The following is a 42,070-nucleotide window of genomic DNA, read 5'->3' on the forward strand; positions in this document are numbered from 1 at the left end:
GCCGGGGCTTTTCTCATGCCCTGGAGGGCCTCATGGCTGACCTGATCAGCGACGGCAAGACTCGCGTCGTGTGGCTGACCTCCGTCGCGAACATCAACGCGCCGACGGTGTCCGAGCTAAACGCGGGCCTCGACCTCACGAAGCGGATCACCCCGGACGGTCTGAAGATCGACCCGTCCACGGCGGACGTCGACACCTCGTCCCTGGCGAGCACCTTCGACACGAAGACCGTCGGCCGCGTCGGATTCGACAACGAGCTGACGTTCAAGCGGGGCGACACCCCGCAGGAGGACGCCCCGTACTCCACCCTGAAGTACGGCGTCAGCGGCTTCCTGGCCGTGCGCCGCGGCCTGGCCTACTCCGCCGCGTGGGCCTCTGGCCAGAAGCTGGAGGTCTACCCGTCCACCTGCGGCGAGCCGCAGAACTCCAGCCCGGCCGCGAACGAGGTCATGAAGTTCGTGTCGCCGCAGAAGGTGACGGACGCTCCGGCGACCGCCGCGACGGTCGCCTGATGGCGAGCATTGAGGACATCCTCAAGCAGGCGAAGCCCCGGGAGCGCACGGTCATGGTGTGCATCCGGGGCGACCTGGCCGGGGAAGCGGAGCGCCTCACGGACGAGCTGGCCAAGGTCAGTGAGGACTGGGAGCCGAGCGACCTCACCGAGGAGCACCCGGGCCGGACGATCGCGGCGCGGCTCAAGGCGGTGCGGGAGCAGACCCGTGGGGCAGAGGTGCCGTTCACGCTGCGGTACATCGGCGACCGCGCGTACAGCGACCTGCTCGCCGCGCACCCCTCGGGCGACGACAGCCAGGCGTTCAATAGCGACACCTTCCCCAAGGCCCTGGTCGCCGCGTCGTGCGTCGACCCGGTGATGACCGAGGACCAGGCAACCGCCCTGTTCGAGAAGCTCAACCAGGGCGAGATCAAGCGGTTGTTCGACGCCGCGTGGGACGTCCACAACAGCAGCGAGATCGTCCCTTTCTCGCTGGCCGCCTCCGCGCTCCTGGCGGCCCTTGGCGGCGAGAGCTAGAAGCAGCCCGCGCCTGGGGGGTGCCCAGGTCCGTGTTCATGGGCCGCGTGGTCGCCGACGGCGAACCGCTGTGGCTGCCCGAGGACCGGGCCTGGGCGCTCGCCCTGCTCCAAGTCGAGGCGGACGCGTGCCCGGACTGCGGGCAGCCCTGGGGCGAAGCCACCGACAAGGCCAACGAGTTCGCCTACCGGGCTGAGCTGATCCGCTGCCACGCCTGCACCACCTCAGCGTCCGCGGTGCGCGCCTACCAGGACAAGGGCGGGGCCTCCGAGGGCCTGCACGTCCACCTCGAACGAACCACATAGACGACGGGAGGTGCCGTGGCGTCCCGTACCGTCACTGTCCGGCTGCGCGCGGACATCAACCAGTACACCCGTGGCATGCGACAGGCTGCCGACAACACGTCGCGGCTGGCCAAGGTCGGCGCAGGGGTGGGCACGGCTCTGCTCACCGGGTTCGCGGTCGCGGCCGCGTCGGCCGCGAAGTTCGACAAGGAGATGAGCAATGTCCGCGCCGTGACGGGCGCGGCCGGCAAGGAGTACGAGCAGCTGCGCAAGGCGGCTCTGGACGCCAGCAAGACGACGATCTACACGGCCACCCAGGCCGCGGAGGCTGAGGCCGAGCTGGCTCGCGCCGGTATCTCGACCTCGGACATCATCGGCGGCGCGCTGAGTGGGTCGCTGGCGCTGGCGGCGTCCGGGCAAGTCGACCTGGCGGACGCCGCGATCATCAGCGCTCAGGCCATGAACACGTTCGGCCTCGCGGGCAAGGACGTGGGCCACATTGCCGACGTGCTGGCGGCTGGCGCGAACAAGAGCGCGTCGGACGTGAACGGGCTGGCCATCGCCCTGCGGCAGGGCGGCCTCCTCGCCAACCAGACAGGCCTCAGCCTTGAGGAAACGGTCGGCACTCTCAGCGCGTTCGCCGACCATGCCCTGATCGGCTCGGACGCCGGTACGTCGCTGAAAACCATGCTCCAGAGGTTGGTACCTCAAAGCGCCGAAGCGCAGCGCGCCATGGACAAGATCGGTTTTTCGGCCTACGACGCTCAGGGCAACTTCGTTGGCCTGGAAGAAGTCGCTGGCAGGATGAAGGCCAGCTTCAGCAAGCTGACGCCCGAGGCGCGCAACGCCGCCATGGCGACCATCTTCGGCTCGGACGCTGTCCGCTCGGCGACGATCCTGTACGAACTTGGCGCCGAGGGTGTCCGGGAGTACACCAAGGCGGTCGACGACAACGGGGCCGCGGCCCGCATGGCCGCTACTCAGGTCGACAACCTCTCGGGCGACCTGGAGATGCTGCGCGCCGCGATCGAGGTCGCGCTCATCGAGGGCGGCAGCGCCGCGAACGGTGCGCTGCGCACGATGACCCAGTGGGTTACTCGGCTGGTGGCCGCCTACAACGACCTGCCGCCCGAGCTCCAGCACACCGTGACCCTGATGACAGGCATCGGCGGTGCCGCAGGCCTCGCCGTCGCCGGGTTCCTGCTGCTGCTGCCGCGGATCGCTGCCACCCGCACCGCGCTGACTGAGTTGGGCATCACCGCAGCCCGGACCCGGGCGCTCATGATGGGCCTCGGACGGCTGAGCGTTGTGGTCGCTGGCCTGGCCGCCATCTCCTGGGGCGTCGAGAAGCTGGAGGCCCAGTTCCGGGACGCCCCGCCCAACATCACGGCCATGGGTAACGCCCTGCTGAACTTCGCCAAGACGGGGAAGGCAGCGGGCGAGCTGGTCAAGACGTTCGGGCAGGACCTGGACGGGTTCGGCGAGGCCGTCGCACGCATCGCCCACCCGAGCGCCCTCAACCGGATCGGCGACAGCCTCTACACGATCACCCACCTCGGGTCGGACTCTGCCGGCCTGGACGATGCCCGCGACAAGCTGCACGCCGTCGACGAGGCCCTGCGGAGTCTCGTCGACGGTGGTGCGCCGGACGTGGCGGCGCAGGCCTTCAACCGTCTGGCCAAGGAGGCTGAGGCGCAGGGCACGAGCACGGAGAAGCTGCGCACTCTGCTGCCCGGCTACGCGGACGCCCTGACTGCGACCGACACGCAGACCAAGCTGTCGGCCGACTCGCAGGCCGAGTTGGCGAAGCAGCTCGGTATGTCGGCTGACGAGATGGCGGACCAGCGCAGCGAGGCGGAGAAGCTGAGCGACGCCCTCAACAAGCTGAACGGCACGGCGATCTCCACGGCCGAGCGTGAGATCTCCTTCCGGCAGTCGCTGGCCGACCTGACCAAGACGGTCAAGGAGAACGGCAAGTCGCTGGACGTCACCAGCGAGAAGGGCCGGAAGGTAAAGGGCGCATTCCTCGACGCGGCCAAGGCCGCGCAGGAGCACGCCCAGGCTGTCGCCGAGCAGAAGAACAGCCAGGCGGCCGGGCAGAAGGTCCTGGAGAAGGACATCAGCCTGCTCAGGAAGCAGATGGCTGCCGCTGGCTTCAGCTCGGACGCCATCGACAAGCTCACCGCGGCGTACCTGAAGCTGCCCGGCAAGGTGGAGACGAAGGTCGACGCCAAGACTGAGGCGGCGGCCAAGGACCTGGAGACGGTCAAGAAGAAGCTGGCCGAGACCAAGAGCAAGAAGATCACGGTCGACGCTCTGACCAAGGAAGGTCAGAAGCAGCTCGAAGACCTCGGCTTCAAGATCAAGCACACCAAGGGCAAGAAGGTCGAGATCACCGTCCCGACCGGCAGCCAGAAGGCCGCCGTGGACGCCCTGCGCCGGGCCATCGAGGCACTGCACGACAAGTCCGTCACGATCACCACGTACCGGCAGGAGATCGCCAGCAAGAACACGTCCGGTCGCCCCTCCACGGGCGAGGGCGGCGTCTCCAAGTACGCCCGCGGCGGTCTCGCGTTCTTCGCTGGCGGCGCCGAGAACCACATCGCGCAGATCGCCCGGCCGGGCGAGTGGCGGATGTGGGCGGAACCGGAGACTGGCGGCGAGGCGTACATCCCGCTCGCCCGTTCCAAGCGTCCTCGGTCCCGGCAGATCGCCGCTGAGACGGTGAAGAGGCTGGGCGGCTCGGTCCAGTGGTTCGCCTCCGGTGGCATCCCCGGCTTCACGTACACGCCGACCGGTCAGCCTGTCCTCGGTGGGCCGTCGGACGCCAAGGGCCGGTACGACAAGGCCTTGGAAGCGCTGCGCAAGGCGTGGGCTGACCTCGCCGAGGCCCAGAAGAAGGCCGCGGCCGGGTCGAAGGCGTACAAGGAAGCGCAGAAGAAGGAAGCGCAGACCAGGAAGGACTCCGCCCGCAAGGTCGCGCAGGCGGAGAAGCACCTGGCGGATGTCCGCAGGGGCAAGCACACCGCGAAGCAGCTCGCCGCAGCCGAGAAGCAGCTCGCGAATGCCCGGTACAACGCAGCGAAGTCGAACAACGCCGCGGCGGCCCGGACGAAGAAGGCCCAGGACGCGGCTGGGGCCAAGTCCAAGGACGTCGCGGCGGCGCGGAGGAAGGTGTACGAGGCCGACGCGGCTCTGGGGTTGAAGAAGGGCGCCAAGGCACCGACCGCCTTCAACCTGAAGGGCTACGAGCTGCAGCTCAACAAGTCCGTGGCCGCGACGGAGTTGTGGCGGAAGAACCTCGACAAGATCGGCAAGCGGGGCGGCAGGGAACTCCAGGCGATGCTGGAGGGCATGGGCGAGGAAGGCTACGCCCTGGTCAACGCTCTGGCGGGTGCGAGCGACAAGCAGTTCAAGTCGATTGTGTCCAAGCTCCAGAAGACGGGCGAGCTGGCGAAGGCGACCCTGGCTGACTTCACCAAGCAGCTCGGCGCGTCAACCAAGGAGAGCCAGCAATTCGCGGCCGACCTCCAGAAGCTGGCCGCGCAGGGCTTCGGCGATCTCGCCCAGGCCCTCGCCGCGCAGGGCGACGCCAACGCCATGACGCTCGCCCACCAGGCCGCCAGCGACAGCAAGGCCGCTGCGACAGCGAACAAGGCGGTCGGCACGGCGCAGTCCACGCTCACCGGCGAGGACCTCGCGAACGCGCTGACCCTGCTGACCACGCTGCGCGGCGGCAACGGCCGAGGCTTCGCCGACCTGATCGCGGCGGGCCTGGACGTGGCCACCATCCGCGCCCTGGTCCCGAAGATGACCGCCCAGATCAGCAGCCTGCCGTCCGCGAACAAGGACGTCTTCGTCCGGCAGTGGGTGCAGCAGGGCGGGAAGGCCATGGCCGCCGGCGGGATCCTCACCCGGCCCACGATGGTCCTCGGCGGCGAGGCCGGAGACGTCGAGTCGTGGATCCCGTGGAACAGCAGCGCCCGCTCCCGGGCGCTGCTGGCCAAGACGGCGTCCGCGATGGGCTACCAGCTGGTGCCCGCCGGCCGGTACGGGCCGGGACCGTCCACGGCCGCCGCCGCCCGCGAGGCGACGAAGCAGATCACGGTGAACCTGTACGGCGCCAAGCAGTCCACGGCCGAGCAGGCGCACGACGTCGCCCGGCACATGTCGTTCGTCGGCTGAGAAGGAGGCACGGATGCCGAACACGCCGGGCGCCGTCCTGGACGGTCTGCGGGCCACCCTGGGCGGCGTCGACCTGGGCACGGTCGACGGCGACGGGGTGGCCTGGCGCCTGCAGACCCTGGAGGGCTGGGACTCCCCGGACCTCCGCAGCGAGATGACCGACCGCGAGGGCGACCACGGGGCCTGGGCGGGCCCGGTCTACCTCGGCGCCCGACCGATCACCCTCGGCGGGACGATCGTCGCCCCGTCGCAGGCCGCGCTGGAGGAGGCGATGGAGCGGCTGCGGGTGGCGGCCGGGCTGACGGACACGCTGCTGACGGTGTGGGAGACCATCCCGAAGCAGGCCACGGTTCGCCGCTCGGGCAAGCCGCTGATGCAGTACATCACCGACACGCGGGCGACGTACTCGGTGATGGTGACGGCCGCCGACCCGCGCCGCTACTCCACCACGCTGCAGTCGGGCACGGCTGGCCTGCCGTTCACCACGGGCGGCCTGACCCCGCCGCTGACACCACCTCTGACCAGCAACGCGGTCACGGTGTCCGGAGAGATCATGGCTACCAACGCTGGCACGTTCGGCACGCGCCCGGTGTTCGTCATCACCGGCCCAGTGACCGGGCCACAGATCATCACGCAGATGCCCGACGGGTCGGTCCTGCCATTGATCTACTCGCAGGACCTGTACACCGGCGACCAGCTCGTCATCGACACGGACGCCAAGACGTGCCGCATCAACAACAGCGCGTCCCGCCGCCGCTTCCTAACGGTCCCCAGCGGCTGGCCCCTCATCCCCGCCAGGGCCGCCGCTGCTGTCCAGTTCCGGGCCCAGTCCTACAGCGCCAGCGCTCTTCTGACGGCCCGCTGGCGTTCCGCCTGGATATGAAAGGAGGCCGCCCATGGTCGCGGTCAACCCCTCTTGGATCGACGGCCTTCCCGTCGACGCCATGCGTGCGCGTCGCATCGACTCGCTGATGGTGATGAATAACGGCAGCCACCCACTCGGCGCCCGCACGGGCATCCTCCCCGGCTCGGGCGGTTTCACCGTCACGGTGTCCGGTACCACGATCACCGTAGGCACCGGCATTGCGAGCCTCTACTACGCCGAGCAGGGCGTCTACCGGGTCGCCATGACGTCCACGTCCAACCTGACCCTGGACGCGGCGCACGCGACACTGTCCCGCATCGACCTGGTGTACCTGCGCGTGTGGGACAACGCCGTCGACGGATCTGGGCAGGCCAAGGCTGACGTGGTGTACCTGCCGGGCACTCCGTCATCGACGCCGAGCGCGCCGACTCCGTCGGGAACCGTGATCTATATGCGGCTGGCGCACATCACGGTGCCGGCAGTCGGCGGCGGTTCCCCCAGCGTCAACAACACGGTCACGCCGGTGACAGTGGCGGCTGGCGGCATCGTGCCGGACGCCAGTGCCGCCGGCTTCTACGTCGGCCAGTACCGCGACAACGGTACGAACCTGCAACGCTGGACCGGTACGGCGTGGGAGACGATGCAGAAGGTCGACACCGTCGGCTGGACCACTCCAACGCTGGGCACCGGTTACGCGCAGGGCAACGCCACGAACGGGAACGGCAACGGGCCCATCCGGTACCGGACGTACGTCGACCGAGGCACCACGTACATTGAGTGGGACGGCGGCGCCAACCGCACTGCTGGCGCCCAGACCGTGAACATCCTGAATGCGGCCCTGGCTGCGGCGCTGCGGCCCACGTACCGGGCGACCGTCGTCGTCGCCCGCAACGTCACGAGCATCACCGGAGTCTCCAACTCCTCGTCCGTCGTCCACTCCATGCTCGTCAACTTCAACCCGGACGGGACCGTCAGCCTCGGCGGCCAGGACGCAGGCAACACGGAAGCGGTCTGGTTCACCCTGCGCGGCATCCGGTACCCGCTGTCGTGACCGCCGTCGAACTCGCCTGGTACGGCTGTGATCTGCGCACCGGCGGCATCGTGGAGGACCTGCCCTCGCTCAAACCGACCGGGGCCCTGTCCCGCAGGCTGGGAGCGCAGACCACGCTCCAGTTCGAGCTGGCACTGGACGGCGCCCCCGCTGACTGGGAATCGGCGACGGCACCAGGACGGTCTCTGATCGTGGCCGTCGACACCGCCACCGACATTCCCGTATGGGCGGGCGCCGCCCTGCCACGTGACGCCGGAAGCGCCAGCACCGCGCAGCTCGGGGCGGCCACCCTGGAGGCCTACCTCGACGCCCGCTACCCGGGCACGCAGACGATGCTCACCGTCGACCAGGCGACCGTCTGCGCGAACCTGATCACGCCCGCGCTGGCGGGCGGCCCACCCCTCGTCATCGACGCCGTGCCGACCGGCACGGCCATCGACTACCTGACCAGCGACGGCGACGACAAGACCATCCTGTCCTGCCTCACCGAGGTGATGGGCCTGGACGGCGGGCCCGAGTGGACGGTGGATGCCGTCTGGAACAGCAGGCATGACGGGTTCGTGTTCCCCGTCCGGATCCGCTCCACGATCGGCACCCAAGCCGCCGAGCCCGAGGCCGTGTTCGACTACCCGGGAGGCGTGGCCGAGTACACGCTGAGCGAGTCCTACGAGCGGGGCAAGGGCGCGACCCGTGTTATCGCCCGCGGTGAGGGCGAAGGACCGGACCGGCTCACCTCACCGCCGCGGGAAGCGACGCAACTCATCGCGGGCGGCTGGCCGATCTGGGAATACCGCTTCACCCCCGCAACAGGGGTCACCGACCCGGACCAGCTGGACGGCAACGCGGCCAAGGAACTCGCGCTGATGGCGCAGGGCGCGCAGGTGTGGAGCATTCAAGGGGTTGCCTCCGCGTGCCCGCGGCTCGGCAGGGACTGGGCACTGGGCGACTCGATCCGGCTGAGCATCGAGTCCTCAAGGCGACATCCGGCCGGCGCCGACGTGGTGGCCCGCTGCTGGGCGTGGGAGTTGGAGCCGGGCGCGGACCGGGTCCGGCCGATCCTGGTAGAGGAGGGCTGAATGCCACGCCAACTGGACCAGCTACCCGCCGACGCGACGAGTCTGGCCCGCCGGGTCCAGGATCTGGAGCGGCAAGTCAGAGAGTTGCGGGCCGCGCGGCGGCTGTCGTCGGCGGCCGTCGGAACGCTGCGGCTGTACGCCGGGGACGGGACGGTCCTCGCCGAGCTCGGGACGGACGGCGGCGGCGGTGCCGGGCTGTGGACCCGCGGCGGCAGGCAGTCCGCCCGGCTCAGCGACGGCCGCCTCACATTCCGTCCGGTCGAGGACGGCCTGGTGGCGGTCCCGGCGAGCGTCGACTACGACACGGCCCAGTCCTCCGTCCTGACCCTCGCGTCAGGGGCGGTGGAAGCCGGGGACCGCAGGGCCCTGCTTGCCCTGGAGTCCGGCCCCGGTGGCACCAACCCCCGCGCGTCCGTGCAGGGGGTGCTCACGGCCAGCAACATCGTCACCGGCACCGCCACCATCACCCCGTCCGCTGCCAATGCGCCCACGAGCCTCACCGTTGCCGGGCTGAACATCACGGGTACGAACCTGCGGGCCTACGCGACGGCCATCGACTCGTCCGTGGGCACCAACAACCTCAACAACGGCGTCTCTGGCGTCGGCGTCACCGACATCACCAACGCCAGCATCAAACTCTGGATCACCCGCGCGACTGTCACACCGGCCGTGACCGTTCACTGGATGGTCATCGCGTCCTGACCGCCCATTTGGGAGTGCTATGAGTGCCGAGGCGTATGAGACGCCGGACGTCGACTGCCAGCTGGTCTGCCACACCGAGGGCTGCCCCAACAACGGCAGAGTCCTCGTTGCTGGCCTGTCGGTGAACACGGACGGCATCTGGCGTGCCGCGTGCGGGCTGTGCGATCAGCCCATCACCGACATCGTCCCGATCGGCCCGGCCCCAGAGGAACCGGACCCCGCCGGGGACCCGGCCACCGCCTGACCCCCTCTCTTCCCTGCCCGCCCCGAGCCGACCGGCCGGGGCCTTTCTCATGCTCGGAGAACCGATGATGGCTACCCCCCTTACCGCCAGTCAGATGCTGACGGCGCTGATCGCCGAGGGCCTGGACACCAAGGAACGCTCCGGCTGGCGCACACACGACCGCGGCAACCGGGGCGACGGATGGGGCCCCGTGCACGGCGTGATGATCCACCACACGGGCGGCACAGCCCCGTCGGACGGGGAGATCGTGTGGTCGGGCCGCGCCGACCTGCCGGGGCCGTGCGCGCACGCCTACCTGGCCAAGGACGGCACGCTGACCCTGACGAGCGCGGGCCGGGCGAACCACGCCGGGGGAGGCGACCCGGCCGTCCTCTCCGCCGTTATCGCCGAGTCCTACACCACCCGCCCACCGGCCCCGCACAAGCACGACGGCTCGCCGGGCGCGCAGGACGGCAACGCGCGCTTCTACGGGCTGGAGGTGAGCGACCGCGGGACGGGCTCGGCATGGCCGGCCGCCCAGTACGAGGCGGCGGTGCGCTGGGCGACGGCCATCTGCCGGGCCCACGGCTGGACCGCCAAGTCGGTGATCGGCCACAAGGAATGGAGCGATTGGAAGCCGGACCCGGCGGCTTTCGACATGGCCGTCTTCCGTCGGGACGTGCAGGCCAGGCTCGACGCCAGCACCAAGCCCAAGCCGCCGACAGCGTCGGCGCCTGCTCCGGCCAAGCCTGCCGCGCCGCAGTGCGAGCCGTACCCGGGCGAGGCCTTCTTCGTGAAGAACGGCCGGCCCGCCCTCGGCAAGGTCTCGAAGGTCTTCGAGGCGATGGGGAAGCGGCTCGTCGCGGTCGGCTGCGGCCGGTACAAGGTCGGCCCCGGCCCGACGCTCGGTCAGGCCGACGTCGACAGCTACGAAGCCTGGCAAAGGAAGTGCGGGTACAGCGGGGCTGCGGCGGCATGGCCGCCCGGCCCGACCACCTGGAACAAGCTCCAAGTCCCCAAGTCCTGATGGAAGGGAAGCCCATGAACCAGCCGATCCACCTGCCCGGCTCCGAGACCGTCGTGAAGAACGCCGGCACCTACGGCCGCGACCTCCTCGAACGCGTCCTCTCCACGTTCCTCCAGGCGGCCATCGGCGGCATCGTCATCACCCAGCCGCTCGACGGCAGCATGTGGTACGCGGCCGGGGCCGGTGGTGTCGGTGCCGTCCTCGCCCTCGGCAAGGGCCTCGTCGCCCGCGGTCGGGACGTCACCAACAGCGCGTCGCTGGCCAAGGGCGTCTGATGTCGGCCGCGGCGGTCCGGCGGCTCACTCGACGACTGCCGCGGCGCCCTGCTCACCCCTCACTGCACCATCGGAGGTCCTGCGTGGACGCTGCGCAGCTCGGCGCCGTCGGAGCCATCGCCGTCGGGCTCGCATCCGCGGTCGGCGCACTGATTGGGCAGCGGGGCGCGAATAGGGCCTCGCAGTCCGGCGCCGTCCTCGGCGGCTACTCGACACTCGTCGACAACCTGCAAGAGGAACGCGACAAGTTGCGCGACCGGCTCGTCGAAAACGAACGGCAGCTCGCCGCCGCCTACGCCGAACTCGCCAGCGAACGCGCCGACAAGACGGCACTACAGCGGCAGATCACCGAACTCAGCAGTGAGAACACGCGGCTGCGCGCACAGATCGTCGAGCTGGGAGGACACCCCACGTGAACACACGTCGCCACGCGAGGCCGCTCCACGTACAGCGATGGCGATTCCTCGCGGTCGCAGCCGTGCTACTCGTGCTGTCGGGTGCGGTAGTCCTCGTGTGGCTCCGCATCGACGCGGGAGACCGCCGGGCGGATGACCTCGCCGCAGAGGCGGACCTGCGCGGGGACGCCGTGGCCACGCTGGCGACGGATGTGCGGGTGCTGCGCTCGCAGATCAAAGCAGGCGGGGGGACGCCGGCCGCGCCGGACCCGTCGCGAGCGGTAGACGATCTGCCCGCACGCGCCCAGGTGCCTGTGCCGGTCCCTGGCCCGGCTGGGCCTCGCGGTCCGCAGGGCGAGCCGGGACGGCCGGGTGCGACGGGCCCTCCCGGCTCGCCAGGCTCGCCCGGTGCTGCGGGACCGTCCGGCGGGCAAGGCGAGCCCGGCGCTACAGTGACCGGTCCGGCAGGCCCGGCGGGGTCGGTAGGACCGGCAGGCCCAGCAGGCCCAGCAGGACCCGCAGGCCCGGCAGGACCGGCCGGCCCGCCCGGCAAGGACGGCCACGACGGCCACGACGGCCACGACGGCCACGACGGCAAGGACGGCCGGTCCGGGCAGACATGCCCCGACGGGTACAGCCTGCAGGCGCCGTCATGGGATGCCGACGCGCTCGTCTGCAGGCGGGACGGTGCCCCGCCGCCGAACCAGCCCGGCAACAACGGCAACGGCAACACCCCGGAGGCGTTGGGCCTCGACCCGCACCGCCGCCAGTACCCATGACCACGGCCCCGTCCTCCTCCGGGAGGGCGGGGCCGCTTCGTCGTTACCGCAGCCCTTAGCCGGTCGGCCCCGAGGAGTTGACCGTCACCGACGTCGCCGCCACCCAGTACCCGGTCAGGCCGCCCGCTGTGATCTGGAAGCACGGCCTGCCGTTGACGATCGCCCGCCGGTCCGTCGGCGCGTTCGACGGGGTCGCGAAGGACACCGTCCTGATGGTCGCCGTGCCGTCCGCCGCCACCTTGTACGTGTCCACCGAGGTGCCGCCCCCTGGGAACGTCACGGTGCGGGTGGGCCGGTACAGGGTCGTCAGGTACTGCCCGAGCAGGTACGAGTTGGGCCACGCCTCGCCCACCCACCAGCCCTCATATGCGCCAGCGCTGATCCGGTAGTAGATGCCCCGGTTCTGGATCCGGCGCCGCATCGACGCCGGGGCCTGCGTCGCCCGGCTGAACGTCACCGACTTGGTTTCCAGGATCTTGTCCGCCTTGGACTGCGCCCAGGAGCCGTCCGCAGCCGTGTCGTACCGGTACAGGGTGTGCGTGCCGGCCGCGAACTGGACCGTGCCCGTCACGCTGGCCGGGTAGTCGTCGACGAGCCGGTCCGTGTGGTCGGCGAAGTCGGCGCTGCCGGTCTGCCAGTGCAGTTGCCGCAGCAGGTTGATGTGGTGCTGGTGGTAGGCGGGCGCGGGTATGCGGTGCGTCTGGCAGTAGTGCGAGGCCCACTTGGTGTTCCGCAGCAGCGGAAAGTAGCGGGCGATGGTGGTCGCGCACCCGTCGTACAGGGCTGCGGCGTCCTGGCTGCCGGTGGCGACGTAGTAGTCCCACAGCCCGAACATCGCGAAGACCATGCCGTTGTACGTGTAGTCCCCGGCGCCCGGCTGGCTGCCCGGGTACTCCTGAAGCCACACGTAGCCAGCGTCGTCGACGTTGACGGCCCACGGGTAGCCGTCGTCCGCGACCTGCAGGGACGCGAACGCTGCGTCGGCCGCCGCGAGATACCTGGCCCGGTCCTCGCCGCACACCCCGTCGAGCTGGGACAGCTGCACGAGCAGGCTGAGAACCTCGCCCTGCGCCATCCCCGAATACCACGGCGCCGTGTACGAGACACCGGTGTGCACGGCGTGCGTGAAGTCGAACCCGTAAGGGAACCACCAGCTGCCCCGGGCCTCAAGGCGTTTGGCGATGAGCCGGTCCGCCTGCGTCTTCGCCCGCGCCAGGAACACCGCCCGGCGAGCCGGGTCGGTCTCCGCGCGGTAGCTGGAGATGCAGCCCAGCCCGAACTGCGCCTGACCCACGGGGTGGTCGAGTCCGGCGCTGCCGGCGTCCGGGTAGTACAGGTACACGCCGCCAGAGTCGAGGTGATAGGTGCCGGTTGCGGGGGAGACGTTCTCCCACTTGGTCGGCCGGTCACGCCACGGCCGCATCTCCTCCGGCAGATCAGTGACGAGACGGTAGCCAGCCTGCTGAAAGGTAAGTTGCATATTGCAAGTGTCCCCGGCGGCGGCACGGATAGCGAGGGCCTGACGTGGCGTCCGCCGGTACCTGGGCGTGCTCAGCCGTCGAGGGGCGGCTGGTCGGCGACGAAGGTTCCAATCCCGGTCTCGCCGCGCAACCAGCCCTCACGGCGCAGATAGGCGAGCGCCTTCTGGCTCGTCGACGCCGCGACCCCCAGCTCGGTTGCCAGCTCCAGCGTCGAGGGCACTCGGGTCCCGGGCGGATAGGTGCCGTCCTTGATCCGGCCGATGACGATCTGTGCGGCCTGCCTCCATACCGCCCGCGTCCGGTCGAGATCAGCGCTCATACCGGCGACCGTAGGTTCCCGCACCATGCCGCGCGACCGCAGGACCCCTCGGCAACCCTCGGTAAGGCGCGGTATGGTCTGGGTCACAAGAAACCCCCGCGGCCTGGCAGGGCCCGGGGGGTGTGGCCACCGCTACATAGGGAGCAGTGACGCATGGATCGTAGAACACAAGCGCCGCCCCCGGCAGTGCCCGGGTGTTCCGAATGCCGACGACTCCAAGCCGAGGAGGCCAGCGCGAAGAGTGCGGGCGACCTCTCGCGGGCGGTCGACTGCCGGGTGTGGCTCCGCCGTCATCGCGCCACCGCGCACCGGGGCGAGCAGTGAGCGCCGGGCAGGCCGGCAAGGCGCCCATGCGGCTGATGACGATGCGGGTGACCCGTATCCACGACGGCGAGATCATCGAGCGGCGTGACGAGGTGTGCGTGACGGCTGATGAGCCGCTTGACCCGTTCGCGCTGACTTCGGCGTGGCCGCCGTGCCGGTGCCCGCGGTGCCGCCACTGAACTCCCGGACCCGGCAAGAACGCAGGCCGGGCACGGGTAGGGGCCCCGCCCCCGCCCCCGTCGGGGACGGGGCCCCATCACGTAACAACCACCAGAAAGGCAACACATGGACAGCACCACTCTGCCCTGGCACGTGTCGAGCCACAGCACCGGCAACGGTGCCTGCATCGAGGTCGCCCGGACCACCGGCGGCGCGTTCTTCCGGGACACCAAGGACCGCAGCATCCCCGCCGCTGCCGCCTCGTCCGCGCCCTGGGCTGCGTTCGTCGGCGCTGTGAAGGCGGGCGCGCTCGGCGCCTGACCCGTGCACACTGCGGCCCCGGCTGGGATCCACACCGGCCGGGGCCGCTTCTTTCTGCCCCCAGTGATCGGCAGGACTCTCGGGCCAGCTACGGGCCAGCAAGCGATCACGATGCCCGGTCAAAACGGACAGGACCCCAGGTCAGTAAGTCACTGACCTGGGGTCCTTCCGGTAGGCCCTGTGGGACTCGAACCCACAACCAATGGATTAAAAGTCTGATGATCCGCGAAAGCGTCTCACCCCGTGCCGCCCCACCGCGTATCATGCCACCCTGCAAAGCCCAGGTCAGAGGCGTTTATCGATCGTTCATCGGGCGCCCTTCACCCCATCTCACCCCACCGAGAACCACGCCGTTGCGCGGCGTTCGGGCCAGCAGCGGGCCAGCAGGAAGGGCCCCCGACCCGCAGGTCAGAGGCCCTTTGCCTGTCCCTCAATTCTACGCCGACACCTACCAGTTGTCAGTGCTGGCCCGTACCTTGGTAAGCGTCCTATTCAGTGTCTCTTGGCTGCGACGCTGCACTCGGCCCCTGCCGCGGTATAGAGCCCGCGGCAGGGGCCGAGCCACGTCCGCGGCGAGCGCGCGGCACGGCGGCCGCCGCGCGCTCGGTCAGGTCCTGCTCGTACTCCTGGAAAAGGCTCATGTACGTGTCGGCGGTCAGCACGATCGTGGAGTGACGCAGCTTCTTGCTGGCGTCGTCGATGTCGCCGCCGCCGGCCTTCACCAGCGCGGCCGCGCCGTGCCGCAGGTCGCGCAAGTTGATCGGCGGCAGGCCGGCCGTCTCCACGATCCGCTTGAACTCCTTGGACACGGTGTCGGGGTGCAGCCAGCTGCCGCCCTCCGTGGTGAAGACCTTGCCGGTGTCCGTCCACTTCTTCCCGGCCTTTAGGTGCTCGGCGCGCTCGGCGGCCTGGCGGGCGCGGTGCTCCTGCAGCACTGCCACGGTCTCCCGGTCGAGCATCACCGCCGACATGGAGGAGTCAGTTTTGGGGGCCGTCTCGATCGGCGTCCAGCCGTCCACCACGATCTCAGTCAGGACGTCAATGCGCGGCGGCTCGACGTCCAGGTGCACGTTCGCCCAGTCCGCGCCGACACCTTCACCGCGGCGTAGGCCATGGTGAGCGATCAAGTGATAGAAGGCGTACAGCCGATGGTCCTCAGCTTCGTCGAGGAACGCGCCCAGTTGCGCGGGACTCCACACCATCACAGGGCTGGGAACCACGGCGGTCTCACGCCACCGAGCGACGCGCTCGGCCGTCCACAGCAACCCCTTGGGTCGTGCGCTGGAGCCCAACTCGACGTGCGCGGCCGCGTTGAAGGTAATGAGCTGCTGGGCAATGGCCGCGTTCAGTGCCGTGCGCAGGGTGCGGCGGATGGCGTGCCTTGTGGCCGGGCCGTTGGTCTTCCGGTACGGCTTCATCTCGGCCAGCTTCGCGCGCTCAGCGGCCAGACGGTCGCGCTCCTTGGCCGGCGGCCGCCCGGGCCGGGACCACTTCGCCCGCTGCTCCTGCTCTCGGCGGGCCGCATTCTCAGCACGGACCGTGTCCGACTCGTCGGCGATGGCGTCGAACATCTCCTGGACGTGGCCGACGTTCAATCGGTCGAGGCGGTAGTGCCCAACCCGCGGCTTCAGGTGGACCTTGATGTGGGAGCGGTAGCCCGCGTTCGTCGTGGTGCGCGTCTTCTTCCCGGCCATCCACCGGTCGAGCCACTCCCCCACGGTGGCCTTACCGTCCAGCGGTACGCCCACGCCGAGGCGCCGCTGCACCTCAGAAATCTCTGGGATGGAAGCGCGGCGCGCTGCGATGTCGGCGAGCAGGTCGCCGACGCGCCGCTGTTCCTCCACGTCGTCTCCCGGTAGGGAGAGGATGGCTTGCAGGCGGGACAGGTCGCCTTGGGCCTCGGCCACGCTGCCGTAGCCGGTCCTGCGAAATGTGCGTCTCTTGCCCTCGGCGTCCGGCGGCAGCTCCTGACGGAGACCGACAGAGCCGTGGGCCCTCTTCTTCAGCTGTGGGCACGCGTTACCCAACAGCTTGCCGTCGCCCCCGCGGCACTCACATCGGCGGTAGACGCTCCCCGCGCGGCGCGCTGACGGCATGGCCTACTCCTTTCATTCGGGAGGCTCGGACGGCCCGGCGTCCAGACGCACCAGCCCCACCCCCACTACATGGTCCGCGACCTCGTTGAGCCGGTCGAGCATCGACTGGTCCATGCCTGCATTGGGGCGCACGGCGACCGCCAATCCGTGTTCGGTCCTGATCGGTACGAGCAGTTCACCGTCGGGCACGTCGTCCGAAAAGACATACCAGACCCGTGGACGCGCTGACGCCATGCAGTCCTCCCCCACCCATCGCTCATGCGTTCGAATGTGGTCGCATACCTGCACCTTATGGTCAGTAGATGCGGTACCCGCATGATCGCATCACAGGTCCCACAGGTCTACTGTCGGTTCACGCCTGCCACCCAGAGTGATGCAATGCGGAATGCATTCCTCATTCGGGGGAATGCGGGGGAGCCAAGGTGTCGATGAGCCGCAGGAGTCGCTCCCGCTGGTCTGTCGGCAGCTGGTCCAGCTTGCGCACGTAGGCCTTGGCCTCTGATGAGCCGCCGATGAGTGGGTCGACGCCGAAAAACTGGCTGCCGGCCGCGTCCTGGAGGGTCTCCACGGGCAGCTCGCAGGCCGCAGCGAGAGCGCGCAGCTCCTCATACTGGGGGGGCGTGATCGTCTCGCCCGTCTCCAGGCGGTAGATCCAGCCGCGCGTCACCCGAGTGCCCGTGGTCGCGTCAACCGCCTTGGCGGCGAAGGCGGACAGCCCCTCATTCAGCTCCGCGCGCCGCCGCCGGATCAGGTCGGCGAACTGTGTCCGCCGTTCAGGCGCTGGCGTGGTTCCAGCGGGAGACGTGTCGTTGGGGGCCATGGGGCTCATCCTGCCACTCCTGCGGTCAGAGGTATTCACGGGCCGTTCAGGGTCTGCACTGTCCAGAGAGACGTACGGGCAGGTCGCTTGGGCCGTTCATTCCATGCACTGGACGGATTGTTCAGCACATCGGCCGATCACGCCAGATCGCAGAGAGTCATTGACCAATTACATACCTGCGCCCGCGCACGTTCGATCGACTAGACAAAGCGTTCAGCGCATGGAATGCTCACGTCCATCGCCGTTCAGTGCGATGAACAGACCGTCCCGTGAGGTGAACGTGAGCGATACCCCCACCCCGCCCACCATGTACGCGGTCGTCAGTGGCGACCGACTCAAGACGTTCATGGAGCGCACCGGCACCGGTGAGGCAGTCACCAGCCGCGAACTCGCCGCCCTGGCCGGAGTGGCGCACGGCACGATCGGCGCCCTCATGTCCGGCACCCAGCGCCTGGTCCCCGAAGACAAGGCCAAGGCGATAACCCGCGCCATCGGCATCGACCTCTTGGTCCTCTTCATCCCGATGGAGCGCGCAGGCCGCACCTTCATCCCGGCCCAGCCGCAGAAGGAGGCCGTGTGAGCGTCAAGAAGGTTGAGCCACTGACCCCGGAGCAGGTCCTGGACCTGCCCGCGATGCCCCCGGTCAAGGCCGCGTTCGCCGCCCTGAACATCAGCGAAGGCAACGGCTACCAGCTGATCCGCCAGGGCGCATTCCCCATCGAGGTGCTCGAGTTCGGCCGCGCCAAGCGCGTGCGGAAGGCCGACCTGGTCGGCTTCCTCGGCCTCTCCCTGCTCGCTACTGCCGGGGTCCAGTCGGCAGCAGCCGCTCACAGCGACGGCGCCACCGGGGTCCAGCCGGTGACGCCGTCCGAGCAGCCCGCCCTCACCAGCAAGTAGAGAAACGGAGCAGCCCATGCAGCAGCTTCCCGCATTCAAGGCTGCGCGCGCCATCGCAGCCGCCCAGGCCGCCGCCGACGCCACCGACCCCGCCCTGGCCGAGTGCCTCGGCGCCATCGGTGAACTGGTCGAACGCACCGGCGACCCGGAGGCCGTCTACGCCTGGATCCACCGTGTCTTCAGCCGCGAGGACCTGCGGATGGTCGCCGCGCAGCACGGCATCACCGTGCACGAGACCCGCGTGCCGGCGGAAGAGCAGCCGGCCGAGACGATCGTCATCTGGACCGCTACCGGCGGCCTGGCTATCGCTCCGCAGGGACAGCACCCCGCCGACACCCTCACCCAGCTGCGCGCCGCCATCGCCGAGCTCTACGAAGGGCAGCGCCTGACCGCCGAGTCCCAGGCCGCCGCCGCCCAGGCGGCGCGTTGAGCAGCACCGCCGCGCGCACCCGGGACACCCCGGACCGTGCGGCCGCACCCCAGCACGTCCACGGCGCCCTGTTCGTGGACATGGACAACTTCCGCGCCCGCTACGAGTGCACCCGCCCCGGCTGCCCGCAGCCGAAGGAAGGCCCCGTCTGCGCGAACGACCGCCTGGAGGGCAACGACGGCCTCCCGGTCCGCCGCGGCGCCCTCGGTGTCGCGCACTTCATCGCCGGCATCAAGACACACCACCTGAACACGTACCACGGGGGCACCCCTTGACCGACTCACAGACCGCCGATCTCCGGGCCGCCGCCCGCGAGTTGCACGACGCTGGCCTGTGCGTCCTCCCCATCAAGGCGGACGGCAGCAAGCGGCCGGCCGTGTCGTGGATGCAGTACAAGGTGAACCGCAGCACCCCCGCCGAACACGATGCCTGGTTCGACGGCGACCGACCGCGAGGCATCGCCGTGGTCTACGGAGCCGTATCCGGTGCTGTCGAGCTGATCGAGTTCGAGGGCCTCGCCATCCGCGAGGGCCTGCTGAACGACGTCACCGAGATCATGGAGGCCTCCGGCCTCGGCGAGCCCTGGACCGCGATCCTGAACGGCTGGGTGACCGAGTCGCCCAGCGGCGGCCGCCATTACCGCGTCCGCCTCGACGGCGCCGCCGTACCGCCGAACCGCAAGCTGGCCTCCCGACTCGCCGAGGAACACGAGTGGGACGACAACGAGCGTCAGCGGGTCGCTGAGAAGCCCAACACGAAGATTGTCCGCGTCCTCATCGAGACGCGCGGTGAAGGCGGTTACGGCCTGGTCGAGCCGTCCGGCCCCGCCGTCCACGCCTCCGGCCGTCCCTACGTCCGCGTGGCAGGCTCGCCGGCCACGATCCCCGTCCTCGACGCAGACACCATGGGCGCCATCCGGGACATCTGCCGGATGGTCGACCAGATGCCCGTGCCCGAGGCGCCGAAGACGGCCCCCAAGGCGGCGGAGCCGCTGCCCGGCGGAGGCCTGCGGCCCGGCGAGGACTACGAGGCCCGCGCGGACTGGGGCGAGATCCTGCGCGGCACGTTCCGGCCCATCATCACGCGCGGCAACACCACCTACTGGGGCTGGGCCGACGGCGTCGGCAGCGTCAAGGCCACCACTGGCCGCGACCCGGAGAAAGACCGCCTGTGGGTGTTCGCCACCGGCTCGGAGTTCCAGGCCGACACGCCTTACAGCAAGTTCGGCGCCTACACGCTGCTGGAGCACGGCGGCAACTTCAAGGCCGCGGCCGCCGAGCTGCGTCGCCAGGGGTACGGCACCGAGCCGCCCCGCCGGCGCCTGTCCTCCGTGCCCGCGCAGTCGCAGCACTTCGCCGACGGGTCCTCGGCGCTCGACCACGCCCCCGACCCCCAAGAGGGCGGATTCGAGGGCGGCCCCCACCTGCGCTCTGTGTCGTCCCGTCCCGAGCTGGACATCACGAACGAGGCCGACGGCATTGACGGCGTCCTGGCACTCATGGCCGACGGCCGTCTGCCCGACCTGTACAAGCGGTCCGGCGGGCCGTGCTGGGTGTACCGCGACGACAACGACGACCCGGTGGTACAGCAGCTGGGCACCGACAACCTGCGCGCCTACCTCGCCGACCACCTCACCAGCTACACCCTGAAGCGAAACCCGGTCACCGAGCAGCTGGAGGAAGAGCGCGAGCTGCTCATGCCCAAGAGCTGCTCCACGATCCTCGGCCGGAAGGACTGGCCCCTGCCCGTCCTCCGGGGCGTTGTTACCTCGCCGGTCATCCGCCCCGACGGCACGCTGCTCGACTCCCTCGGCTACGACCGGGCGACCGGCCTGTACCTGGAGCCCCGGGTGCCGCTGCGCCGCCTCGCCCCCCAGGTGACGCGGGACAGCCTCGACAGGGCCAAAAGCATCGTCCTCGACCAGGTGCTGAAGGACTTCCCCTGGGTCGCGGCCAGCGACCGCGCGCACTACCTGGGCGCGCTGCTGACGCCGATCTTGCGGCCCTACTTCCACGGGCCGACACCGATGTTCGTGCTCACCGCGACGGCCGCCGGGTCCGGCAAGAGCCTGCTGAAGGACATCTTCCGGCACTGCTACGGCATCGCGGACACGGCCTGGCCCGAGAACGACACCGAGTTGCGGAAGAGCATCACCACGCAGCTGTACGGCACCGGGCAGCCCGTCGTCGTCCTCGACAACCTGCCGAACGGCTGCATCATCAAGTCGCCCGTCCTGTCCGCCCTGCTGACCTCCGAGGTCTGGGGTGACCGGGTCCTGGGCGCCACGTCCAAGGTGACCATGCCGAACGATCGCCTCTGGATCGTCACCGGCAACGCCCTCCGCACCGGCGGGGACAACGGCCGTCGCGTCCTCTGGGTTCGCCTGGACCCCGACTGCCCCGACCCTGACCAGCGCGACAACTTCACCGTCGGCGACCTCCGGCCCTGGCTGCGCCACAACGCTTCCACCTTGGTCGCCGCCCTCGTCACCCTCGTCCGGGCCTGGGTCGCCGCGGGGACGCCCCAGGTCCGCGTCCGCAAAGGCGACTACAGCGAGTGGGCCAGCACCATGGCCGGCCTGCTCGACTTCCTCGGCGTCGAGGGCTGGATGGCCGACCGCAACGAGGCGCGCGACCAGGACGACGAACTGCAGGAGTGGGCGCTCTTCCTGGAGATGTGGCGGCAGAGCTACGGCAGCGAGCCTCTGACCACGGGGGCTGTCATCAAGGGACTGCCCACCCACGTGCCGCGCAAGGGCGACGAGCCGCCGAGCGCGAACCAGTTGGGCATCTGGCTGAAGGCCCGTGCTGGCCGCTACTTCGGCACCCACAAGGTCGTGATGGTCGTCGACAGCCACAGGAAGCAGAACCTGTGGCGCGTCGAGGTCCACGCCGACCGCGGCACCGGCGGGCACGAGTCGTGACCGGCCGTCCTGCGGGGAGTGCGGGGACTTCGCGGGGACCTGTGCGGGGACTTCGCCAGGTCCCCGCATGCGGGGCGACCTGCATGGATGCGGGGATGCGGGGACTTGCGGGGACTCGGCCCGCTCCCCTGTATAGCGCGCGCGTCTCGCATGCATCGCGCATCACATGTGCCGCACGTCGTCGCACGACAGTTCTGAGGGCCTCCGGCATCAAGGGATTTCCCAACTCCCCGCAAGTCCCCGCGTCCCCGCAAAACCGCTGATCAGCGCCACCGCAGGACCGTGCGGGAGTCCCCGCAGGACTCCCGCCAAGTCCCCGCACTCCCCGCAACAGCCCAGCAACCGAACCGAGGTGAACCGTGAGCACCGCCACCGCTACCGCCGTACCGCAGACCTTCACACCCCGGCCCTACCAGGTCGACGCCATCGAGGCCCTGCGCAAGGGCTGGGCCGCCGGCACCAACCGGCTCGCCGTCGTCCTCCCGACCGGCGCCGGAAAGACCGTCGTCTTCTCCCACCTGGCACACCAGATGCTCGACACCCTCAACGGCGGCCGCGTCCTCGTGATCGCGCACCGCGAGGAGCTGATCGAGCAGGCCGCGGCCAAGCTGCTGGCCGTCGACCCGATGCTGCGGGTCGGCATCGTCAAGGCGCAGCGCGACGACCACGCGGACGCCGATGTAATCGTGGCGAGCGTCCAGACCCTGGCCGTGGCCAAGCGTCGCGAGGCCATCCGCGACATCGGCCTGGTCATCGTGGACGAGTGCCACCACGCCGCGGCCCGCACCTACATGGAGGTACTCGAACACTTCGGCGCCTGGCGCGGGGTTCCCGTCGCCGGGTTCACCGCCACGATGACCCGCACCGACGGCGGCCTGGCCGAGGTCTGGGAAGACGTCGTCTTCCGTCTCGACATCCTCGACATGATCGGCGACGGATACCTGTGCGACGTCCGCGGCAAGCGCATCACGGTCGACAGCCTGGACCTGGACAAGGTCCGGACCCGTGGCGGCGACCTGGTCGACGGGCAGCTGGGTAAGGCGCTGGAGGACTCGGGCGCGCTGGACGCCATCGCCAAGGCCTACGTCGACCACGCCGGGGACCGCCCGGGCGTCGTCTTCACGCCGACCGTCGCGACCGCCCAGGCCGCCGCTGCCGCGCTGGAGGCCGCCGGCATCACGGCGGCCCCGGTGTGGGGTGGCATGAGCCGGGACGACCGGCGCGCGACGCTCGCCCGGTACAGCGCCGGGGACGTGCAGGTGCTCACCAACTGCATGGTCTTGACGGAAGGTTTCGACGCCCCGCACACGTCCTGCGCCGTCATCGCCCGCCCCACCAAGAGCCCGGGTCTCTACGTCCAGATGGCCGGCCGCGCCCTGCGCCCGGCACCCGGGAAACGGGATGCCCTGCTGCTCGACGTCATGGGCGCCTCGACCCGCCACAAGCTCGCGTCGATGGTCGACCTGACCGAGCGTGAGATCGGCCAGGCCGAGGAGGGCAAGACGCTCCGCCAGGTCGCCAAGGAGGCCGCGGCCGCCGAGAAGCGCAGGGTCCTGACCGCGCGGGTCGAGGCCGAAGAGTTCAACCTGTTCGGCTCGTCCGCGATCCGCTGGCTGCGCACCCCCGAGGGCACGTGGTTCATCCGCCTGACCGGCGCCATGTTCCTCTTCCTCCAGCGCGACCCCGGCACCCGGCTGTACCGAATGCGCCGCTGGACGGAAGGCACCGGGGTGCAGCCCCCCAAGGACGACACGGCCCGCCCGCTGCCGGAGGCGCTGGCCTGGCTGGAGCAGCAGGCCAAGGTCCTCGCCCCGCACGCGTTCGTCGCACGCCAGGCCCAGTGGCGGTCCGGGAAGCCGACCTCGAAGCAGATGGGCCTCTGCCGGCGCATCGGCATCGACGTGCCGCGCGGCAGCACCGCAGGCGACGTTGCCGACCTCATCGACCAGGACCGCGTCGGCCGCGTCCTCGGCCAGCTCATCCTTCCCGCCGCCGCATAGCGGTCCGGGCCTGTCGCTATCAGGCCCGGACCTCCCCCATCACACCACGGAGGAACGCATGACGAACCGGCAGATCACCCTTGACGCCCCCCGCCGGATCCAGCGCCGCCGCGCCAAGGGGTGGCGCGCACCCGCTGACGCGGTCTACGTCGGCCGCGGCAGCCGCTGGGGCAACGCCTACCCGCTCAACTCCACCCAGGTTCGTATGCCCGCGCTCGACGGCAGCGAGTGGGAGCACGAAGGGCGCCTCGGCAAGGCGTCGGGGCAGCGGCACGCCTTCGTCCACCCCGACGGCGCCGTGACCTGGCACCTGGTGCAGGACGCCACCCCGAAGCAGGTGATCGAGCTGTACCGCCGCTGGCTCGCGGAGCGGCCGGAGCTGGTCGACGTGATGCGGCGGGATCTGGCTGGCCGGGACCTCATGTGCTGGTGCCCGCCCGGCCGACCGTGTCACGCCGACGTCCTGCTGGAGCTCGCTAACAAGTGACCATCGCCGCCCTACACCGCCTGCTTGACGAGATCGACACCCAGGGCGGCCCCGAAGCCGCCCGCCAGAACCGCCTCCACCTCCCCGAGGCCCAGAAGGGACCCGCACCCATGGCCCAGCCCGTACCGCAGCTCTCCTCCATCCCGGACCTGCCCCTCAAGGCACGCGCCGCCGGCGAACCGCAGCCGCTCCCCGTCGGTCAGCTCCTCAAGTGGGGCGACGAACACCCCGACCCCCAGGTCCAGGACCAGGCTGCCCGCGCCCGCGCTGTCCTCGCAGGCCTCCGCAAGCGGTACGCCACCGACCAGGAGCTGACCGCCATCACGACCGAGGCCGAGCAGTTGGAGAAGCGTCTCGTCGAACTCCGTTCGCGTGAGGCCGAGCTGGCGCCGCCGAAGAAGAAGCCGACCAAGCGGAAGCCCGTCGACTACCCCGCGGCCGAAGTCCGCGCCTGGGCCGCAGCGAACGGTGTCGACTGCCCGCCGGTCGGGCGCGTCCCGAAGACCGTCGTCGAGGCCTGGCGCGCCTCCCTGCCGCATTCCGGATGACCACGCCTAACGGCCGCCCCTGCGGGATTCAGGGGCGGCCTCCCGCCCATCACACCACGGAGGAACACAGACCATGACCACCCAGCCCCGTCTCTTTCGTCTCCAACGCGACCACGACGTGAGCGGCGTCTCCGGCACCGGCCACATCGCCGACGGCGTCCTGTGGCCCGATGGGACCGTAACCCTGCGCTGGATAGGCGACCGCCCGTCAACCGTCCACTGGGACCGCCTGAGCGACGCGGTGGCCATCCACGGGCACAACGGCGCGACGCGGATCGTGTGGGCCGACGAGCAGCCGCCAGCCGAGCTGCCGAAGCCCGGCGAGCCGATCGTGCAGGCCTCCAAGTACAGCGTGAACTGCCTGCCCGAGGACGGCATCGACTCCCACGTCTTCGAGATCACCGTCGAATACCGCGGCCATGGCCGGTGGGCCGTCAAGCGGCACTCCCAGTGCCTCGGCTCCGACGGCACTTGGGAGTACGAGATGCGCCCCTCCGAGCGCGAGGACGAGTGGCTGGACGCTCACCGCTTCGACCTCGACACCGCGCTGAAGCTCGCCAGGGATCAGGCGCCCCTCGTCACCGTGAACGGCTTCACCGTCGACGATGCGCTCAAGCGGCTGACCGAGAGGGCTGTCCGGTGAGCCCGCAGCGTCGTCCCACCGCCCGCGAGGTCCTCACCCCTCGGTCGGAGCATCTCCTCGCCACCGTGTACGCGGGGCAGGTGCGGGCGGTGGTCATCGAGCGGGCACTGAAGCGGATGGCCGAAGCCGACGCCAGAGCGCGCCGCGGACAGATGCCCGACAGCAACCTCACTGAGGCCCAGCAGAACGGAGCCCAGCCGTGACCCTCCCCGACCGCGCCCTGCGATGGCTGTACCTGGCCGCCGCCGCCCTCGCCGGCCACTGCTCCGTCACCAGCGCCCGCGCAGACGCCTGGTGGTACGCCATCGGCCTGTTCGGTGTCTCCCTGCTGCTGGCCGTCGCCGCGGGCCGAGAGTACGTCGCCGCCAACGAGCGCCGCGCGGCCGCGGTGCGCGCCGAGCGGGCCGCCCGCCCCTGCGGCCTCCGGCCCATCACGGGCGAGGTGGTCGACGCGGCCCTGGCTGCCGCCTGCTGCGAGCGCTGGTGGACATCCGCCGGCGCCGCCCATGACCACACCTGCAAGAACTACGAGCACCAGCGGAGGACGGCATGAAGCGCCACACCGCCAGCACCACCACCGACGACGCCCTGGACGAGTTGTACGCGAACGCCTCCAAGGGCTGGCGCCGCGGCGACATTTGGAAGGCCAAGGCGAAGGAGATCGAGGTCGACCGCGACCGCCTCGCCGAGGAGCTGGAGCAGGCGCAGGCCACCATCGAGCGCGTCCGCGCGGCCGTCGCCCCGTACGACTGGACGCACGCGCAGGTCCCCGCCGCGCGGGTGCGCGACGCCCTCGCAGAGCCCAAGGAGAGCACCACCCCGTGAACACCTGCGAGCTGTGCGACCGCGCGGCCAGCGGCTACCTGTGCACCCGGCACCGGGAGCAGCTGGCCGCGGGGCTGCAAGAACTACCCGCCCTGTACGCCGAGGTCGGCGAGTGCCTGGTGCCTCGCCGGTCCGGCTGGGGCGAGATCGTCGCCACGAAGAGCGCGGCCGGCCCGCGCTCGCCGGTCAATGAGGACGTGATCGACACGATCACCTGGATCCGCGCGGCCGAGACGATGCGCCTGTGGCGGGTGGACGTGCGGCGCGTGCGCTGGCCCCACCGGGGGGCACCGCCGCCTGGAAGCCTCGCCGCGGACTGCCGATGGCTGGCGCAGGAACTCGACTGGATCGTGGCGCAGTACCCGGCGGCCGGCGACCTCGCCCGCGAGGTGAGGGAGCTGGAGCTCCAGGCCCGGAGCATCGTCGGCGACCCGCTGCCGAGGCCCCAGCGGATCGGCACGTGTGTGGCAGTGACGGACGACCAGGGCACGGTGTGCGGGGCGGTGATCTCCCGCCTGCCAGGCGAGACGACGCTGATATGCCGCTGGTGCGGGACCGCCTACGGGCCTGAGCGCTACCTGGTGCTGCAGGCCTTCCAGCCTGCTGATTCGCCGTGATGCGCACCGGATGCGTTCCATTGGCTGTACAAAGCGTTCAGGCTATGGAACGCTAGAGCACGCAAGAAAGGCCGGGCAGCAGCTCGGGGAGTGGTGTCCCCGGCGCGCGCACCGCCCGGCCTTTCACCGAACTACCTGATACGAGCAGGAGTCGGCATGACCGATCTTTCCCCGCGCCCCAGTGCGCGCGCAAGCTCCCCGCAGGAGCGCGTCGCCAAGCTGCACCAGCTCGCCGACGCGGACTACGCCAGCACGGCCCACCTCCGGCGCCAGAACCCCACCTGGCCCCTCACCGGTGGCGCCGCGCGCCCCGTCCACGACGAGCCGCACGTGCCCAGCGACCTGGACGTCGCCATCGGCGTCGCCCAGCAGCTGCTCGGCAGCGACAGCGTCCTCTCCCTCCGCGAATCCCTGCGCCTGCTGCTGCGCGCCCTCGGCGCCGAGCCGCAGACCGAGGAGGAGCGGGCACGCCACTTCGTCGAGCGGCATTTCCCCCAGATCGCCGCGTTCCTCAACAGCGAGCAGGGTGAGCGCCAGTGAGCACCGAGCCCACCTCCGCCGAGGTCCGCGACCTGCGCGCGCTCCTCACTACCGTCCTCGACGCGATCACCCTCCCCCACGACGACCCCGCCTACGACCGACGGATCCTTGAGCGCGCCAGCTGGGCCCGCACCGTGCGCGAGGCCCTCGACGAGGACCCCGCGGACCTTGCCTGGAACGTCAGCTTCCTGCGGGCCAGGCTCGACGCCGAGGAGAAGAAGGCGGCCGAGCGCAAGGACGGTGGCCAGTGAGCACCCGTTCCCTCACCCGCTGGCAGATGGGCGTCCTTGGGGCCGCTGCCGCGCTGATGCTCGCCGTCGGCGCGGCCGGCGCCTCGGGCACCTACACCAACGTCGTCTCCGAGTTCCACCGGCAGGCCACCGCGGCCGGCGTCGTCGCCGCTGGCGAGGGCCTCACCCTCGTCCTTGCGCTGATCATGCTTGGGCGGACCATGCTCGGCCAGTCGTCCCCCGCGGTCGTCCGGCTCGGCATGTGGCTCGCCCCCGTCTCCGCTTCCTGCATCGGCGTCACCATCGCGAGCAGTCCTCGCGATGCCGCCGTCTATGCCGTGACCCCGCTCGCCATGTCCGGCGCGGCCGAAGGCCTCGGGTTCATCGCTCGGAGCGTCGTCGTCTACACCACCGGCGTGGACGCCGAGGCGCAGCGGCGGAACGCGGATGCCGTGCAGCAGCTCGCCTATCACCAGGCGGTTGCCGCCCGGCACCCGGACGAGAAGCAGCGCGCCAAGGCCCTGCGTAAGAGCTGGGATCTCGCTGAGAAGGTCGGTGTCGGCGACCAGGTCCTCGGCGCCGCTCTCGTCGAGGTGCAGCGCGGCCGCATCACCGAAGGCGCCGATGAAGCGCTCGCCGGCATGTTCAGCGCGGCCGCCCCGGCCGCCGTCGAGCAAGCGCCCACGAAGCCCGGCCTGCCGTCGGCCACCGAAGCGGTCCGTACTCACCTCGCTGGGATGGACCCGGTGGATGCGATCCGCCTCGCGGCTGATGCGCGACCTGATGCGCCGCCCGCCGAGCTGTCATCCGTGCTTGCCTACTACGGGTTCTCCATCGACCCGGCCGCGGTCGCCCTGGTCCTCGGCCAGCGGCCCCCGGAGTACGAGGTGCAGCGCAGCGATACGCCCGCGCATCAGCAGGTCAGCGCCCTGCCGCCCGTGAACCTCCAGGGCGCCGTCGAGGAAGCCGCATCAGCCCTCGGACCGGACGCCAAGGCGAAGGACATCGTCGAGCACATCGCCCGGCACCGGCGCCTGGTCGTCGACGAACCCTACGTGCGCACCGCCCTGTCCCGGGCCGCGAAGAAGCCCCCGGCACCGGTGAAGCGCGACGAGGGGAACGGGGGATACGTGTGATGCGCTGGTCCCTGATCATCCTCGCGCTCGCCCTGGTTCTCACCTTCCCCAACCTGCTCGGTCTCGTCGGGGTCCTGGTGACGGAGCCGATTGTGGTGGCGTTCGGTCTCGGCGTCGCGGCGGCCATCTGGCCGCGGCACCGGGCCGTCGCCCGGATCCGCGGGAGGCGTCGATGAGCAACGACGCCCTGCACAAGGCCCTCGCCGCCGCGAACGAGGCCTCTATCGACTCCCAGCAGCTGGAGCTGGTCAAGGCCGTGCTCACCGCACAGGCCATCAGCCAGGCCATACAGCCCCACACCTGCCAGCACGACCACCAGCAGCCCACGCCATTCGATGCCCGCAAGTGGTGGACCATCGGCGGCCTCGCCTGTGCTGGCGCCTGCGTCGCCTGCGTCCTGGCCCTCGCGTTCGCCATGGCGTTCATCGCCATCGCCATCGCCGCGGCCTGCGCCACCGGCTGCTTCCTCATCCTGCGCGCCCTGTGGCGCGACTACCTCGCCGGCCGCTGACCGGCCGCCACGTCCTGGAGGACACCCCAATGGCGAACACCAAGGCCGCGCCCAGCGGCGCCAACGGATCGCAGGCCAAGGGCACCAAGAACTTCGGTACCTTCGCCCCCGGCTTTACCGTCAACGTCAACGCCAGCAAGAGCACCACCAACGGCGCTCCGGCCCGGCAGGGCGGCGGGCAGCCCAGCGCGCAGAACCTGCTGCCCGCCCCGGAGTTCACCTCTCCGGCCGAGGTCAGGAACTACTGCAACAGCCTTCGGGCTGCCGCCGTGACCCTGTCCATCGAGGTCGCCATGGGCGCCGAGATCCTCAAGGGCGTACTGGCCGCCGTTCCCGACCCGCAGGGCCGCGCGTTCGGCTCCCGCATCCGCGCCCAGAAGGTCGCCCGCAAGCTCAACAAGGCCGCCGACGCCCTCCGGGATGCGGCGAAGAACGCCGCCGCCGCGTACTCCACGTTCCAGCAGGAGTACGAGGAGGAGATCAACCGCGTCCGGCACCGCGCCCGGCGCCCGCAGCAGCCCGTCATCAACTGGTCCCAGCAGTAAGGAGGCACGGCGATGGCCGAGAAGAACACCGACCAGCAGCATGAGGCGCAGCTGCGAGGCGCCTCCGACGCCGGGGGCGTGGGCAAGTACCTGCTGCACCGGGCCAAGCCGCACCTGCCGCCCTGGCTGGGCGTTGCGGGCGTGGGCGTGGCCGGCGCCCTCGGGCACTGGCGATGGGGCGACAGCGCATGGGCCGGTGCTGGCCTCACCCTCGCCTCGGTGGCGCTGACCGGCGCCACCTGGTGGGCGGGTAGGTCGACCAGCGCGCAGCGGCGCCTCCACTCGGCCATCACCGTGGCCGCAGGAACCGCCTGGGTCACCGCGGCCTGCATCTCTGGGCCGACCGCAGGGCCGATCGATGACCTGTACCTGATGGGCGGCCCCGTCATGGCGCTGACCTGGAACGTTCGCATGATCATGCGTCGCAACCCGGATGCTGTCGGGGAGAGCAGCGACAAGGGCCTGCTGGAGAAGGTGGGCTTGGCTCGCACGCAGATCGGAAACGTCAAGGTCGAGCCCAACAAGGTCACCGTGCCCTACGCGCTGCCGGCAGGAGAGGGCACCCACGAGGACGTCTCCAAGGCCCTGCCGCGCATCGCCTCTGCCCTCGACGTCCCGACCAGCGCCGTGCGCAACCGGCCTGACCCCGACTCGGCCCGGCGTGGCACGTTCACCGTGGTGCCCATGGACATGCTGAAGGAGGTCATCTGGTGGCCCGGCCCGTCCTCCCCCGGCGGATCGATCGCTGAGCCGCTGGTCATCGGCGTCTACGACGACGGCCGCCCCCTCGTCCTCACCCTGCCCCAGGCCATCCACCTGCTCATCATGGGCGTGACCGGTGCAGGGAAGACCGAGGGCGCCATGGACGTGCTGTGCGAGGCCCTGACCCGCCGCGACGTCGCCGTCTGGCTGTCCGACCCCAAGCGCGGCCAGGACCTCGGCGAAGCCTTCCCGGCCTGCGACTGGGTAGTGGACACCGGCGACGGCGCAGAAATCATGATCGAGGCCCTCAAGGCCGCCATTCCCGCACGTCAGAAGTGGCTGGGTGACCACGCGTACCGGTCATGGGAGCCTGCGGCCGCCGAGGTCCAGACCGACCCGGCGCACTCCTGCCGCAAGGGCGCGGCCTGCCAGTGCCCCGGTATGCCCTACCTGCTCGCCTGGTTCGAGGAAGCCGCGAACACCCTGCGCGCGACCGACGACGACGTGTTCACCGGCATCGCGCAGGAAGCCCGGAGCGCTGGCGCCAGCCTGGTCATCTCCATGCAGCGCGCCTCCGGCTACCAGATCAGCACCGACACCCGGGCGAGCCTGCCCGCCGCCCTCTGCTTCGGCGTGGACGAGCGGGACGCCGGATTCGCCCTGCCCTCCGAGGTCCTCGACGCCGGCGCCAACCCTGGAGCCTGGGGCAACAAGCGGCCCGGCTACTGCTACCTCTGCTCCGCGGGCGTCGAGGCCGACCTGTGGTCGACCCCGTCCCGGACGTTTCGCAACGACCCGGTGTCCCTGGAGTGGGTGGCCCGCGCGTTCGAGCCGATCCGCATGGGCATCGACCCTGTGACCGCAACCGCGGCCGCCGGTGTCGCTGGCAAGCTGTACACCGACCGTGCGGCTACAGCCAACGACGAGCAGGCGGCCCCGGCCGCCGAGGAAGGGGAGCCCATGACCGGCCCCCTGGTGGACCCGGAAGACATGGACATCGACCCCGAGGCCGAGTTGCCCGAAGCGCAGGATGGCGACGACATCCCTCTGTTCGGGCAGGGGGCCGGCCGTAAGCCCGGCCCTGCGGAAGGTCGGCGCCTGTTCGCTCAGGCCCTGGCGGAGTTCGAGCAGAAGGGACAGATGGTCGTAGGCCCCAAGGACTTCATGGACTGGTGCGAGGCCAACGACCTCTCCCGCCCTTGGGTGTCCGCGCGGCTCAAGGAGGCCGCCCTGGACGGGCGCCTGGAGGCCACCAGCCAGACCGGCCGCTGGCGCATCGTGCCCGCCCTGACACCCGCGTGACACCTGACACCGTCACGGCCGCCTGACACCGCGCCCACCTAGGGAAATGGGTGTCAGACGGCCCCCTGACACCGGCCCCTGACATCACCAGTCAGGGGCCGTTCTGCTGCCGCATCATGGAGGCATGGAGTCGCAGATCATCCGCCCTGGCTACCTCACCGCCCACCAGACCGCGCGCGTGCTCGGCATCGGTCTGGGCGGCGTGCGGCTGCTCGTGCACCGCGGCCAGCTGCACCACGTCGGCGGCAGCCCCCGACAGCGCTGGTTCGCCGTGGACGAGGTCACCGCCCTGGCCGCCAAGCGGGCCAGCAAGGCCGCCGCTTGACCGCAGGTCAGCCGCGTGTAACGATCTCGGTGAACAACTGTGCCCTCAACCGGCACCACAGACGCACGACGAAGCCCCGACCGCACAGGCATCCGGTCGGGGCTTCGTCGTGTCCGGGCCGTGCCTCAGTCTCGATCCCCACGGCGCCACGGCCGGCCACTACCGCCCGGCCGCACCGTCACATCCGGCGCCTGGCCCGACCGCCGCGCCCTGGTCGTCCCCGCGACCGCGCCCACAATCAGGCACGCCGCAGGCAGCAGCAACAGCCACCAGCCCTTGATGACGGCCGCGAACACGAGCAGCAGCCCGACCGCGAACACCCCAAGCGCCCAGTCCGAACGTCCACCAGCCACGGCAACCCCCTCCAGTCGTAGGCCGTCACCGTAGGACAGGAGCGACCGATGCCCAAGTCCCTGCGCTGGCGGGTCTGCTCGGCGCCCGGCTGCCCCGAGTACACCCAGCACGGCAAGTGCGACGACCACCGCCGGCAGGCAGAACAGCGGCGCGGCAGCGCCCGGCAGCGCGGCTACGACCGCGACCACGAACGCCGCTTCCGCCGCCCCGTCCTCGAACGCGACCCGCTGTGCGTGTGCACCGACACCGCACACGGACACGGACAGTCGTGCGGGCAACCGTCCCGGCATGCCGACCACCACCCCACCGACCGGCGCGCCCTCGTCGCCGCCGGCCTGGACCCCAACGACCCGAAGCACGGCCGCGGACTCTGCGGCCCTTGCCACAGCAGCCACACCGCAGCCGAGCAACCCGGAGGATGGCACGCATGAGCGGCACCGAGCGCACTGGCCAGGACGCCCAGCCCGACGGCCACCTACACCTCGGCGACCTCGGCCAGAGCAGCGCCGACGCTACGGCCACAGCCACGGCCCGGCTACGCCGCGCCTCCAGCCCCGGCCAACTGCCTTCGCGATTCGAGCATCAGCCTGCGGTCACGTCTGCTGCTCCTGCTCCTGCTTCGTCTCCTGCTCCTGAGCCTGATGCTGTTGTGGTCAGGCTGCTCCGCCACGATGAGGTCATGGAGCACCGCGAGGCGCTCGCCCAGTGGCTCCAGGGCAACGGCATCGACCCCAAGGCGGTCGCCCTGGACTGGCTCAGCATCGAGCGGGCCGGCGACAAGCAGCTCATCCGCTACCTGACCCACCGGGTCAACGAGGATGGCCGGCGGCTGGTCGACCCGCGCCACCCCAACGAGGCCTGGAAGGACGAACGGGTGACCCCGCTCCTGGTCAATCTGGACATTCCGGCAGGCGGCGACTGTCACGCAAAGTGACCCCGACCCCCTGACGACCCCGGGGGGTTACCCCCAAACAAGATCATCTCAGGACCGCCGGGGAGGTAACTCGCGCTGTGTACGGGTCTCCGACCCTCAAACGATCATGGTGAACGTGACACCGAGTAACCGCCGGGACCGCAACGGCCCGGCCCGATGCCGCAACGGCACACCGAGGTGATCCCCCATGGCAGGCACCGGCCCCCTCCCCAAGGACCCGTCCCAGCGACGCCGGCGCAACGCCGACGCCGTACCCGGAACGTTGCTCCCCGCAGGCGGACCCGCAGGCCCGACCCCCGCCCTTCCGGGCGGCCACGACTACGACACCCGCACCCTGTCCTGGTACGAGACATGGCGGACCAGCCCACAGGCCTCGACGTTCCTGGCGACGGACTGGGGGCGGCTGCACATGCTCGCCCAGCTCGTCGAGCAGTACTGGCAGGAGCCGAAGAAGGAGCTGCTGTCCGAGATCCGGCTGAACGAGGCCGCGCTGGGCGGCACGGCTGCGGACCGCATCCGGCTGCGCTGGACGGTCGCTGACCCGGACGATGGCGCCGACCGCCCCGCCCGGCCCCGGAGCAGGGCCGCAGCCTCCCGCCGCGACCGTGTGCTTCGAGTCGTCGATGACCAGACCGAAGGCTGACCCGGACCGCTTCGTCTCCCTCGGCTTCACCGCTATCGACTGGATCGAGACGTACCTGTGCCACGGGCCCGGCGACGTCCAGGGCCAGCCGCTCGTCATCGACGACGAGATGGCCGCGTTCATCGTCAAGGCCTACCAACTGGACTCTGCGACCGGCCGCCGCAAGGTCAACAGGGCGTTCCTGTCGCGGCCGAAGGGTCGGGCCAAGAGTGAGCTGGCGGGCGCCCTGGTGTGCTTCGAGGCCCTGGGCCCCTGCCGCTTCGACGGCTGGGACGCGGACGGCGAGCCGGTTGGCCGGCCGCAGACGTACCCGTACATCCGGTGCCTGGCGACCGAGGAGAACCAGTCCGGCAACACCTACGACAACGTCACGGCGATGCTCGAGCACCTCCTTGAGCACTTCGGCGACGAGTTCCCCGGTATCGACCTGGGCCGCAGCGCGCAGACGTCCAGTCGGATCTACATCGAGGGCGGCGGGGAGATCGTCCCGTCGACGTCGTCCGGCGCTGCGAAGGACGGCGGCAAGGAGACGTTCGCAGTCTTCGACGAGACGCACCTGTACGTGCTGCCCGAACTTCGGGCGATGCACAAGACGGTACGCCGCAACCTCGTGAAGCGGCGGGCCGCCGAACCGTGGTCGCTGGAGACGTCGACGATGTACGCGGTCGGCGACAACAGCGTGGCGGAGGCGACGCACGAGTACGCCAAGGCCGTGAAGGCGGGCCGGGTGAAGGACGGCGGGCTGCTGTTCGACCACCGGGAGGGCCCGCACGTCGAGGACCTCCACGACGACGCACAGCTCATGCCAGCGCTGGAGCACGTCTACGGGGACGCCGCGAAGTGGATGGACCTGGAGCGCATCGCGTCGGACATGCGGGAGCCGGACACGGACCCGGCCGACGCGCGCCGCTACTTCCTGAACCAGCCGGGCACGGCGTCCGCGAAGGCCTTCGACAAGGCCGAGTGGGTGGCGCTGGCTCGGCCGGACTTCACGGTCCCGGAGGGCGATCCGATCGTCATCGGCTTCGACGGGGCGAAGTGGAAGGACTCCACTGGCTTCGTGGCGACGCACCTGGAGACCGGTTACCAGTGGCCGCTCGGGGTGTGGGAGGCGCCGCTGAACAAGCAGGAGGCCGAGGAGTGGGAGGTTCCGGAGCGCGAGGTAGACCTGTGCCTGGCGTTGGCGTTCGACACGTACAAGGTGGTGCGCGTCTACGCCGATCCGCCCTGGTACGAGCAGGCTGTTGCCCGTTGGCAGGGGAAGTACGGCGAGAAGGTCGTCAACGAGTGGTGGACGCACCGGGACCGGCAGATGGCGTTCGCGCTGCGCGCGTACCGGACGGCGATGTCTGGCGGCGACCTCAGCCACGACGGTGACGAGGCGTTCGCCCGGCACATCGGCCAGGCGGTGAAGCGGCCGGCCCGGGCCAAGGACGACGAGGGCAAGCCCATGTGGACGATCCAGAAGGACCGCCACGACTCGCCGCGAAAGATCGACCTGGCCATGGCCGGGTGCCTGTCCTGGGAGGCCCGGCTCGACGGCATTGCCGCCGGCCTGAACAAGCCCAGGGTGAAGAGTCGCGTCATCGTGATGTGAAGGGGGGTGTGGCCGTGCAGGCGAAGGACCGCAGCCCCGAGGAGTGGGTGGGGCATCTCGCACGCGTACACGAGGGCCTGAAGCCCGGCCTGGAGGAGCTGAACCGGTACTACGAGGGCCAGCAGCCGCTCGCGTACCTGCACCCCGAACTCCTGGAGGAACTCGGCGAGCAGCTGCGGCAAGTGGTCATCAACTGGCCCAGATTGGTCGTCGACGCCCTCGAGGAGCGCCTGGACGTCGAGGGGTTCCGGTACGCGGACAACAAACAGACGGCCGACGATCTGTGGGCGATCTGGCAGGCGAACGGCATGGACGAGCAGTCGCAGATGGGGCACATCGACGCCCTCGCGATGCGCCGCTCGTTCCTCGTGGCCGGCACGAACGAGCAGGACGCTGCCACGCCGCTGGTGACGGTCGAGTCACCTCTGCAGATGCAGGTCGACTGGGACCCGCGCACGCGCGCTGTCCGGGCGGCGCTGAAACGCTGGCATGAGCAGGACCCGCTCACGGACGCCATCACGGACCGGTACGCGGCTCTCTACATCCCTGGGGTGACGCACTACTACGAGCAGACGACGGCGACCTCTTGGAAGGAGGTTGACCGGGACGAGCACGGCCTGGAGGTGCCGCCCGTGGTGCCGCTGGTCAACCGGCCGCGCACCCTGAAGCCAGGCGGTGTCTCCGAGCTGGCGGACGTCATCCCGATCTCGGACGCGGCCTGCAAGGTGGCCACGGACATGATGGTGTCCGCCGAGTACCACGCGATGCCCAGAAGGGTCGCGTTCGGCGTCGACGAGAACGATTTCGTCGACGCGGATGGCAAAAAGGTGTCGGTGTGGTCCCGGCTGGCCGGCCGCATCTGGGCGACGACGAAGGGGAAGGGGGGCGAGGACGGCGCCGACGTGATCCAGTTCCCCGAGGCGAATCTGTCCAACTTCCACAGCACCATCGAGCTGCTCGCCCGCCTGGTGGCTGCGCTGTCCGGGCAGCCCGCCCACTTTTTGGGTTTGGACACGAACAATCCGCCCAGCGCCGACGCGATCCGCAGCGCTGAGACGCGGCTGGTGAAGCGTGCCGAGCGGCGGCAGCGCTGCTTCTCCGGCTCTTACGAGCGGATGAACCAGCTGATCCTGCGGATCCGGGACGGCGAATGGGACCCGCGGGCGACGCGTCTGGAGACGCTGTGGCGGGATCCGTCGACGCCGACGTTCGCGCAGAAGGCGGACGCGGTCACGAAGCTGGTGCAGGTGGGCCTCTTGCCCATCGAGCAGGGCCGCGAGGACCTCGGTTACACGGCGGTGCAGCGGGAGCGGATGCGGCAGATGGACGGCGACGCTCTCCAGCGGGCCCTCGGCGGCGACTTGGCCGCCGGGTACGGGCCGAAGCCGGGGGACGGCGTCCCGCAGCCGGGAGCGTAGGCCGTGGTCGACGCAGCGCTGCGCGCGATCGCGCTGGAGCAGTACCGGCGGCAGCAGGTCATCGTCCGACAGGCCGTCAACCGCGTACAGGCGGTGTGGCGGCAGATCAGCCGGTCGGATATCGGCGGCTCGTGGGAGCAGCTGGCGCCGCTCCTGGTGGGCGCCGTGGCCGATGCGCAGCTCCAGGCGGCGCGGCTGGCGGACCCGTACCTGGACGCCGTCCTGGCCGCCGAGCACGCCGACCCGGAGGCCGCCGGCCGTGTCCGCCCGGGCGCGTTCGCGGGGATCGCCTCCGATGGGCGGCCGCTCGTTTCGCTGCTGTATCAGCCGGTCATCGACTGGCGGGTGCGGCTGGCGGCCGGGCAGTCGATGGAGGACGCGTTTCGCGGGTCGCTGGCGAGCGCGCTGCGGATCACCGCGACGCAGGTCGCTGACGCGGGCCGTGGCGCGACCGGTGTGGCGATGGCGGGCCGTCGGACGATTCAGGGCTATGTGCGAGTGGTGCAGCCTCCGGCGTGCTCACGCTGCATCATCCTGGCGGGCGCTGAGTACGGCTGGAACAAGGGCTTCCAGCGGCATCCGCGGTGTGACTGCATCCATCTGCCGACGACGCTGGTTGCCCGTCAGCAGCACGGCCGGGTGGGATCTGACAGCTTCACCCCGACGACCCGGCCCGGTCGTGGGGCGTCCGGGTTCATCGACCCGAAGGCGTACTTCAACAGCCTGAGCGCTGCCGAGCAGGAGCGCGTGTTTGGGGCGGCTGGCGCCCGTGCGATCCGGGAGGGCGCCGACCCGATCTCAGTGGTGAACGCCCGGCGGGGCATGACCACAGCGGACGCCTACGGTCGCCGCGTGGCCGCCACGACCGAGGGCACCACCCGCCGCGGTGAGTTCTACCGGCGGGAGCGGCAGCGGGCCATCGACCGGGGCCAGGTCGGGCCGTCCGGCCGTGGCTTCCAGATGCGGGCGCCGCGACTGATGCCCGAGGAGATTTACCGGCTCGCTGAGAGCCGGGACGAGGCGCTCGCCATGCTGAAGCGCTTCGGCTACCTGACCTGACCCCGGCGCAATGCCGGCGGTCCCGACTCCTGCAACGGGAGCACCTGATGAGCACACCCACCGAACCGACCACGGATCCGGCTGCGGGCAACCCGCAGGACACCGGAGCCGACCAGGACACCGCCTCGACGCCGCCAGCCACCGAGCCCGGCACGTCCGCGAAGGACGGCGACGGCGACGCGCCCCTCGGCCCGGCCGGGGAGAAGGCCCTCACGGCCTGGAAGCAGCGGGCCAAGGAAGCCGAGGACAAGGCCAGGGAGCAGGCCGCGCGGCTCAAGGAGTACGAGGACCGCGACAAGACCGAGGCCGAGCGGCAGGCGGACGCGCTGAAGGAGGCGCAGACGCGTGCCGAGCAGGCAACCCGGCTGGCCGTGTCGTCCAAGGTCGAGGCGCTGGCCGCCGGGCGTTTCCAGGATCCGCTGGACGCGGTCGACGCGCTCCAGGGCGGCTCCTACGTCACCGACGACGGCGCCGTGGACGGGGACGCCATCACGGCGGCCCTGGACGACCTGCTGACGCGCAAGCCGCACTGGGCCGCGACCGAGCCCGGTCCTCGTGTTCCTCGCCCGGATCCGGCGCAGGGAGCCCGCCCGGGCACCCCGCCGAACCTCGCGCAGCAGATCGGCGAGGCGGAGAAGGCCGGCAACACGAAACTCGCGCTGGCGCTGAAGACGCAGCAGCTGCGCGAGGTGAAGACCCCCAGCAAGTAGGGCAGGCCAGGGGGCCGCCCTCACCCAGAAAGGAGCGGCTCATGGCCGCAGTTACCGGGCAGGGCACGACCTACAACCTGCCGAACTACCACGGGGACCTGTACAAGGTCACGCCGACGGAGACCCCGTTCCTCGCCGCGATCGGCGGCCTGTCCGGCGGCAAGAGGACCAAGAGCACCGAGTTCGAGTGGCAGACGATGGACCGCCGCTCGTCGACGGCGAACAACAGCGCCCTTGAGGGCGCCAACGCCCCGACGGGTGTGGCCCGGTCCCGGTCGGCTGTCTCGAACGTCGTCGAGATCCACCAGTCCGCGGTCGAGGTGTCCTACACCCGCCAGGCCGCGACCGGCATGTACGGCGGCATCAACATCGGCGCCGACGACAACCCGGTCAACGACGAGCTGACGATGCAGATCACCGCCGAACTCGAAGCGATGGCCGTCGACATCGAGATGTCGTTCCTGAACGGCACCTACGCCAAGCCGACCACGAACGCGACCGCGCGGAAGACCCGCGGCCTGCTCAAGGCGATCAGCACCAACGTGAACGCCAACGGCGGCACCGCTCGCGACCTGTCCAAGGCGATCATCGACGCCCAACTGGCCACGATGTTCGGGAACGGCGCCCGGCTGCCGCAGGACACCACCGTCTTCATGACGGGCCCGGGCCAGAAGGTCACCCTGTCGAACCTGTACAGCGCTCCGACCCTGAACCAGCCGACCGCGTCCCGCAACATCGGCGGCGTCGCGGTCGACACGCTGGTCACGGACTTCGGGACTTTCGGGATCATGGTCGACCGGTGGATGCCGGCCGGGCAGATCGCGATCGTCGACCTGTCCGTGTGCGCGCCGGTGTGGCTGGAGATCCCCGGCAAGGGGATGCTGTTCGCCGAGCCGCTCGCCAAGGTCGGCGCCTCGGAGAAGTGGCAGCTGTACGGCGAGGTGGGCCTGGAGTACGGGCCGGAGTCGTACCACGGCCTCATCACGGACCTGAAGTAAGGAGACCGCCGTCATGGCGCAGTTCGAGAGCACGAAGTACCGGGGCCTGGTCCTCCAGGACGACAAGGGCGTCTGGGCGAAGTTCGAGGACGGTCTGTGCGAGACGTCCGACGCCGCAGTCATCAAGCGGCTGCGGGCCCTGCCCGACGAGTACGAGGTCGCCGAGGTGAAGGCACCGGCCAAAACCGACGGTGGCTCGGGCGGCGACGGCAAGTAGGGGGCAGCGGTGGCACTGGCGGAACTGTCTGACATCGCAGACCGGTTGGGCCGTGACCTGACCCCGGAGGAGACCCGCCAGGCGACCGCGCTCCTGGACGACGCCACGGCGATGATCGTGGACCGGTTCCCCCGGTACGCGGCCGAGCCCACGGCGACGTCGAAGGCGGTGTGCCGGGCTATGGTCCTGCGGGTCCTCCAAAACCCGCAGGGCCTGCGGCAGGAGTCCATCGACGACTATCAGGTCACCTACGATGCGGCCCGGTCTGCGGGCGAGCTGTACATCAGCGACGCTGAGGCGGAGATGCTGCGCCCTGTGCTCACCACGGCGTTCAGCATCACGCCCTCGGCGCCGAGGTCCAGGCCGTGAGTGGCATGGACCGGCTGCTGGCGCGGTCCCGGGCCTCGGCCGAGTGGCGGATGCGGGACAGGGTCCGCCTGTTCGCGCAGGCACCGGACGGTTTCGACCGGGAGCCCGGGGCCACGGTGCCGGGCGCGCGGACGACGCTGTACGAGGGCCGGGGCCGGGTGAAGCGGGTCATGCAGGCGGCTGGTGACCACGTGTCGGCGGCTGAGCGGCGGGTGTCCCTGCGGGACTACGAGGTGCACCTGCCGTGGTCCACGCCGCTGCCGCCCGACGTGCTGGTCACGCCGGGCTCCCAAGTCGAGGTGCTGGAGTCGGAGGACGCCCGCATGGTCGGCCTGATCTTGTGGGTGATCGGGGTGGCGTACTCGGACCAGGCCACGGCCTGGCGGCTCAGCACGGAGGACCGGTCATGAGTGCACAGTTCGACATGGGTGAGGTGCGCCGCTTGGAGCGGCACCTGACCCGCAGTATTCCCCGGCTGCGGCGGGAGGCCCGCGCGGTCACGATGCGCGGCGCGATGAACATCAAGAAGGACTGGCGGGCCAACGCAAGGGGGACCGCCGGCAAGCACGCCAGGCTGTACCCGCGGAGTATCAGCTACGACTTCGCTGCCTACGGCCGGGACCTGTTCATGGCCACGATTGGCCCGGACAAGGGCGGCCCGCAGGGCGCGCTCGGCAACCTGCTGGAGTACGGCTCGGTGAAGAACCCGCCGCACAACGACGGCGGCCGCGCCCTGGACGCGGAACTGCCCCGCTTCGAGGCGCAGATGCAGCTGCTCGCCGAGCGCGGCCTGGCCTGGTGGTGACGGATGCCCGCACCCGCCACCCCCGATGCGCTGCCCCACCTGGACGCCGTGCAGAAGGCCCTTGAGGACGTGGGGCTCACGGTCTACGTGGGCGGCACGCCCGCGGGCCGCTGGACGCCCCCGGACAAGTACGCGGTCCTCTACCCGGACCCGGGAATGGCCGGCCGCGAGTCCCTCGCCGACGAGCGCACGGACATCGAGTCGACGATGCAGGTCACCTGCGTCGGCGGCGACGTGGTCCGAGCGCTGTGGGTCGCCGGCCGCGTCCGCCGGGCGCTCGCCGCGCCCCTGCCCGTGGAGGGCCGCACCTGCTGGCCGCCCGAGGACCTGGGCGGGCCGCCCGTGCAGCGGGACGACGACGTCACCCCGCCGCTCTGGTACGTCCCGGTCCAGTACCGCATCCGCTCAACCCCCGCCTAATGGAGGGCACCCCATGGCAACACTCGGAACCCAGGCCATCGCCCTGGCCGGCCTGAACCCCACCTACGCCAACGCCGCCAGCAGCGGCGACAAGTGCGAGGTCGGAGACCGCAACTTCCTGCACGTCAAGAACGGCTCCGCCTCCGCCGTGACCGTGACGCTCACGGCGACCGCGTCCGTGCGCGGGCAGTCCGTCTCCAACGTGACCGTCTCCGTCCCGGCCTCCGGCGAGCGGATGATCGGCCCGCTCCAGCCGGACCTGTTCCAGTCGCCGACGGACAGCCTGTGCGCCATCGGCTACAGCGCCTCGACGACCGTGACCGTCGCCGCGCTGCGCATCTGACCCTCACCCATCCACCGCCAGCCCTGAGCCATCCGGCCGGGGCTTTTCTCATGCCCTGGAGGGCCTCATGGCTGACCTGATCAGCGACGGCAAGACTCGCGTCGTGTGGCTGACCTCCGTCGCGAACATC

General features: G+C 70.5%; 55 protein-coding genes. 49 read left to right on the forward strand and 6 right to left on the reverse strand.

Annotated elements, in window-relative coordinates:
* From ACFVJQ_RS40895 to ACFVJQ_RS40955, 13 genes are all read left to right on the forward strand, one after another.
* Positions 1-512: hypothetical protein (locus tag ACFVJQ_RS40895; RefSeq protein WP_385790893.1), on the forward strand; the 512-nt coding region annotated here is incomplete at its 5' end.
* Entirely contained in the window at positions 512-1,030 is a 519-nt protein-coding gene (locus ACFVJQ_RS40900; protein ID WP_375847166.1) for a hypothetical protein, read from the forward strand. The genes ACFVJQ_RS40895 and ACFVJQ_RS40900, both read left to right, overlap by 1 nt.
* Before the next feature lie 38 nt (positions 1,031-1,068).
* Entirely contained in the window at positions 1,069-1,335 is a 267-nt protein-coding gene (locus ACFVJQ_RS40905) for a hypothetical protein (RefSeq protein WP_375989023.1), read from the forward strand.
* Between the two features lie 15 nt (positions 1,336-1,350).
* Positions 1,351-5,499 carry a phage tail tape measure protein gene (locus tag ACFVJQ_RS40910; RefSeq protein ID WP_375989026.1) on the forward strand — a complete coding sequence of 1,383 codons (4,149 nt, stop codon included), beginning with the start codon at positions 1,351-1,353 and terminating at the stop codon, positions 5,497-5,499.
* Between the two features lie 13 nt (positions 5,500-5,512).
* A complete protein-coding gene (locus ACFVJQ_RS40915) occupies positions 5,513-6,382 on the forward strand; it encodes a hypothetical protein (RefSeq protein WP_375989029.1) in 870 nt (289 codons plus the stop codon).
* A 13-nt stretch (positions 6,383-6,395) separates the two neighbouring features.
* On the forward strand, positions 6,396-7,415 hold the full coding sequence (locus tag ACFVJQ_RS40920; protein ID WP_375989033.1) for a hypothetical protein: 1,020 nt from the start codon (positions 6,396-6,398) through the stop codon (positions 7,413-7,415).
* On the forward strand, positions 7,412-8,491 hold the full coding sequence (locus ACFVJQ_RS40925) for a hypothetical protein (RefSeq protein WP_375989036.1): 1,080 nt from the start codon (positions 7,412-7,414) through the stop codon (positions 8,489-8,491). The genes ACFVJQ_RS40920 and ACFVJQ_RS40925 overlap by 4 nt, the downstream gene beginning before the upstream one ends.
* Positions 8,492-9,193, forward strand: a complete 702-nt coding sequence (locus tag ACFVJQ_RS40930) for a hypothetical protein (protein ID WP_375989039.1) — start codon at positions 8,492-8,494, stop codon at positions 9,191-9,193. It begins immediately after the preceding gene.
* Positions 9,194-9,212: 19 nt separating this feature from the next.
* Positions 9,213-9,437 (forward strand): hypothetical protein, encoded by a 225-nt coding sequence (locus ACFVJQ_RS40935; protein ID WP_375847217.1) that lies wholly within the window; start codon positions 9,213-9,215, stop codon positions 9,435-9,437.
* A gap of 94 nt (positions 9,438-9,531) precedes the next feature.
* Positions 9,532-10,443, forward strand: a complete 912-nt coding sequence (locus ACFVJQ_RS40940) for a peptidoglycan-binding protein (RefSeq protein ID WP_375989042.1) — start codon at positions 9,532-9,534, stop codon at positions 10,441-10,443.
* Positions 10,444-10,457: 14 nt separating this feature from the next.
* Positions 10,458-10,718, forward strand: coding sequence for a hypothetical protein (locus tag ACFVJQ_RS40945; RefSeq protein WP_375847219.1), 261 nt, complete (start codon positions 10,458-10,460; stop codon positions 10,716-10,718).
* Between the two features lie 83 nt (positions 10,719-10,801).
* A complete protein-coding gene (locus ACFVJQ_RS40950; RefSeq protein ID WP_375847220.1) occupies positions 10,802-11,134 on the forward strand; it encodes a hypothetical protein in 333 nt (110 codons plus the stop codon).
* A 431-nt stretch (positions 11,135-11,565) separates the two neighbouring features.
* Positions 11,566-11,892, forward strand: coding sequence for a hypothetical protein (locus ACFVJQ_RS40955; RefSeq protein ID WP_375989046.1), 327 nt, complete (start codon positions 11,566-11,568; stop codon positions 11,890-11,892).
* A gap of 55 nt (positions 11,893-11,947) precedes the next feature.
* On the opposite strand, the gene ACFVJQ_RS40960 is transcribed toward ACFVJQ_RS40955, so the two are convergent.
* Entirely contained in the window at positions 11,948-13,372 is a 1,425-nt protein-coding gene (locus tag ACFVJQ_RS40960) for a D-glucuronyl C5-epimerase family protein (protein ID WP_375847221.1), read from the reverse strand.
* 71 nt (positions 13,373-13,443) lie between these two features.
* Complete coding sequence (locus ACFVJQ_RS40965) at positions 13,444-13,692, reverse strand: GntR family transcriptional regulator (protein ID WP_375989050.1); 249 nt, start codon at positions 13,690-13,692, stop codon at positions 13,444-13,446.
* Positions 13,693-14,301: 609 nt separating this feature from the next.
* On the opposite strand from ACFVJQ_RS40965, the gene ACFVJQ_RS40970 reads away from it, so the two are divergent.
* Entirely contained in the window at positions 14,302-14,496 is a 195-nt protein-coding gene (locus ACFVJQ_RS40970) for a DUF397 domain-containing protein (protein WP_375989053.1), read from the forward strand.
* A 488-nt stretch (positions 14,497-14,984) separates the two neighbouring features.
* Here the strand turns inward: ACFVJQ_RS40970 and xerC are convergent, their stop codons facing one another.
* The 3 genes from xerC to ACFVJQ_RS40985 form a co-directional block, all read right to left on the reverse strand.
* Positions 14,985-16,592 carry a tyrosine recombinase XerC gene (xerC, locus tag ACFVJQ_RS40975; protein ID WP_376183244.1) on the reverse strand — a complete coding sequence of 536 codons (1,608 nt, stop codon included), beginning with the start codon at positions 16,590-16,592 and terminating at the stop codon, positions 14,985-14,987.
* A 12-nt stretch (positions 16,593-16,604) separates the two neighbouring features.
* Complete coding sequence (locus ACFVJQ_RS40980; RefSeq protein WP_375847196.1) at positions 16,605-16,826, reverse strand: hypothetical protein; 222 nt, start codon at positions 16,824-16,826, stop codon at positions 16,605-16,607.
* Between the two features lie 160 nt (positions 16,827-16,986).
* The gene (locus ACFVJQ_RS40985) at positions 16,987-17,412 is read right to left on the reverse strand and encodes a helix-turn-helix domain-containing protein (RefSeq protein WP_375988985.1); all 426 of its coding nucleotides are present in this window, start codon (positions 17,410-17,412) and stop codon (positions 16,987-16,989) included.
* Between the two features lie 280 nt (positions 17,413-17,692).
* On the opposite strand from ACFVJQ_RS40985, the gene ACFVJQ_RS40990 reads away from it, so the two are divergent.
* The 21 genes from ACFVJQ_RS40990 to ACFVJQ_RS41090 all read left to right on the forward strand — a co-directional run bounded on the left by ACFVJQ_RS40990 (position 17,693) and on the right by ACFVJQ_RS41090 (position 32,073).
* Entirely contained in the window at positions 17,693-17,992 is a 300-nt protein-coding gene (locus tag ACFVJQ_RS40990) for a helix-turn-helix domain-containing protein (protein WP_375847198.1), read from the forward strand.
* Positions 17,989-18,309, forward strand: a complete 321-nt coding sequence (locus ACFVJQ_RS40995; RefSeq protein WP_375847199.1) for a hypothetical protein — start codon at positions 17,989-17,991, stop codon at positions 18,307-18,309. The genes ACFVJQ_RS40990 and ACFVJQ_RS40995 overlap by 4 nt, the downstream gene beginning before the upstream one ends.
* Before the next feature lie 16 nt (positions 18,310-18,325).
* A complete protein-coding gene (locus tag ACFVJQ_RS41000) occupies positions 18,326-18,739 on the forward strand; it encodes a hypothetical protein (protein WP_375847200.1) in 414 nt (137 codons plus the stop codon).
* Complete coding sequence (locus tag ACFVJQ_RS41005; RefSeq protein ID WP_375847201.1) at positions 18,736-19,014, forward strand: hypothetical protein; 279 nt, start codon at positions 18,736-18,738, stop codon at positions 19,012-19,014. Before ACFVJQ_RS41000 ends, ACFVJQ_RS41005 begins: the two co-directional genes overlap by 4 nt.
* Positions 19,011-21,662 carry a bifunctional DNA primase/polymerase gene (locus ACFVJQ_RS41010; RefSeq protein WP_375847202.1) on the forward strand — a complete coding sequence of 884 codons (2,652 nt, stop codon included), beginning with the start codon at positions 19,011-19,013 and terminating at the stop codon, positions 21,660-21,662. Before ACFVJQ_RS41005 ends, ACFVJQ_RS41010 begins: the two co-directional genes overlap by 4 nt.
* Before the next feature lie 359 nt (positions 21,663-22,021).
* Positions 22,022-23,662, forward strand: a complete 1,641-nt coding sequence (locus ACFVJQ_RS41015) for a DEAD/DEAH box helicase (protein ID WP_375847203.1) — start codon at positions 22,022-22,024, stop codon at positions 23,660-23,662.
* Positions 23,663-23,720: 58 nt separating this feature from the next.
* A complete protein-coding gene (locus ACFVJQ_RS41020) occupies positions 23,721-24,149 on the forward strand; it encodes a DUF4326 domain-containing protein (protein ID WP_375847204.1) in 429 nt (142 codons plus the stop codon).
* Positions 24,146-24,697 (forward strand): hypothetical protein, encoded by a 552-nt coding sequence (locus ACFVJQ_RS41025; protein ID WP_375847205.1) that lies wholly within the window; start codon positions 24,146-24,148, stop codon positions 24,695-24,697. Before ACFVJQ_RS41020 ends, ACFVJQ_RS41025 begins: the two co-directional genes overlap by 4 nt.
* A gap of 73 nt (positions 24,698-24,770) precedes the next feature.
* Positions 24,771-25,340: a hypothetical protein gene (locus tag ACFVJQ_RS41030; RefSeq protein WP_375869839.1), complete on the forward strand. Its 570-nt coding sequence runs from the start codon at positions 24,771-24,773 to the stop codon at positions 25,338-25,340.
* Positions 25,337-25,543, forward strand: coding sequence for a hypothetical protein (locus ACFVJQ_RS41035; RefSeq protein ID WP_375988992.1), 207 nt, complete (start codon positions 25,337-25,339; stop codon positions 25,541-25,543). The genes ACFVJQ_RS41030 and ACFVJQ_RS41035 overlap by 4 nt, the downstream gene beginning before the upstream one ends.
* On the forward strand, positions 25,540-25,893 hold the full coding sequence (locus tag ACFVJQ_RS41040) for a hypothetical protein (RefSeq protein ID WP_375988995.1): 354 nt from the start codon (positions 25,540-25,542) through the stop codon (positions 25,891-25,893). The genes ACFVJQ_RS41035 and ACFVJQ_RS41040 overlap by 4 nt, the downstream gene beginning before the upstream one ends.
* Complete coding sequence (locus tag ACFVJQ_RS41045; RefSeq protein WP_375988998.1) at positions 25,890-26,165, forward strand: hypothetical protein; 276 nt, start codon at positions 25,890-25,892, stop codon at positions 26,163-26,165. The genes ACFVJQ_RS41040 and ACFVJQ_RS41045 overlap by 4 nt, the downstream gene beginning before the upstream one ends.
* Positions 26,162-26,782 (forward strand): hypothetical protein, encoded by a 621-nt coding sequence (locus tag ACFVJQ_RS41050; protein WP_375989001.1) that lies wholly within the window; start codon positions 26,162-26,164, stop codon positions 26,780-26,782. Before ACFVJQ_RS41045 ends, ACFVJQ_RS41050 begins: the two co-directional genes overlap by 4 nt.
* 156 nt (positions 26,783-26,938) lie before the next feature.
* Positions 26,939-27,322, forward strand: a complete 384-nt coding sequence (locus tag ACFVJQ_RS41055) for a hypothetical protein (RefSeq protein ID WP_375847208.1) — start codon at positions 26,939-26,941, stop codon at positions 27,320-27,322.
* Positions 27,319-27,573 (forward strand): hypothetical protein, encoded by a 255-nt coding sequence (locus tag ACFVJQ_RS41060; RefSeq protein WP_375847209.1) that lies wholly within the window; start codon positions 27,319-27,321, stop codon positions 27,571-27,573. The genes ACFVJQ_RS41055 and ACFVJQ_RS41060 overlap by 4 nt, the downstream gene beginning before the upstream one ends.
* Complete coding sequence (locus ACFVJQ_RS41065) at positions 27,570-28,688, forward strand: conjugal transfer protein (protein ID WP_375847210.1); 1,119 nt, start codon at positions 27,570-27,572, stop codon at positions 28,686-28,688. The genes ACFVJQ_RS41060 and ACFVJQ_RS41065 overlap by 4 nt, the downstream gene beginning before the upstream one ends.
* The gene (locus ACFVJQ_RS41070) at positions 28,688-28,864 is read left to right on the forward strand and encodes a hypothetical protein (RefSeq protein WP_375847211.1); all 177 of its coding nucleotides are present in this window, start codon (positions 28,688-28,690) and stop codon (positions 28,862-28,864) included. The genes ACFVJQ_RS41065 and ACFVJQ_RS41070 overlap by 1 nt, the downstream gene beginning before the upstream one ends.
* The gene (locus ACFVJQ_RS41075) at positions 28,861-29,199 is read left to right on the forward strand and encodes a hypothetical protein (RefSeq protein ID WP_375847212.1); all 339 of its coding nucleotides are present in this window, start codon (positions 28,861-28,863) and stop codon (positions 29,197-29,199) included. The genes ACFVJQ_RS41070 and ACFVJQ_RS41075 overlap by 4 nt, the downstream gene beginning before the upstream one ends.
* Positions 29,200-29,228: 29 nt before the next feature.
* Positions 29,229-29,744: a plasmid transfer protein TraA gene (gene traA / locus ACFVJQ_RS41080; RefSeq protein ID WP_375847213.1), complete on the forward strand. Its 516-nt coding sequence runs from the start codon at positions 29,229-29,231 to the stop codon at positions 29,742-29,744.
* Positions 29,745-29,756: 12 nt separating this feature from the next.
* Positions 29,757-31,748 carry a plasmid transfer protein TraB gene (gene traB / locus ACFVJQ_RS41085; protein ID WP_375847214.1) on the forward strand — a complete coding sequence of 664 codons (1,992 nt, stop codon included), beginning with the start codon at positions 29,757-29,759 and terminating at the stop codon, positions 31,746-31,748.
* A gap of 124 nt (positions 31,749-31,872) precedes the next feature.
* Positions 31,873-32,073 (forward strand): hypothetical protein, encoded by a 201-nt coding sequence (locus ACFVJQ_RS41090; RefSeq protein WP_375847215.1) that lies wholly within the window; start codon positions 31,873-31,875, stop codon positions 32,071-32,073.
* A gap of 125 nt (positions 32,074-32,198) precedes the next feature.
* On the opposite strand, the gene ACFVJQ_RS41095 is transcribed toward ACFVJQ_RS41090, so the two are convergent.
* Positions 32,199-32,426 carry a hypothetical protein gene (locus ACFVJQ_RS41095; protein WP_375989008.1) on the reverse strand — a complete coding sequence of 76 codons (228 nt, stop codon included), beginning with the start codon at positions 32,424-32,426 and terminating at the stop codon, positions 32,199-32,201.
* A gap of 48 nt (positions 32,427-32,474) precedes the next feature.
* Between ACFVJQ_RS41095 and ACFVJQ_RS41100 the strand changes: the two genes are divergently transcribed.
* The 14 genes from ACFVJQ_RS41100 to ACFVJQ_RS41165 all read left to right on the forward strand — a co-directional run bounded on the left by ACFVJQ_RS41100 (position 32,475) and on the right by ACFVJQ_RS41165 (position 41,940).
* Positions 32,475-32,858, forward strand: a complete 384-nt coding sequence (locus ACFVJQ_RS41100) for a holin (RefSeq protein ID WP_375989011.1) — start codon at positions 32,475-32,477, stop codon at positions 32,856-32,858.
* A gap of 248 nt (positions 32,859-33,106) precedes the next feature.
* Entirely contained in the window at positions 33,107-33,361 is a 255-nt protein-coding gene (locus tag ACFVJQ_RS41105) for a hypothetical protein (protein ID WP_375989014.1), read from the forward strand.
* A gap of 187 nt (positions 33,362-33,548) precedes the next feature.
* The gene (locus tag ACFVJQ_RS41110) at positions 33,549-34,004 is read left to right on the forward strand and encodes a hypothetical protein (protein WP_375847179.1); all 456 of its coding nucleotides are present in this window, start codon (positions 33,549-33,551) and stop codon (positions 34,002-34,004) included.
* Positions 33,985-35,601: a hypothetical protein gene (locus ACFVJQ_RS41115; protein ID WP_375847178.1), complete on the forward strand. Its 1,617-nt coding sequence runs from the start codon at positions 33,985-33,987 to the stop codon at positions 35,599-35,601. The genes ACFVJQ_RS41110 and ACFVJQ_RS41115 overlap by 20 nt, the downstream gene beginning before the upstream one ends.
* Positions 35,602-35,615: 14 nt before the next feature.
* Complete coding sequence (locus tag ACFVJQ_RS41120; protein WP_375847177.1) at positions 35,616-37,019, forward strand: phage portal protein; 1,404 nt, start codon at positions 35,616-35,618, stop codon at positions 37,017-37,019.
* 3 nt (positions 37,020-37,022) lie between these two features.
* A complete protein-coding gene (locus ACFVJQ_RS41125) occupies positions 37,023-38,078 on the forward strand; it encodes a hypothetical protein (protein ID WP_375847176.1) in 1,056 nt (351 codons plus the stop codon).
* Positions 38,079-38,125: 47 nt separating this feature from the next.
* Positions 38,126-38,788 carry a hypothetical protein gene (locus tag ACFVJQ_RS41130; protein WP_375847175.1) on the forward strand — a complete coding sequence of 221 codons (663 nt, stop codon included), beginning with the start codon at positions 38,126-38,128 and terminating at the stop codon, positions 38,786-38,788.
* 41 nt (positions 38,789-38,829) lie between these two features.
* On the forward strand, positions 38,830-39,786 hold the full coding sequence (locus tag ACFVJQ_RS41135) for a DUF5309 family protein (RefSeq protein ID WP_375847174.1): 957 nt from the start codon (positions 38,830-38,832) through the stop codon (positions 39,784-39,786).
* A 13-nt stretch (positions 39,787-39,799) separates the two neighbouring features.
* Positions 39,800-40,003 carry a hypothetical protein gene (locus tag ACFVJQ_RS41140; protein WP_375847173.1) on the forward strand — a complete coding sequence of 68 codons (204 nt, stop codon included), beginning with the start codon at positions 39,800-39,802 and terminating at the stop codon, positions 40,001-40,003.
* A gap of 9 nt (positions 40,004-40,012) precedes the next feature.
* Positions 40,013-40,372 (forward strand): Gp19/Gp15/Gp42 family protein, encoded by a 360-nt coding sequence (locus ACFVJQ_RS41145; RefSeq protein WP_375847172.1) that lies wholly within the window; start codon positions 40,013-40,015, stop codon positions 40,370-40,372.
* 5 nt (positions 40,373-40,377) lie between these two features.
* Entirely contained in the window at positions 40,378-40,782 is a 405-nt protein-coding gene (locus ACFVJQ_RS41150) for a DUF6093 family protein (protein WP_375847171.1), read from the forward strand.
* Positions 40,779-41,177, forward strand: a complete 399-nt coding sequence (locus ACFVJQ_RS41155) for a hypothetical protein (protein WP_375847170.1) — start codon at positions 40,779-40,781, stop codon at positions 41,175-41,177. The genes ACFVJQ_RS41150 and ACFVJQ_RS41155 overlap by 4 nt, the downstream gene beginning before the upstream one ends.
* 3 nt (positions 41,178-41,180) lie before the next feature.
* Positions 41,181-41,597, forward strand: a complete 417-nt coding sequence (locus ACFVJQ_RS41160; RefSeq protein WP_375847169.1) for a hypothetical protein — start codon at positions 41,181-41,183, stop codon at positions 41,595-41,597.
* Positions 41,598-41,610: 13 nt separating this feature from the next.
* On the forward strand, positions 41,611-41,940 hold the full coding sequence (locus tag ACFVJQ_RS41165) for a hypothetical protein (RefSeq protein WP_375847168.1): 330 nt from the start codon (positions 41,611-41,613) through the stop codon (positions 41,938-41,940).
* The last annotated feature ends 130 nt before the right edge of the window (positions 41,941-42,070 follow it).

The organism is Streptomyces sp. NPDC127197, assembly GCF_042672405.1.
Taxonomy (GTDB): domain Bacteria; phylum Actinomycetota; class Actinomycetes; order Streptomycetales; family Streptomycetaceae; genus Streptomyces; species Streptomyces flavusporus.

Bases quoted from the DNA above. Each gene is read 5' to 3' on its own strand.
- ACFVJQ_RS40900 (WP_375847166.1), top strand. From the start codon at position 512: ATGGCGAGCATTGAGGACATCCTCAAGCAGGCGAAGCCCCGGGAGCGC.
- ACFVJQ_RS40905 (WP_375989023.1), top strand. From the start codon at position 1,069: ATGGGCCGCGTGGTCGCCGACGGCGAACCGCTGTGGCTGCCCGAGGAC.
- ACFVJQ_RS40915 (WP_375989029.1), top strand. From the start codon at position 5,513: ATGCCGAACACGCCGGGCGCCGTCCTGGACGGTCTGCGGGCCACCCTG.
- ACFVJQ_RS40920 (WP_375989033.1), top strand. From the start codon at position 6,396: ATGGTCGCGGTCAACCCCTCTTGGATCGACGGCCTTCCCGTCGACGCC.
- ACFVJQ_RS40930 (WP_375989039.1), top strand. From the start codon at position 8,492: ATGCCACGCCAACTGGACCAGCTACCCGCCGACGCGACGAGTCTGGCC.
- ACFVJQ_RS40935 (WP_375847217.1), top strand. From the start codon at position 9,213: ATGAGTGCCGAGGCGTATGAGACGCCGGACGTCGACTGCCAGCTGGTC.
- ACFVJQ_RS40940 (WP_375989042.1), top strand. From the start codon at position 9,532: ATGCTGACGGCGCTGATCGCCGAGGGCCTGGACACCAAGGAACGCTCC.
- ACFVJQ_RS40945 (WP_375847219.1), top strand. From the start codon at position 10,458: ATGAACCAGCCGATCCACCTGCCCGGCTCCGAGACCGTCGTGAAGAAC.
- ACFVJQ_RS40960 (WP_375847221.1), bottom strand. From the start codon at position 13,372: ATGCAACTTACCTTTCAGCAGGCTGGCTACCGTCTCGTCACTGATCTG.
- ACFVJQ_RS40965 (WP_375989050.1), bottom strand. From the start codon at position 13,692: ATGAGCGCTGATCTCGACCGGACGCGGGCGGTATGGAGGCAGGCCGCA.
- ACFVJQ_RS40970 (WP_375989053.1), top strand. From the start codon at position 14,302: ATGGACAGCACCACTCTGCCCTGGCACGTGTCGAGCCACAGCACCGGC.
- xerC (WP_376183244.1), bottom strand. From the start codon at position 16,592: ATGCCGTCAGCGCGCCGCGCGGGGAGCGTCTACCGCCGATGTGAGTGC.
- ACFVJQ_RS40980 (WP_375847196.1), bottom strand. From the start codon at position 16,826: ATGGCGTCAGCGCGTCCACGGGTCTGGTATGTCTTTTCGGACGACGTG.
- ACFVJQ_RS40985 (WP_375988985.1), bottom strand. From the start codon at position 17,412: ATGGCCCCCAACGACACGTCTCCCGCTGGAACCACGCCAGCGCCTGAA.
- ACFVJQ_RS41000 (WP_375847200.1), top strand. From the start codon at position 18,326: ATGCAGCAGCTTCCCGCATTCAAGGCTGCGCGCGCCATCGCAGCCGCC.
- ACFVJQ_RS41020 (WP_375847204.1), top strand. From the start codon at position 23,721: ATGACGAACCGGCAGATCACCCTTGACGCCCCCCGCCGGATCCAGCGC.
- ACFVJQ_RS41030 (WP_375869839.1), top strand. From the start codon at position 24,771: ATGACCACCCAGCCCCGTCTCTTTCGTCTCCAACGCGACCACGACGTG.
- ACFVJQ_RS41045 (WP_375988998.1), top strand. From the start codon at position 25,890: ATGAAGCGCCACACCGCCAGCACCACCACCGACGACGCCCTGGACGAG.
- ACFVJQ_RS41055 (WP_375847208.1), top strand. From the start codon at position 26,939: ATGACCGATCTTTCCCCGCGCCCCAGTGCGCGCGCAAGCTCCCCGCAG.
- ACFVJQ_RS41070 (WP_375847211.1), top strand. From the start codon at position 28,688: ATGCGCTGGTCCCTGATCATCCTCGCGCTCGCCCTGGTTCTCACCTTC.
- ACFVJQ_RS41075 (WP_375847212.1), top strand. From the start codon at position 28,861: ATGAGCAACGACGCCCTGCACAAGGCCCTCGCCGCCGCGAACGAGGCC.
- traA (WP_375847213.1), top strand. From the start codon at position 29,229: ATGGCGAACACCAAGGCCGCGCCCAGCGGCGCCAACGGATCGCAGGCC.
- traB (WP_375847214.1), top strand. From the start codon at position 29,757: ATGGCCGAGAAGAACACCGACCAGCAGCATGAGGCGCAGCTGCGAGGC.
- ACFVJQ_RS41090 (WP_375847215.1), top strand. From the start codon at position 31,873: ATGGAGTCGCAGATCATCCGCCCTGGCTACCTCACCGCCCACCAGACC.
- ACFVJQ_RS41100 (WP_375989011.1), top strand. From the start codon at position 32,475: ATGCCCAAGTCCCTGCGCTGGCGGGTCTGCTCGGCGCCCGGCTGCCCC.
- ACFVJQ_RS41105 (WP_375989014.1), top strand. From the start codon at position 33,107: ATGGAGCACCGCGAGGCGCTCGCCCAGTGGCTCCAGGGCAACGGCATC.
- ACFVJQ_RS41110 (WP_375847179.1), top strand. From the start codon at position 33,549: ATGGCAGGCACCGGCCCCCTCCCCAAGGACCCGTCCCAGCGACGCCGG.
- ACFVJQ_RS41115 (WP_375847178.1), top strand. From the start codon at position 33,985: ATGACCAGACCGAAGGCTGACCCGGACCGCTTCGTCTCCCTCGGCTTC.
- ACFVJQ_RS41130 (WP_375847175.1), top strand. From the start codon at position 38,126: ATGAGCACACCCACCGAACCGACCACGGATCCGGCTGCGGGCAACCCG.
- ACFVJQ_RS41135 (WP_375847174.1), top strand. From the start codon at position 38,830: ATGGCCGCAGTTACCGGGCAGGGCACGACCTACAACCTGCCGAACTAC.
- ACFVJQ_RS41140 (WP_375847173.1), top strand. From the start codon at position 39,800: ATGGCGCAGTTCGAGAGCACGAAGTACCGGGGCCTGGTCCTCCAGGAC.
- ACFVJQ_RS41150 (WP_375847171.1), top strand. From the start codon at position 40,378: ATGGACCGGCTGCTGGCGCGGTCCCGGGCCTCGGCCGAGTGGCGGATG.
- ACFVJQ_RS41155 (WP_375847170.1), top strand. From the start codon at position 40,779: ATGAGTGCACAGTTCGACATGGGTGAGGTGCGCCGCTTGGAGCGGCAC.
- ACFVJQ_RS41160 (WP_375847169.1), top strand. From the start codon at position 41,181: ATGCCCGCACCCGCCACCCCCGATGCGCTGCCCCACCTGGACGCCGTG.
- ACFVJQ_RS41165 (WP_375847168.1), top strand. From the start codon at position 41,611: ATGGCAACACTCGGAACCCAGGCCATCGCCCTGGCCGGCCTGAACCCC.